Origin of the sequence: Vibrio cyclitrophicus, assembly GCF_024347435.1 — a bacterium.
GTDB lineage: Bacteria > Pseudomonadota > Gammaproteobacteria > Enterobacterales > Vibrionaceae > Vibrio > Vibrio cyclitrophicus.
Genome location: NZ_AP025480.1, coordinates 1 through 57,671, shown reverse-complemented (window position 1 = coordinate 57,671; position 57,671 = coordinate 1). Strand labels below are relative to the sequence as shown.

Below are 57,671 nucleotides of genomic sequence, written 5' to 3'. Positions count from 1 at the left end.
TGGAACAGAGTATGCGCCTTATTAAATCAGGGATCTGTGGCACCATGGTTGCACACCAAGTTGGCTTTTATGATCAAGCCCATTTCTCCAAGGCCTTCAAAACCACATTCGGTGTCCCACCATCACAAATCAACTAAGTGTTGATAATTTACAATTGCTCCATTTCAAATCACGGTAAGCTACGCTCAATACGATTACTTATTTTAAAATAGCTGCAAGGTTATTGAGAACGAACAATGAATGAAGTCACCATATTGATCACCCTAGCCTCTATCCACTTCATCGCTTTGATGAGTCCCGGCCCTGACTTTGCGTTAGTCGTGCAAAACGCGACACGTCATGGTAGACAAACAGGCTTGTACATTGCTTTAGGATTGTCTTGCGGGATATTACTGCACTCACTGCTGAGCCTAACGGGGATAAGTTACTTGGTCCACCAGCAACCGACTCTATTTGCGATAATCCAACTAGCAGGTGGTAGTTACTTGTTGTACCTAGGTTATGGCGCTTTGAAAGCCACTTGGTATACGATCCAGCATCACGATGACGACACTGATTCTGTTCATTCCACAGATCTCATTCTTACCAACAAGCGTGAGGCGTTTTCTAAGGGTTTTGCCACTAACATTCTCAACCCAAAGGCTTTGGTGTTTTTCATTAGTTTAATGTCGAGCCTAGTGCCTGCTGACATGTCTCTTTCAGGTAAAGGTTTTGCTCTGCTTATCTTATTTGGCCTGTCGCTGTTTTGGTTTTCACTTTTAGCTTGGATGCTATCTACTAAAGCCTTACAGAAAAAATTACATGAAGCGACTGTCTATATCGATGGCTTGTGCGGCGCTGTATTCACCATTATTGGCGTCAGTATTTTGTGGCAATCAGCCTCATCACTACTGCTCTAAATTAGAACAAAGATTACAATTAATTAACAATACACTGGCTAAATGTTATTTCCACTGTCAATCTAGCTCTGCATATTAAAAGGAGAAGATCATGCAGTGGAAAACAAAACTAACAACCCTCGCTACTTCTACCCTACTTTTTGCCTCCCATGTCAGTTGGGCAAATCAAGCTGCCGATGCCGTCGCGCCTGAACAAAGCAGTGGTTTAGAAACTAAACAACTCGTCAAAGCCAATGATTGGATGGTCACCGCAGCTAACCCATTGGCGACACAAGCAGGCGCAGACATCCTCGCCCGAGGTGGTAACGCGATTGACGCCATGGTAGCGGTACAGCTTATGCTTGGCTTGGTAGAACCTCAGTCATCAGGTATTGGTGGTGGCGCGTTCCTTGTTTATTTTGATGGCAAGGACAAGCAACTCAAAACCTACGATGGTCGTGAAACTGCACCACTTGATGCTACACCACGTCTATTCCAAGACGAAAACGGCCAACCGCTTAAATTCTATGATGCGGTAGTTGGGGGTCGCTCAGTTGGTACACCCGGTACGGTTCAATTATTGTGGGATACCCACCAGAAATACGGCAAGCTAGAATGGGCCTCACTCATCAAGCCTATCGCTCAACTGGCTGAAAAAGGTTTTACCATCAGCCCACGCTTAGCCACCTTGATCGAGAACGACCAAGAACGTCTAAGCCGCTTTGCCACCACTAAAGCCTACTTCTTTAATGCCGATGGCAGCCCGAAAGCAGCTGGCATGCAACTTAAGAACCCAGAATACGCGGCAACGTTAAACGCTATCTCAAAGGATGGCGCTAAAGCCTTCTATCAGGGTGAGATCTCTGCCGACATCATCAATGCTGTGCAAACTGCCAAAGGCAATCCGGGCGTATTGGCACAGAAAGACTTCGACGCCTATTCAATCAAGCAACGTGAACCCGTTTGTTCCGCTTATGAGAGCTACGATATTTGTGGAATGGGACCACCAAGTTCAGGTGCATTAACGGTTGGGCAAATCTTAGCGATGACCGAGCAATTTGACCTCAAATCATGGGGACCAAACGACGCAAAGTCTTGGCAAGTATTAGCGGATGCTTCTCGCCTAGCCTTTGCAGACCGTGGTATGTATATGGCAGATCAAGATTATGTACCTATGCCAACCCAAGGGTTAGTCAATACTGACTATTTGCAGGAACGAGCTCAGTTAATTACCGCAGGTAAGGCACTAGCAAACGCACCTTCAGGCACACCACCGTGGGATCATGTAATGCAAAGAAGCCAAGATGTCTCTATTGAACTGCCGTCCACTAGCCACTTCAACATTGTTGATAGCGATGGCAATGTCGTATCAATGACCACCACCATTGAGAACGCATTTGGCTCACGCCTAATGGTGAGAGGCTTCCTGCTCAATAACGAACTAACGGACTTCTCATTCAAAACGCACAATAATGGCAAACCTATCGCGAACCGACTTGAACCGGGTAAGCGTCCACGCTCTTCGATGGCTCCAACCATCATTATGCAAGATGATAAACCTTACATGGCGATTGGTTCTCCAGGCGGCAGCCGTATCATAGGTTATGTAGCACAAGCGATCATTGCGCATACCCAATGGGACATGGATATTCAGCAAGCGATCAACCAACCGCACTTCCTAAACCGCTTCGGTAGCTTAGATTTGGAAAAAGGAACATCAGCGGAAAACTTCAAACCTGAGCTAGAAAAGATGGGATTTGAAGTCAACGTTCGCGATCTTAACTCGGGTTTACACGCCATTCGCATCACAAAATATGGCCTAGAAGGTGCTGCAGACCCTCGTCGTGAAGGTGCTGCGATTGGCCAATAGGGAATAATCCTCCCTTTTTACTCGCTGCCTTGTGCGAGATCTCTCACAAGGCAGTGAGTAAATATCTCTATTTAACTGAGAAAATAAGCACTTAATAATCTTAACTATTTGAAATAAAACAAAACGTACATTTATCATTCAAATAATTATATAGAAATTCTCTTATGCACCATTGCTGATAAATGGGAGATCGGTAATATGAATGGTGTCGGAAGGATGCTGACACGGAACAGGAAACGCCAAGGACTTGGTTATCTTCAGGATGAAGATTCGATTACTCAGGATGAATAATCGGCATGGATAGCGAAATGGACATTGAATGGACGCAATAGTAACTAGGATGGTTGCTACTAAGGAAAGACAATGGACACCTCTGGACGAGGAAAGGACTGAACATCAGGATGATGTAAAGGACACCGCTCAAGGAACAAGTGACGCGCGCTAACGAGGATTGTTGGCAGATCAGGATAAGATCAAGGACACCGCTAGGAAGGCGATGAAAGGAATACGCTGAAGGATAACAGCACACTATCATGGATTTGATGCATGGAGCACACTTAGTAGCCGGATTGCTGCGAGTAAGACTACAGACCCCGATGAGCGCAAGCTCTCGGGGTTTTTCTTTATCCATACTTCTATTTATTACTTTCCAATTAACCTTTCCGCTCTAAACCTCACCAAACATCACATACGTTTAATTACAATTCTGACATTTAAATCATTCACTTCTTAACCACTTCCGAGTAACGTAAGCTTTACTAGGCTCAACTAGTTTCATAACCATAATTAAACTAAGGACAATTCATGTCACACGTTACCTTCAAAGGCGCTGCTGTAGCTCTAACAGGCACATTCCCAAAAACGGGTGAAAAGTCTCCAAGCTTTGCACTGACTGCAGGCGATCTTTCTGAACTGACTCTTGCTTCTCTTGAAGGCAAGAAAGTGGTTCTAAACATTTTCCCAAGCATCGACACCGCAACTTGTGCGACGAGCGTACGCACGTTCAACGCAAAAGCGGCAGAGCTTGAGAACACGGTTGTTGTTTGTATTTCTGCTGATCTTCCGTTTGCTGCGGGTCGCTTCTGCGAACTAGAAGGCATTGAAGGCGTTCAACACGCTTCGACTTTCCGCTCTCCTACTTTCGCATCAGACTACGGCGTAGCGATCGCTGAAGGCCCACTATCTGGCCTAACAACACGTGCAGTTGTATGTGTTGATGAAAACGGTGTGGTAACACACAGCGAGTTAGTTGCAGAGATCACTGAAGAACCAAACTACGAAGCGGCACTTGCAGCACTGTAAGTCTTACTTTAAGGCAGCAATGCCTTAGGCTCGTATTAACCTAATTTAGGTCAGTATAAAGCAATAAAAAGAGCAGCCATTGGCTGCTCTTTCTGTTTTTAATAATGGACGGTTTTTAGATGTCGAAGTAACAGGTTAAAGCTGCTCTAAACGAGCATAAGCCGTTACTAACCACTTGATGCCTTCACCATTAAACGCGACTTGAACTCGGCTCTGCGGGCCACTTCCCTCGAAGTTGATGATAGTGCCTTCACCAAACTTAGGGTGCTTAACGCGAGAACCCAAACTAAAGCCTGTTTCGTTAAAGTTCTCTTTCACGGCGGTTTGGCTAAAGCGACCGCTGCTTGCAGGACGGCTCACTTGCGCTTTCATACGCACTTCATCCAGACATGTCTCAGGCAGCTCACGAATAAAGCGTGACGGTTTGTGGTACTTGTCTTGCCCGTACAAGCGACGCATCTCTGCGTAAGTTATGTAAAGCTTCTCCATCGCACGCGTCATGCCTACGTAACACAGGCGACGCTCTTCTTCTAAGCGCCCTGCCTCTTCTGCAGACATCTGGCTTGGGAACATACCCTCTTCAACGCCAACCATGAATACCATTGGGAACTCTAGGCCTTTGGCACTGTGCAGAGTCATGAGCTGAACCGCATCATCAAACTCGTCAGCCTGACCTTCACCTGCTTCCAAAGCCGCATGAGTTAAGAACGCCGTTAGCATGCTCATTTCATCCGCTTCTTCTGGCTTTTCAAACTGACGCGTTGCCGTTACCAATTCTTCCAAGTTCTCAATACGTGCCTTCGACTTTTCACCTTTCTCTTGCTCGTACATCGCAAACAAGCCCGACGATTTGATTACGTGGTCGGTTTGCTCATGAAGTCTCAGTTCTATGGTGTCATCTTCAAGTGCATTGATAAGCTCAATAAAGCGGCTCAAAGCACCTGCAGCACGGCCTGGTAACACTTGTTCTTCTATCAGAGCAACACTGGCTTCCCACATGGTTGCACCACGATCACGCGCTGCAAGACGAATCGTTTCTAAGGTTTTATCACCCAAGCCACGCGTTGGCGTATTTACGACACGTTCGAATGCCGCATCATTGCTTCGGTTACTCATTAAACGCAGGTAGCTCAAAGCATCTCTGATTTCCTGACGCTCGAAGAATCGCATGCCGCCGTAGATTCGGTAAGGTAGACCACCTTGGATAAGCGCCTCTTCAAGCACACGAGATTGGGCGTTGTTACGATAAAGCATCGCGGTATCTTCTAACGCACCGCCTTTCTCTTGCCACTCTTTGATTTTGCTGACCGTGAAGCGCGCTTCATCTAACTCGTTATAAGCCGAGTAAACTGAGATTAGTTCGCCATCGTTGCCATCGGTCCACAGCTCTTTACCCATACGCTCAGTGTTGTTCGAGATAAGCTCATTCGACGCCTGAAGAATGGTTTTGGTTGAACGGTAGTTTTGTTCGAGTCGAACCGTTGAAGCGCCTGGGAATTCATCCAAGAACTTCTGAATATTTTCAATTTTAGCGCCACGCCAGCCATAGATAGATTGGTCATCATCACCCACGATCATCACGCGACAATCCGGGCCTGCCATCATGCGAAGCCAAGCGTATTGGATGTTGTTGGTATCTTGGAATTCGTCGACAAGAATGTGCTTAAAGCGAGCTTGGTAGTGCTCGCGGATGTGTTTCTTATCGCGCAATAGTTCATGCGATCGCAACAAGATTTCAGCAAAGTCGACCAAGCCAGCACGATCACATGCCTCTTGGTAAGCCGAGTAAATCTTTAACCACGTTTGAGTGATTGGATCATGGTAGGCGTCAATATGACTTGGGCGTAGCCCTTCGTCTTTTTTACCATTAATCCACCAAGAAGCTTGCTTGGCTGGCCACTGCTTTTCATCAAGGTTTTGCGCCTTGATTAAGCGACGTAGTAAACGAATTTGATCATCTGAATCAATGATCTGAAAATCTTCTGGCAGTTTTGCATCTAGGTAGTGAGCTCGAAGAATACGGTGACAAATACCATGGAAGGTACCGTTCCACATACCTGACGAGCTACCCATCATCAACTCTTCAATACGACCACGCATCTCTGCTGCCGCTTTATTGGTGAAGGTGACTGACATGATAGAAAACGGCGATGCTTGCTCTACGCTTTGCAGCCAAGCAATACGATGCACCAACACTCGCGTTTTACCACTGCCAGCACCTGCCAGAATAAGTAGGTTTTCTAAAGGTGCTGCGACCGCCTCACGTTGTTTGTCGTTTAGGCCATCGAGTAAAAGCGAAGGATCTATCATTGGATATGCTCACTACTGGGTATTTATACATAAAAGTCGATTATAACCTAAACACTAGGCTGCGTTTAGGATAATAAGAAGAAAAAACAATCAAAAAATAACATCATGTAATCAGTAACTTAATAGATAACACATCATTAATATTGATATTTTTTATAATGCAGTGAAATTATTTCCGAGTTCTTCCTATCCTTTTTAGTAAGCAAGTTAACAACTTATTAACCTGCGATATAAAAATACTATTAAGTCCTAGAGGGAATGACTATGAAAAATTCTAATCTTGCTGTTACAGCTGCAATCACAAGTGTACTAGCGTTCGGCGGTGCAGTTCTTACATCAGCGCCTGCAGAGGCAGCAGCAAAAGAAAAATGCTACGGCGTGGCAAAAGCTGGCCAAAATGATTGTGCAACCAAAACAAGTTCATGTGCAGGTACAGCAAAAGAAGACAACCAATCCGATGCATTCGTAGTCGTACCTAAAGGACTTTGTGGCAAATTATCTGGTGGTAACACTCAATCATCATAATTGAGCTGATAAGTATGGTGAGCTGATATCCAGCTCACCTCCACTTTCTATTAGGAGAATCGTTGTGACTCAAACTCTTCACCCCAATACAGGGGTTGGCCTTAGAACACCTCACTTAGACTTCTTTAGCCAAAATCCAGCTTTAATAAGTTGGTTAGAGGTTCACAGCGAAAACTACTTTCAGCCTCAATCAAAATCGCGTCAGCAGCTCAGAGTAATACGTAATGACCACAGTATAAGTTGCCACGGCGCTGGGTTGTCTTTAGGTTCTTTTGAGCGTATTAACCCAAATCACTTACTGCAGCTAAAAGAACTCATCAATGACATAGAGCCGTTTTTGGTTTCTGACCATCTAAGTTGGAGTCAGATTGGTGGTCACTACTTCAATGATTTATTACCACTGCCGTATACCGAAGAGGCATTAGAGGTCTTCTGCCGCAATGTCATCGAGGTCCAAGACAGCTTGCAACGCCCTATGCTAATTGAAAACCCATCGAGCTACCTTGCCTTCAAGCATTCAACTATCCCAGAGTGGGAATTTTTGGCTGAAGTACAGAAGCGTACCGAGTGTCGCTTATTACTCGATTTCAATAATATTTTTGTCTCATCTTTTAACCATGGTTTCAGTTGTGAAGAGTACTTAAGCGGAATTCCTGCAGACAAAGTGGAAGAGATTCACTTGGCAGGTTTTACCAAAAAGAAACTCGAACAAGGTGAGATCTGGATAGATACCCACAGTAAACCAGTCTGTGACGAAGTGTGGCAACTCTACACACAATGGATAGCACAACATGGTTTGCGCCATACCTTGATTGAGTGGGATCTAGACATCCCAGAACCACAAGTCTTATTGGCTGAAGCAACCAAAGCCAGTGATATTTTGTATCAACACGACAAGTTCAACCCAAGGAGTCGCGCATCATGAGCCACTCCCTAGCTGACGTTCAGTCGGAGTTTGCTAACGCCCTGCGCTACCAAAACAATGGTGATCACTGCGACATAGTGAGCGACCATTTTACGGATGAACAGCGAATCCAAATTTACCGAAATAACTTTGTGATCAGCTTGAGCGAAGTACTGGCAGCGACGTACCCACTGACTGAAATGCTGGTTGGTGAAGAGTGCTTCCAACAAATGGCTCGCCAACATGTCTTAAGTTATCCATCAACCTCTGGTGATGTCAGCGGTTATGGGGAACACTTTGAACAGACTATCCAAACCTTTCCTACCGTTATTGAGGCTGCTCCTTATCTCGCTGAAGTGGCTTTGTATGAATGGAAAAAAGATAGCTTGGTGAGATGTATTTCAGAATCACATGTCGACCAACGCCCCCTTTCTTGTTTAGCTGATGTGCCACAAGAACAGCAAGGCGCTTTGGTCTTCCATCTCAAAGATTCAATAACGCTAGTTAATTCTAGCTATACGATTATCGCGCTTGAGCAAGCTATCTACCAGCAACAACTTGACGGGTTAGACATCAACCAACCTGAATTAGGAGTGTTAATCAGAACCGAGAATTCACAGGTTGAGAGCTATCGTTTGACGGAAGAATGCCACCAACTATTAACTGAATTGCAATCGGGTCAAGCACTCGCTCAGATTAACCCTTCACTACTACAACACCTTAATACTGTAATGGCTCTCGACGTCATCTCAGGCTTCTCACTCAATGATGAATTGGAGACATAAAATGGATAACAACACGGTCACAAACATGATGGCTCAATACGATGCATTGATTGAGAAGTCACAATCACTTTTTGTTCCTCTGCTACTTTTGTTTTGTCGCTTATGGGTGGCTTGGGTATTCTTCAATTCAGGACTCACCAAAATAGCCACATGGGATAGCACCCTTTATTTGTTTGAGTTGGAATACCAGGTGCCATTGCTGCCTTGGGAATTAGCAGCTTACATGGGTACTGCCGCAGAATTGATTCTGCCTGTTTTCTTAGCACTAGGCCTATTAACACGACCGATGGCAGCAGCGTTATTCGTATTCAACATCATGGCTGTCGTGTCATACCCTGTGTTGTGGGAGCAAGGTTTCTATGATCATCAGTTGTGGGGATTAATGATACTGGTCGTCGTCGTATGGGGAGCCGGACCTATGTCGCTTGATCGAATATTAAGAAAACAATTCGCAAGCTAGATCTATTTTGCATCGTCCTTAAATTAACCTAGCCCTAAACGCAAAAAACCACTCAATCGAGTGGTTTCTTTTTATCTGGGATAAACTACTTGTTTAGAAAAGCTTGTAGTTCTTCAGCAGAGATACCTTGTTCTGCTAACTCTTTTGCTAATAGCTGAACTTGTTCACCTTTACGAGACTCTACCACACGCTGGAATTGGTAAATAATATCTCGCAAAGTATCGATTGGAACTTGTTTTGCCGCACTGCGAATACGCTCTTCACTTTGGTTTCCTAGCTCTTTAAGCAGTTTACCAAACATGACCTTTTCAGGTGCATCTTCCATTTGTTCTAAGATGCGCGCCATTTCGTAGGTTGTTAATGACATTACAGTATTTTCCGTTGTGGTACTAACGTTTCAATGAGTGTCAAATATACCATGTTTTAACGTTTCGAAAACCGCCATTTGTATATTTTATCACCCTTGTAACTTATGCCTTTGCAAACGTCGTATGCCACGACTTACCCGCCTTGCTCGCAAGTACCAACAATGCTGGCACAATAAGGAACATTTGTAGCGCAATCATCACTTGAGACGTTAAATCAAGACGTTGCATGGTACCAACAAGTAGCCCTGAACCGCTCATTTGGAACAAACCAAGCAGCGCAGCAGCTGTACCCGCACGGTCACCAAAAGGTTCTAATGCCTTACCCGCAGCAGCGCCAAGAATCCATGCAAAACCAACCGAAGATAAGAAAATAGGCAACATAAATGCGAACGCTGTCGCTTGATCAGCAAGCACCAACATAATCACCCCAGCTAAGCCAAGTGTGGATATACCAACAACCAGGGCTTTATAGGTACCAAAGCGATCCATAAACTTCGGCGCTGTGAATGCTGCGATGATATTAATTGCCGCGTTTACACCAAACCAAAAGGTAAATTCGTTCATCGTCAAACCTAGGTTTTCCATCAACACAACAGGTGCAGAGGTAACGTAAGCAAGGATTACCGCCATCGCCATCAAGCATAAAGTGGCATGGAAGATAAATGACGGTGTTTTCAATACCGACCAGTATCGCTCTAGCTTAAAAACTGCAACCTTTTCTGTCGCAGGGTTAGACTCTTTCATTTGGAAAAACAAAATGGTGCCGACCACAATCGCAAAGCCAGCCATGAAACTGAAGTTCGAGCGCCAACCAAACTGTTGAGTCAACCAAGCACCAAGGATCGGCGCTAATGCAGGAATAAAGCAAATTGCACCGTTAAGGTAACTGATCATTCGCCCGCTCTTCTGCGGGCCAAATAGATCGCGAACCGTTGCAAAGGCTGCTACAGAAGTCGCACAAGCTCCTAAGCCTTGTAACAGCCGAGCTATTAGCATCATATCAATCGACTGAGCTGCCCACGCCAAGCAAGCACTCAGTGCATAGATACTAACACCTCCCAATGCAACGGTTCGACGTCCTAACTTATCAGCCAAAGGGCCTGCAAATAATTGCCCGACACCCATGGCGAATAAAAACCAAGTAATCGTATCTTGTGCTAGTGCATGTTCCACGTGAAACGCTGTCGAAATTTGTGGCAGTGCTGGTAGATAAATATCAATAGCCAAAGGGCTAAATAGAACCAGCATTGCAAGTAGTGCAACCTGCAATTTGCTAGGATTTGGAAGCGCGTTAGAAGGCACAAGATTCTCCGAATGAATTAATTTGGGTGCATAATAACGGACTAAAGATATGAATAGAAATGGCATATACTCATTAGTATTATTCCAAATTGGAAATTCATATGAATATCGAGAAACTGTCACGCATCGACCTAAACCTATTAGTTTGTTTACAAGTGTTGATGGAAGAGCTGAGTGTCACTCGCACCGCACATAGGCTGTGCTTGAGCCAATCAGCAGTGAGCAAGTCGCTAGCCAAGCTTCGTGAACAATTTAATGATCCCCTTTTTACGCGAAGTGCTCATGGCCTAAGACCGACACCGAAAGCTGTGTTCCTCAAGCCTCGATTAGAAACGCTGATCAATCAACTTGATATGCTTACCCAACCGGAAACTTTCATTCCCAACAACAGCGACCATAGCTTTCACATTGCTGCCGTTGAGAGTGTTTACCCGCTGATTCTTCCGCACTTCTTACCGGCAATATTTCGACAAGCACCTAAGGTCAATATCAACACCCACGCGTGGACAGAACAAACCTTTAAGAAGCTGCAGCTTGGCGAACTAGATATCGGACTCACTGGCAAAGACATCGACATCAACGATGCGCGTTTAACTATGCTGCCGCCAGACGACATTTGCGAACAAGAGATCTACCGCGACGCACAGATGTGTGTGCTAAGACGCAACCACCCTGCTCTGAGTGGTAAATGGGATCTGGAAACCTACCTTGCGCAACGTCATGTACAGGTAAGGTGCGATGGTAACGACCGCTGGCTGCTCGACTACAAACTTGCCGATCTTGGCCATCAACGCGATATCGCGATTTCTGTTCCAGACTTCAATAGCGCTGCAAGCCTATGTACCTACACCGACTTTGTGTTTACCGCACCAAGCCACTTTACTTATCTCGTCGCTAAGCAACTCGACTTAGTGGTTGTTCCTTTACCAATGGAGTTCCCACCGATGGCATACACTTTGTTTTGGCACCGTGACAGAGAAAATGACCCAGCCTTAACTTGGTTGCGAGATATCATCAAAGAAAAAACTCTGCACCTTAGATAAAAATGGCGTACAGCGTTTGCAGCAAACGAACAAAAGCGCTAGCTTATTGACCTAATAAGTCCCCTCACCTGTATATCGACTGTGAGTGTTAACAAGGACCCTAACAATAAGGATAAAACACAGATGCACAATATCACTGCTGAACGCGTTGCTGCGGTTCGAACTTGGCTTGAAACAAACAACCTAGATGCCGTTATCATTCCACACGAAGACGAATATCTAGGTGAATACGTTCCTGCTCATAACGAGCGACTTCACTGGTTAACAGGTTTCACTGGCTCTGCAGGTGCCGCTGTTATCACTCGTGAAACTGCTGCTATTTTTGTTGATGGTCGCTACACCGTTCAGGTTCGTAAGCAGGTACCAGCAGAGTTATTTGAGTATCGCCACCTTATTGAAGAACCGGCTTTAGATTGGATCATCAACTCATTGCCTCAAGGTAGTAAGGTTGCATTCGACCCACGCATGCACACCGCTGCTTGGTTGAAAGGCGCACAAGCAAAACTAGCGGAGAAAGTTGAGCTAACAACGTTATCAGCAAACCCGATTGATGCGCTTTGGTCTGACCGTCCTGAGCCTGTTGTATCTGATGTTCGCCTAATGGCAACAGATGCCGTTGGTCAATCAAGTGAAAGCAAACGTGCGGAGATTGCTGGCTTACTAAAAGCAAAAGGTGCGGACGCCGCTATCCTTACCGAGCTCGATTCGATCTGTTGGTTGCTTAACATTCGTGGTTTGGACGTATCTCGCCTACCTGTTGTACTGTCTAATGCAATCATTCACGCTGATGAAAGCGTCGATTTCTTCCTAGACCCAGCACGCATCCCAGCAGGCTTTGAAGCACACGTTGGTAATGGTATTCGAGTTTCTCACCCATCAGAGCTTGAAGTGCGCCTTCAGTCTTTAGAAAATAGAAATGTATCTGTAGATTCAAGCACGAGCAATGCTTGGTACACGCTTGTTCTGCAAAACGCTGGCGCTCACATCATTGAAGCAGCAGACCCATGCCTAATGCCAAAAGCTGCTAAAAACGCAACTGAGATTGCAGGTATGAAAGCGTGTCACATTCGAGATGGCGTGGCGATGGCGAAATTCCTGTCTTGGATTGATGCAGAAGTCGCGCAAGGTAACCTGCACAACGAAGCTGTACTAGCAGACAAAGTACAATCATTCCGCGAGCAAGACCCGACGCTGATGGACCTAAGTTTTGACACGATTTCAGCTGCAGGCGGAAACGCAGCTATGTGTCACTACAACCATGAGAACCAACCTGAACCAGGTAAGCTAGAACTGAATACTCTGTACCTAGTCGATTCAGGCGGTCAGTACTTAGATGGTACAACGGACATCACTCGTACTATCGCGATTGGCCAACCAAGCGACGAAATGATTCAACAGTTCACTCTCGCACTTAAAGGTCATATCGGCATCGCACGAGCTAGTTTCCCACAAGGCACTCGTGGTTTCCAACTGGATATCCTAGCGCGCCAGCACTTATGGGCTGAAGGCTTCGACTACGACCACGGTACTGGTCATGGTGTAGGTCACTTCCTAAGTGTTCATGAAGGCCCACAAAGTATCTCTAAGAAGTTAATCGACGTGCCTCTAGTTAAAGGTATGGTGTTATCAAACGAACCAGGTTACTACCGTGCTGATGAATTTGGTATCCGCATCGAGAACCTAGAACTGGTTGTTGAGCTGCCAACTCAGGGTGACTTCTCTGTATTGACGTTTGAATCACTAACTCGTTGCCCAATCGATAAGCGCAACATCAATGTTGATTTGCTAACACGACCTGAACTGGCATGGCTGAACGACTACCATCAAAAAGTATGGAGCGACGTTAGCCCATTAGTTGAAGGTGATACGTTGGAATGGCTACGTCAATCAACGACACCATTAGCTCACGCTTAATAGCTTTCTAGGCTGTTTACTTAACCAAAACAAGCTCGCTAAATTAGATATAAAAACGGCTACCTAAAGGTAGCCGTTTTTGTTTGTCGATAGCATCCCATCGATGTTTCACGTGGAACATCAACCAAACGTTGATTAACCAGAATAGGCACTGTGCCAGTCTCGCCACACTGGGTCGAAACCACGCTGACGAATCATCGACTCAACATCGGCAGCACTTCTCTCATCACTTATCTCAAACTGTTCGAGTTCTTCCTCACCCGAAGCATAACCACCAGGTTGGGTTTTTGACGCAGCCGACATACTGGTGATTCCTAATGGCAACACATTGTCGCGGAAGGTTGCTGACTCACGAGTAGATAGAGATAACTCGACCTCAGGGTTTAAGAGTCTATATGCGCAGATAAGCTGAACCAACTGTTTATCGTTCATGACCGACTTAGGCTGCAAGCCTCCATTACCGTCTCCACCCTCGCACGGGCGAAGACGCGGGAATGAAATTGAATAGCGAGTCTGCCAATAAGTGCGCTCCAGGTAATCCAAGTGAGCAGCAACAAAGAAGCAGTCGGTTCTCCAATCTTCCAAACCAATCAAGGCACCAATACCTATCTTATCGATCCCCGCTTTTGCCAAGCGATCAGGAGTTTCAAGACGATATTCAAAATCCATTTTATTGCCACGTAGATGATGCTCAGCGTAAGTTCTTGGCTGGTAAGTCTCTTGGTAAACCATAACAGCATCTAAACCGAGAGATTTAAGCTCTGCGTAATCATGTTGATCAAGCGGCTGCACTTCCATTGCAAGGTAGTTAAATTGCTTTTTGATAGTCGGCAACACCTGTCGAAAGTAATTCATCCCGACCTTAGTTTCATGTTCACCGGTGACCAACAAAACGCTATCAAACTTCATCTTTTTGATAGCCGCACTTTCGGCATCAATTTCATCCAAAGTAAGCGTGCGGCGCTTGATACGATTCTCCATTGAGAAACCACAATACGTGCATGCATTCGCGCATAGATTCGAGAGATACAAAGGAATATAAAGCGACATTGTATTACCAAATCGCTTACGAGTTAGCGCCAACGATTGTTGTGCCATCTGCTCTAAGTAAGGTTCTGCCGCCGGAGAGATCAGAGCCTTAAAGTCTTCTAGGTCGCGTTTGGGTTTACTCAGAGCACGTTCAACATCCGCTGCCGTTTTACTGAAGATAGACATACCAATGTCATCCCAGTTGAGCTGTTTAAATCGATCAACAAACGTCATGGCAATATTACTCGTCTAGAAATGAAGTTAACGGACTGGAAGCAACCGCGTGAGATACCTGACCAGCGAGACCAGCAAGGTAAGCCATACGACCTGCTTCAACTGCCAACTTAAAAGCAATCGCCATATCAACAGGTTGTTGGGAAGCCGCAATCGCCGTATTCACTAACACTGCATCTGCGCCCATTTCCATTGCGCGAGCAGCATGAGATGGTGCACCTATGCCTGCATCCACAATCACAGGGACATTCGCTTGGTCGATAATGATCTCTAAGAAGTCTGCCGAAGCGATACCTTTGTTTGAACCAATTGGGGCACCTAGCGGCATAACCGCAGTACAACCCACCTCTTCCAAGCGTTTACACAATACTGGATCGGCATGACAGTAAGGCAACACAATAAAGCCATCTTTAACCAGTTGCTCAGCAGCTTTAAGCGTTTCAATTGGGTCTGGCATCAAGTACTTTGGATCTGGGTGAATTTCCAGTTTGAGCCAATTTGTGCCTAGAGCTTCACGAGCCAAATGCGCAGCAAAGATGGCGTCTTTTGCATTCTTAGCACCTGACGTATTCGGTAGTAAGTTCACGCCAGCATCAATGATGGGTTGTAAAATGTCGTCTTGCTCAGAGCGAATATCAACTCTCTTAAGCGCCATAGTTGCCAATTCCGAACCTGAGGCCTCGATAGCACTCGCCATCAATTGCTTATTGGCGAACTTACCCGTTCCAGTGAAGAGTCGTGATTGAAACGTTTTATCTGCGATAGTTAACATGGTTAGCCTCCTGCAATGGCTTGGAAAAGAGATATAGCGTCGCCTTCATTAACGACTGTTTGTTGCCACTGGCTACGCGGGACAACCGCATTATTGATTGCAAACACACAACCTAGATCAGGTAATGCTAGAACTTGGATAATGTCCGCTAGAGACGACGAGTGTGCTACTTGTTCTGATTGTTCGTTTATCGAGATAGTTATATGGCTCATTGGATTTCTTCTTCTAAATGCTTAACTACAGACGCACTGCACACAAGACATTCACTATCTTGAGTGACCATAAGGTTTTGCCAATTCATCGTCTGGCCATCGAACAGTTTGAGTTGATGTGTTGCGACCTGAAACTCACCACGAGTTAGACGTTGAATAGCAGCCAAAGCTTGAAGGTTACCTATGGTGCCAACAACTGGGCCTATGATGCCGCTATCGCTACAACGCGTCGTTTGTGGATGCTGTCTGAACGGGAACAAGCAGTGATAGCACCCTTTCTGATTCTGATAATCAAATACAATAAACTGGCCTTTCCAGCCAATTGCAGAACCAGAAATCAAAGGGGTCTTCGTGCTGAAACATGCTTGGTTAACCTGCTGGCGTGACGCGAAGTTGTCAGTACAATCCAACACTAAGTCAGCTAGCATCACTTCAAGCTCAAGCTGACTTTCACTCATTCGTTGATTGATGGTTCTTACTTGGCTGCGACCATTGAGCTCACTCAGTTGTTGCTTTAACGCTTCAACCTTAAGCGAACCTAACTGACTTTCCCTGAACGCGACCTGCCGTTGCAGGTTCGATGAATCGACACAATCATCATCAACCAGCACGATCTTTCCAACACCAGAAGCAGCTAGATAAAGAGACGCGGCATTACCTAAGCCACCACAACCAATCAACAACACATGACTATTTAGTAAGTTGCGTTGCCCTTGCTCACCCACTTCAGATAACGCAATTTGTCGTTGATAACGAATGAATTCAAAGTCACTCAGCATAGCTAGGCTCCGACATAACCTCTTCTTTGAGAGTTGAAGGTTTAGACGTCATCTGTTTTTCGAAAAATTCGATCACTTTCTGTGGGTCTTCCGCCAATGTAATCGCACGTACCACCGCCAAGCTCGATACCCCACACTCCCACACCTGCTCGGCTGTCGATTGGTCAATACCGCCAATAGCAACCGTCGGATAGCCAGTAAGTTCTTCTGTGTATGGGATAGTATCAATCAGCTGTTGATACAGAGATAAACGAACTAAACCCTGAGGTTTCGATGGCATCTGTTTAGTTGTTGTTGGGAAGATATGCCCTAGCGCAATATAGCTTGGGTTGATTTGAACAATGCGTAGCAACTCGTAATAGCCATGAGTCGAGAGTCCGATCTTAATACCCGCTTGGCTCAACTGTGAGAGGTTTGATTCTTCAATATCCTCTTGCCCCAAGTGAACACCAAAAGCGTCATGCTTGAGTGCAAGCTGCCAGTAATCATTGATAAAAACTTGAGCGTTATGCTCTCGACCAAGCTCGATAGATCGTGTGACTTGTTGTTCTAAGTCCGCTTGATGCGGGTTCTTAATACGTAGTTGGACAGTGTTGATTCCAAGCTTGAGTAATCTTTCGATCCACTCAACATCATCAACTACGGGGTATAAACCGAGGCTACTCTTATTCAATTCAGGAAAATAAAGTGATGTTCCTTGGTTAGCCCAACCTACGCTTATGTCCAACCGTTGATCTTCAAGAACAGGGATAGGAAAGTCTTGATAATGTGCTGGCCATGTTCCACGTGAAACATTCGATGCAGCGCGAGCTAAAACTAGTGCGTCTTCTAATGGGAATTCCAGCGCCAACAAAGTAAGTAACCAAGCAAAATGACCACTACTATCTAATTCTTGATGAGCTGTAGTTTCACTCTTAATGACACGATTAGCATCTAGGTGAGACCAAATATCCATTACAGATGAATCATCTGAGACACCAATATAGATAGTGTTTGGAGATTGTGTAAAGGCACCACAAACGTCAGTTAGCGCGACAGAATGACTGTAATCAACAACATGATTCAGTTCCGCTAACTTACACTCCGCCAATGAATCAACATCATGAACGAAGCCAATAGATAACGCCTGCTGAGCATCAACGATAGAGAAGTATTGAGTTGGGCTTACGCCCAACTCAACTGTATCGGTTGCCAAACCTTGTCGCTTAGCAACCAATAGACAGTTCTGCACCTCTCCCGTTAACTCAATATTTTGAGATGGGATGAGTATCTTCACTGTCATTATTCCTCTAATTGAGCTTCTTTTGCACCTACTGCAGGGTGGTAAAGTTCAGAGCCGGTATCACGGAACTCTTGTGATTTCTGACGCATCCCTTCCAACGGGTTATCCAACATCTTAATTTCGATAGCCTGATCAGCCGCCACTTGTTCGGTGTCTTTCGCATACTCTCGTACTTCCTGAGAGATCTTCATCGAGCAGAATTTAGGTCCACACATAGAGCAGAAGTGAGCAACCTTACCCGACTCTTGTGGCAGGGTTTCATCGTGGAAAGAACGCGCGGTTTCCGGATCTAAAGCTAGATTAAATTGGTCTTCCCAACGGAATTCAAAACGCGCCTTTGATAATGCATTGTCGCGGATCTGTGCGCCCGGATGTCCTTTTGCCAAGTCTGCTGCATGCGCTGCCAGCTTATAAGTAATCAAGCCAGTCTTCACGTCTTCTTTGTTTGGTAAGCCTAGGTGCTCTTTAGGGGTTACATAACACAGCATCGCACAGCCGTACCAACCAATCATGGCGGCACCAATACCAGAGGTAATATGGTCGTAACCAGGGGCAATATCTGTCGTCAGTGGACCTAAAGTATAGAAAGGTGCTTCGTGGCAGTGCTCTAACTGCTCGTCCATATTCTCTTTAATCAGGTGCATTGGTACATGTCCAGGGCCTTCAATAATCACCTGAACGTCGTATTCCCAAGCCACTTTAGTCAACTCACCTAGGGTCCGTAACTCCGAGAATTGAGCCTCATCATTAGCATCTGCAATAGAACCCGGACGTAAACCGTCACCTAATGATAGAGCAACATCGTACTTCGAACAGATCTCACAGATCTCACGGAAGTGGGTATAAAGGAAACTTTCTTGGTGATGAGCAAGACACCATTTCGCGATGATGGAGCCGCCACGAGAGACAATACCAGTCACACGTTTAGCGGTCATAGGAACGTAGCGAAGCAATAAGCCTGCGTGGATAGTAAAGTAATCAACACCCTGCTCTGCTTGTTCAATCAAGGTATCGCGCATCACTTCCCAGTTAAGGTCTTCCGCAACGCCATTCACTTTTTCAAGTGCCTGATACATAGGAACCGTACCAATTGGTACTGGGCTATTACGCAAGATCCATTCGCGAGTCTCGTGGATATTACGGCCGGTGGAAAGGTCCATCACGGTATCGCCACCCCAGCGAGTCGACCAGACTAGCTTCTCAACTTCTTCTTCAATCGAAGAGCTTACTGAAGAGTTACCGATATTGGCGTTCACTTTCACTAAGAAGTTTCGGCCAATAATCATAGGTTCTGATTCTGGGTGGTTGATGTTCGACGGGATGATAGCTCGGCCTTCAGCGACTTCTTTACGTACGAACTCAGGGGTGATCTCTTTCGGCAGGTTTGCGCCAAAGTTATGGCCAGGGTGTTGGTGGTTCAGCTGCTCATCAGCGAATTTCTGACGTCCCATGTTCTCACGTATCGCAATGTACTCCATCTCAGGAGTAATAATTCCCTGACGAGCATAGTGCAGCTGAGTAACACATTGATCGCCAGTCGCGCGACGAATTCTAGGTAGGTTGCCGTAGCGAAGGTCGTCTAGGGTTTCATCTTGTAAACGTTCTTTGGTGTAAACAGAGCTTACATCATCTAACAGTTCCGTATCACCACGCTCTTCAATCCATTGCTCTCGCAACTTAGGAAGACCGCTATACAGGTCTATTTCGTGTGTAGGATCTGTGTAAACACCGGAGGTATCGTAAACTTGAATGGGTGCATTAGGTTCGAATACAGGCTCTTTTTTACTGCCACCCACAAGGCTATCAGCGAGTGATATTTCTCGGACAGGGACTTGAATATCCGCTCGAGATCCTTGAATGTAAGCTTTTTTTGAATTTGGATAAGGTTGTACGGATAAAGAATCAATGAAATTCTTCGCTTCCAGTCTTGCTTGTTTACGACTCGACATAGCATTTTTCCTTGGCTTTTAGCCATTATTTATAGGGATAAAAATGCTTGACGGATTTGATGCTACAAGAGGGATCACAACAAGAAAATACAGTTGTGATCTGGAGATAGATCTCTAGAAGGACTCTAGTTAGATATCTACTCTTGTTCCCTTCGCAGGTATTAGCCTGATCAGGTTCAACGGATCCCGAGTTAACGGTCTCAGCCATATGGCACTCCGACAAGTTCGATCGAGTATATAAAAATGGCTCGGATAAACCAAGCCGAGTTGTTAACAAATCGTAAGAAAGTTTTAAGACTTTATCAAAAGTTGGAAGCCGATCCATGCTGCTGAGATGCTGAGAACCACGTTGAGTAGCACATTGAGTCCCATCTTAAAGAAAGCACCCTGCTGCATAAGAAGCACGTTATCCATCGAAAATGTAGAAAATGTAGTCAGTGCTCCAAGGAAGCCAAGACCGATAATTTGTCTCCATGGTTCTGTTGCAACCATCTCATTCTCAAACGCTGCGATGAGTAAGCCCATAATTAAAGAGCCAATCACGTTAACAGTTAGCGTACCGTAAGGGAAACCACGCCCTAGCATCACCACACATAACTCTGAAATCAAATAACGCGAACAAGCACCAAATGCGCCACCAATGGCAATAAAACCTAAAATAGATAACTGACCCATGAATCCTCCCAAACAATAGTCCCTATATTCTAGCTTTACCGTCGATAAAAGCGAGGGTAGAAACTAAGAATGCATGCGCAAATATTAAACGTTACAGGTGTCACTTAACTTCAATATATCCCATCAATCCTGTTTTCATGTGCTCAATTACATGACAGTGGTACATCCAGCGTCCGGGGTTGTCTGCAACAAATGCAGCTTTAGCTCGGCCATTTTTTCCAAGTAACACTGTATCGGTATGGAAAGGCTCTTCAATTTTTTTACCATCAAGTTCCAATACAGTAAATGTATGACCATGAATATGAATCGGGTGATGATATTGAGTGACGTTCTTAAGATCGAATATGTAAGTCTTACCCAACTCTAAAGTCGCCAATGGTTCAGGAATATTGTCTTTGCTCATTCCTTCCCATGCTCTTTTATTTGTTAGCCAAAACTTAGGCATCGATTTTCCATCTTTGGATACTGGAGAAACAGCCCCTTCCCATTCAAATAAAAAGTCGATCTCTTCAGCATTAGCAAGATCTAGGTTGGGCACTGGATTCAATGGTAGTAATGGCAACGAACGTCCTTGAGCAAATGCTGAATCTACGACTTCAAATTCACACAAAGAAAATGGGAAACGCCCCTTCATATGGAGAACGTTAACTCGCTCACCAGCTTTAGGAGCGATCAGTCCGATATCAACACGCATACCCGGACCAATTTTATGTTGAGTCAGTTTATAAGGCGTTTTTACAGGATTACCATCGATGGCTATAACCCATGCTTCAGCCCCTTCGACAGCAATAGGGTAAGTGATCGTATTATCGACATTAGCAATACGCAGTCTAGTCGCTGCATACTGCTTCAACTGATATACGGGTTCATGGACTCCATTAACACTACTCCACTCCCCAGGAGTGCCCATACGAGCACTGAGTCGTGGGATCATTAAATCTTTCCATTGACCCTGCTTGTCGATGTGCCAATGCTTAAGCATCAATGCGTGTTCTTCATCGAACCGTACTGGATTGCTCTCTTCTACGATAATAAGACCAACTAAGCCCATACCAAGCTGCTTCACGCTATTCATGTGTGGGTGATACCAAAACGTACCGGCATCTGGCGGCGTAAACTCATAAATGAATGTTTCACCTGGCATGATTGGTGGCTGACTTAAGAAGGGAACCCCATCCATTTCGATAGGAATTCTTAAACCATGCCAATGAATAGTCGTCGGCTCTGATAGCTTATTCGTAAAGCGGATCGTGACCTTTTCACCCTGTCGACATCGAATCGTTGGCGCTGGAATCTGGCCATTGAAACCCAAAATATTGGTATTAAATCCCTTCACTAACTCTGCTGTTGAGGGCTCAGCAGTTAAGTCATAAACATACTTTCCTTGCTCATCAGCAGACCGCTTCATTGAACAAGCGGGTAGTACTGTTAATGCAGATATAGCGAGAGATGATTGAATAAACTTACGACGGGAAATATCCATATTTGTTGCCTTTTAGTAATAACGACCAAAATGTAACAAAATATTGAGAATAATTCTCATAAAGAAGTGTGGATTGTGTTGTTAATTGCTTATAAAAGAGACTGAGATAAGTAAGCACTTACATTTCTAAGACAATATTCTATTCAAGGTAGGTAATTATCAATTAAAAATCGAACAAATATAAATCAAAAAGACTCTAGGATTTCTGCTTCGATGGGGATCAATATAGTCGACTTGGCTGACACTCCGGTCCTCAACGTCACTTTGAAAAAGTGACAGATACAAAAAAGCTCCAGCATTTCTGCTGGAGCTTTAAATATGGCAGGGGTGGAGAGATTCGAACTCCCAACACGCGGATTTGGAATCCGCTGCTCTGCCAATTGGAGCTACACCCCTAAAACTTTATCTTGCTTCAGATTCGAAAAAACCTCGCACTAGGCGAGGTTATCGAATAAGTGGCGGAGTGGACGGGACTCGAACCCGCGACCCCCGGCGTGACAGGCCGGTATTCTAACCAACTGAACTACCACTCCGCAGTGGTCAACTCACTAAGTGAGCGTCCATATCTCCAGGTTGGTCAACCTAAAGATTTAATTTAAAGCCTGGCGATGTCCTACTCTCACATGGGGAAGCCCCACACTACCATCGGCGCTATTGTGTTTCACTTCTGAGTTCGGCATGGAATCAGGTGGGTCCACAATGCTATGGTCGCCAAGCAAATTTTAAAATTCGGAAAACTGTATTTAAAAGTTATGTCTCTTCAAACGCATTCAAGGTCTGTCTTTCTTTGAGTCCACAAAACCCCTTGGGTGTTGTATGGTTAAGCCTCACGGGCAATTAGTACAGGTTAGCTCAATGCCTCGCAGCACTTACACACCCTGCCTATCAACGTCGTAGTCTACGACAACCCTTTAGGACACTTATAGTGCCAGGGAAAACTCATCTCAAGGCTCGCTTCCCGCTTAGATGCTTTCAGCGGTTATCGATTCCGAACTTAGCTACCGGGCAATGCCATTGGCATGACAACCCGAACACCAGAGGTTCGTCCACTCCGGTCCTCTCGTACTAGGAGCAGCCCCTTTCAATTTTCCAACGCCCACGGCAGATAGGGACCGAACTGTCTCACGACGTTCTAAACCCAGCTCGCGTACCACTTTAAATGGCGAACAGCCATACCCTTGGGACCGACTTCAGCCCCAGGATGTGATGAGCCGACATCGAGGTGCCAAACACCGCCGTCGATATGAACTCTTGGGCGGTATCAGCCTGTTATCCCCGGAGTACCTTTTATCCGTTGAGCGATGGCCCTTCCATTCAGAACCACCGGATCACTATGACCTGCTTTCGCACCTGCTCGAATTGTCATTCTCGCAGTCAAGCGGGCTTATGCCATTGCACTAACCACACGATGTCCAACCGTGTTTAGCCCACCTTCGTGCTCCTCCGTTACTCTTTGGGAGGAGACCGCCCCAGTCAAACTACCCACCAGGCACTGTCCGTAATCCCGATTCAGGGACCAACGTTAGAACATCAAAACTACAAGGGTGGTATTTCAAGGACGACTCCATCACATCTAGCGACGCAATTTCATAGTCTCCCACCTATCCTACACATGTAGGTTCAATGTTCAGTGCCAAGCTGTAGTAAAGGTTCACGGGGTCTTTCCGTCTAGCCGCGGGTACACTGCATCTTCACAGCGATTTCAATTTCACTGAGTCTCGGGTGGAGACAGCGTGGCCATCATTACGCCATTCGTGCAGGTCGGAACTTACCCGACAAGGAATTTCGCTACCTTAGGACCGTTATAGTTACGGCCGCCGTTTACCGGGGCTTCGATCAAGAGCTTCGACCGAAGTCTAACCCCATCAATTAACCTTCCGGCACCGGGCAGGCGTCACACCGTATACGTCATCTTACGATTTTGCACAGTGCTGTGTTTTTAATAAACAGTTGCAGCCACCTGGTATCTGCGACTCTCGTCTGCTCCATCCGCAAGGGACTTCACTGATAAGAGCGTACCTTCTCCCGAAGTTACGGTACCATTTTGCCTAGTTCCTTCACCCGAGTTCTCTCAAGCGCCTTGGTATTCTCTACCCGACCACCTGTGTCGGTTTGGGGTACGATTCCTTACAATCTGAAGCTTAGAGGCTTTTCCTGGAAGCATGGCATCAATGACTTCACTACCGTAGTAGCTCGACATCGTATCTCAGCGTTAGTAGCGGTCCGGATTTACCTAAACCACCCGCCTACATACTTGAACCTGGACAACCGTCGCCAGGCCCACCTAGCCTTCTCCGTCCCCCCATCGCAATTGTAAGAAGTACGGGAATATTAACCCGTTTCCCATCGACTACGCCTTTCGGCCTCGCCTTAGGAGTCGACTTACCCTGCCCCGATTAACGTTGGACAGGAACCCTTGGTCTTCCGGCGAGGGAGTTTTTCACTCCCTTTATCGTTACTCATGTCAGCATTCGCACTTCTGATACCTCCAGCAGCCCTTACAGACCACCTTCAACGGCTTACAGAACGCTCCCCTACCCCACATACCCTAAGGTACGTAGCCGCAGCTTCGGTGTATAGCTTAGCCCCGTTACATCTTCCGCGCAGGCCGACTCGACCAGTGAGCTATTACGCTTTCTTTAAATGATGGCTGCTTCTAAGCCAACATCCTGGCTGTCTGAGCCTTCCCACATCGTTTCCCACTTAGCTATACTTTGGGACCTTAGCTGGCGGTCTGGGTTGTTTCCCTCTCCACGACGGACGTTAGCACCCGCCGTGTGTCTCCCGGATAGTACTTACTGGTATTCGGAGTTTGCAAAGGGTTGGTAAGTCGGGATGACCCCCTAGCCTTAACAGTGCTCTACCCCCAGTAGTATTCGTCCGAGGCGCTACCTAAATAGCTTTCGGGGAGAACCAGCTATCTCCAGGTTTGATTGGCCTTTCACCCCTAGCCACAAGTCATCCGCTAATTTTTCAACATTAGTCGGTTCGGTCCTCCAGTTGATGTTACTCAACCTTCAACCTGCCCATGGCTAGATCACCTGGTTTCGGGTCTAATCCTAGCAACTGTACGCCCAGTTAAGACTCGGTTTCCCTACGGCTCCCCTAAACGGTTAACCTTGCTACTAAAATTAAGTCGCTGACCCATTATACAAAAGGTACGCAGTCACACCACGAAGGTGCTCCTACTGCTTGTACGTACACGGTTTCAGGTTCTATTTCACTCCCCTCACAGGGGTTCTTTTCGCCTTTCCCTCACGGTACTGGTTCACTATCGGTCAGTCAGTAGTATTTAGCCTTGGAGGATGGTCCCCCCATATTCAGACAGGATATCACGTGTCCCGCCCTACTCGTTTTCACTGATTATGATGTGTCGGTTACGGGGCTATCACCCTTTGTTGCGAGACTTTCCAGACTCTTCACCTGCATCATTAAAAGCTTAAGGGCTAATCCAATTTCGCTCGCCGCTACTTTCGGAATCTCGGTTGATTTCTCTTCCTCGGGGTACTTAGATGTTTCAGTTCCCCCGGTTTGCCTCCTGTTGCTATGTATTCACAACAGGATACTTGCTTATGCAAGTGGGTTTCCCCATTCAGGAATCCCAGACTCAAAAGGTTATTACTACCTAATCTGGGCTTATCGCAAGTTATTACGCCTTTCATCGCCTCTGACTGCCAAGGCATCCACCGTGTACGCTTAGTCACTTAACCATACAACCCGAAAGGGTCTTAGCGTATGGCAACTAACCAAGGTTTTTGGTTGTCATCAAGAAGGGTTAATTCTTGATAACTGTTTGCCGGACTCAATTGTGATTCAAACAAGTTTGAATCGAATACAAGACACTTGAATGTGTTTGTTGTGTTTATCTAATGAAAGATAAACATTGAGAACTTTTAAATTTGATTGAATTACTCGTAAGTAATCAATCAGTCAGCTTTCCAAATTGTTAAAGAGCATGAGACTTTAAGAACAGTGTTCTAAAATTCACATTTTCTAAAGACTCTCAGGGTCAAAGATACCAACCAACGACAAAAGAAGTGGTTTGGATATGTAAATAACCAAGAATATTTAGAGAATGGTGGGCGATACCGGGCTCGAACCAGTGACCCCCTGCTTGTAAGGCAGGTGCTCTCCCAACTGAGCTAATCGCCCACGATAGTTTCTTTTGTCTTCACTTTTAATAAAAGTGAAAATAAAAGCCATCCTTTACGCGGAGAAAGAATGGTGGGTCGTGCAGGATTCGAACCTGCGACCAATTGATTAAAAGTCAACTGCTCTACCAACTGAGCTAACGACCCAATGGTATCCCGTAGGGGAGTCGAACCCCTGTTACCGCCGTGAAAGGGCGGTGTCCTAGGCCTCTAGACGAACGGGACACTGCTAATTTATCTCTACTTTTAAAAGTAGAAACAAACCTTGAAGAACTTGGGAGTTCTTCATCTCTTTGCTTTTCTAAACCTAATCAATCTGTGTGGACACTCATCGTGGTATCTTCGTATAAGGAGGTGATCCAGCCCCAGGTTCCCCTAGGGCTACCTTGTTACGACTTCACCCCAGTCATGAACCACAAAGTGGTGAGCGTCCTCCCCGAAAGGTTAAACTACCCACTTCTTTTGCAGCCCACTCCCATGGTGTGACGGGCGGTGTGTACAAGGCCCGGGAACGTATTCACCGTGACATTCTGATTCACGATTACTAGCGATTCCGACTTCATGGAGTCGAGTTGCAGACTCCAATCCGGACTACGACGCACTTTTTGGGATTCGCTCACTATCGCTAGCTTGCTGCCCTCTGTATGCGCCATTGTAGCACGTGTGTAGCCCTACTCGTAAGGGCCATGATGACTTGACGTCGTCCCCACCTTCCTCCGGTTTATCACCGGCAGTCTCCCTGGAGTTCCCGACATGACTCGCTGGCAAACAAGGATAAGGGTTGCGCTCGTTGCGGGACTTAACCCAACATTTCACAACACGAGCTGACGACAGCCATGCAGCACCTGTCTCAGAGCTCCCGAAGGCACACCTGCGTCTCCGCTGGCTTCTCTGGATGTCAAGAGTAGGTAAGGTTCTTCGCGTTGCATCGAATTAAACCACATGCTCCACCGCTTGTGCGGGCCCCCGTCAATTCATTTGAGTTTTAATCTTGCGACCGTACTCCCCAGGCGGTCTACTTAACGCGTTAGCTCCGAAAGCCACGGCTCAAGGCCACAACCTCCAAGTAGACATCGTTTACGGCGTGGACTACCAGGGTATCTAATCCTGTTTGCTCCCCACGCTTTCGCATCTGAGTGTCAGTATCTGTCCAGGGGGCCGCCTTCGCCACTGGTATTCCTTCAGATCTCTACGCATTTCACCGCTACACCTGAAATTCTACCCCCCTCTACAGTACTCTAGTTCACCAGTTTCAAATGCAGTTCCGAGGTTGAGCCCCGGGCTTTCACATCTGACTTAATGAACCACCTGCATGCGCTTTACGCCCAGTAATTCCGATTAACGCTCGCACCCTCCGTATTACCGCGGCTGCTGGCACGGAGTTAGCCGGTGCTTCTTCTGTTGCTAACGTCAAGATGCGCAGCTATTAACTACACACCCTTCCTCACAACTGAAAGTACTTTACAACCCGAAGGCCTTCTTCATACACGCGGCATGGCTGCATCAGGCTTTCGCCCATTGTGCAATATTCCCCACTGCTGCCTCCCGTAGGAGTCTGGACCGTGTCTCAGTTCCAGTGTGGCTGATCATCCTCTCAGACCAGCTAGGGATCGTCGCCTTGGTGAGCCATTACCTCACCAACTAGCTAATCCCACCTAGGCATATCTTGACGCGAGAGGCCCGAAGGTCCCCCTCTTTGGCCCGTAGGCATTATGCGGTATTAGCCATCGTTTCCAATGGTTATCCCCCACATCAAGGCAATTTCCTAGGCATTACTCACCCGTCCGCCGCTCGACGCCCATTAACGCACCCGAAGGATTGTTAATGTCGTTTCCGCTCGACTTGCATGTGTTAGGCCTGCCGCCAGCGTTCAATCTGAGCCATGATCAAACTCTTCAATTTAAGATTTTGTGACTCAACGAATACTGACTTCAAAACTAATATTCATTGCTCTTTCGAAAAAGATTGATGAACATGTAATTCTAAAGCTATTACCATTCCAACAGAATGGTAATGAATTGACTGTGCCGAATAACTACAAGTAGTTAAACGTATTGGTCACTCAGTTCATTGAAATCAAGTTTGTTACCGAAGTAACTGTTACTACCTAAGTAATAACGTTTTGATATTCATCAACGAGTGCCCACACAGATTGATAGGTTTAAATTGTTAAAGAGCTTTTCCTTTTTGAGCCTCGCTCAAATCGGACGGCCATTTTAGCGATTTAAGTTTTAGTGTCAACCACTATTTTCAAAACTTTTTTCAAGCGCTTAGCTTGGCTAATTTGGCTTGTTGATTCGCTTTGGTTTCCTAAGAAGCCTTCCCGTTTCAACGAGGTCGCATTATAGAGATTTCGATCACACTGGCAAGCCCTTTTTGAAGTTTTTCTCGTTTTTTTATTCGTTCGATTAAAAAGAACTCAAAACGCCTCAAAAGTAAGCTTTTCTCTTACATCTCTTGCAGTTTCTTAGAGAATAAAGAGACTTTTTCCCAATTTGTGTACTCGACTTCTTTGGTTGTATCCGTTTCTCCACCTGTCATATTCATAATGAAGCGAATCATGGTTTTATCGAACCAGTTATAACGAGGGTAATAGAGGGCACCCGCAAACACACCGATCAAAGTTGGTTGCCACGGGGACTTAAGAAGAAACTTCTTAATATAGGCGCTACCTTCGGGAGTATCTTTGCCTTGCTCTTCTTTACGAGCTGTTAAGTTAACGCAAAAGAAAGCAACCTTGTTTGATTGCAGCTGAGCAAGATTGGCATCAATAAACTGATATAGCTTCTTATTGAGGTGCCCATAGCGAATAGATGCACCAATCAAAACTCGGTCGTATTGAGCAAAGTCGACATTATCAATGGTGTGCAGATCTTGCAGCTCACATTCGAATTCATTCATTTCTTCTTTTATATAGTTCAATATTTTCTTGGTCTGCCCTTCACGGCTTGAATACAAAAATAGAGCTTTTGCCACAATGTTGTCCTTAGCTACGCCAAAACGTAGGGGTCAATAAAATTAATAAGGTGAATATCTCTAAACGGCCAAACAGCATGGATACGATCAACACCCATTTAGCCTTGTCATTCACATCGCCGAAGTGCATTGCCACTTCACCTAAGCCTGGGCCAAGGTTATTCAATGTTGCCGCTACAGCAGAGAAAGCGCTTAGCTCATCCATCCCTGTAGCAATAAGAGCCAACATACAAACCACAAAAACCAATGCGTATGCAGAGAAGAAGCCCCAAACCGCATCAACGACACGTTGTGGTAACGCAGAACCTCCGACCTTGATGGTATAGACAGCTCGCGGGTGCACAAGACGCTTCATTTCACGAGCACCTTGCAGAGTAAGTAATAAGATTCTAATGACTTTCATACCACCGCCTGTTGAGCCTGCACATCCACCTATAAAAGAAGAGAATAGAAGCAAAACGGGCAAGAACAATGGCCACTCGGAGAAACCAGTAGTGGTGAAGCCTGCTGTCGTAGATATAGATACCGTTTGGAACAAGGCTTGATCAAAGGCATCGTAATAAGAGTCATAAGAATGGTGATTAAGCAGTAACAAAAAACAAACTAAGAACAAGACCGCCTGAATAAAGATAAACGCGCGGAATTCAGGATCTTTCCAGTAATATTTAGGATGGACCCCCCCAGAAGCAAATGCAGCAAAGTGAAGCGAATAGTTACACGCAGATATAAGAAGGAACACGACCGTAATCATGTTAACCGCCGGACTGTTGAAATAGCCCATACTCGCATCGTGAGTCGAGAAGCCACCAATCGCAATAGTAGAGAAACTGTGGCTGATTGCATCAAAGAAACTCATACCTGCAAGCCAAAACGCTACCGCACAAGCAATAGTTAGACTCAAATAGATGTACCAAAGCGCTTTTGCCGTTTCAGCAATACGCGGAGTCATCTTACTGTCTTTAACTGGACCTGGGATTTCAGCACGATATAGCTGCATACCACCGATACCGAGAACGGGAAGGATGGCGACCGCCAATACGATGATACCCATGCCACCAAACCACTGTAGAAACTGGCGATAAAATAGAATTGCCTTAGGTAGGTCATCGAGGCCAACAATTACCGTTGCACCGGTCGTCGTTAATGCAGAAAACGATTCGAAGAAAGCATCGGTTACCGAAACGTTCGGGTTATCGGCGATCAAAAACGGCAATGCGCCCGCACTGCCGATTACCGTCCAGAACAACACCACAATAAGAAAGCCATCTCGCGCTTTCAACTCATGTTTATAACGTCGGTTGGGGAACCAACAAGTTGCCCCACAGAATAATAGAACGAAAAAAGTCGTCACAAATGGTACACCCGCACCATCTCTATAGATAAGTGCGACGAGCGCAGGTGCGAGCATTGATACACTAAAAAGTGCTAATAATAATCCGACGATTCGAATAATTGAGCGAAATTGCATGAGCTATTGAACGAAGCTAAATGCTTCAAACTTCCTAGTTGTCTTTAACTTTCGTTACCAGTGCCTTGGCACCGCTTTTATTGATCATGGTCTGAGTAAACGAATCTACCTGCAGGAGCTCTATCTCAATGATAAACTCAACTTGAACACCATAATCCGCTTGGACCTCAACAGCCTGATGCTGAGCCATAATAGATTGTGCAATTGGCACGAAACCATAGTCTAACTCTAGCCGTAATTTTGTGGTTATTTTTTTCTCGATAGTTTGAAGCAGCTTGAGAGCTTGTTGTACCCCTCCACCGTATGCCTTAACCAAACCACCCGTTCCGAGTTTTATTCCGCCAGAATAACGAGTCACAACAGCTGTTAACTCGCCAACACCCGAACCAGACAGTTGCGCCAAGATAGGCTTTCCAGCAGTACCAGAAGGTTCACCATCATCACTAAAGCCCCACTTCATCGAGTCTTCAGGTCGCCCTGCAACAAATCCCCAACAATTATGTCGAGCTGAAGAATGCTCTTTTTTTACCTGTTCTACGAACTGTTTAGCAGCTTCTACACTTGGTGTATGAGCAAGCTGAGTAATGAAAACGCTCTTCTTTATCTCTTCTTCAAACAGAGCCGATGCTGACGGTATTAAATAAGGCTGTTCATTCATATCGCTAACTTAATTAATAAGAGCAGCGAAGTGTATCACGCGTGAATAATAACGGTTAGAGGATCTGTGCCATCGCACAATGTTAAACAATTGTTTAAAAAATGTATTGAAATTAATCAAGCAGAGGTACAGACTAACATAACTGGTCTTACCAGGTATTCTACAATAATAGAAAGATAACAAGATTCTCTCAAACAATCGTGGATTGTATGTCATGGAGATAGACAATGATTTACCAAGCTAACACCTTACAGGTAAAGGAATTACAAGACGGTATTGCAGAACTTAGCTTCTGTGCGCCAGCCTCTGTAAACAAACTCGACCTTGCTACTTTAGAATCACTAGATAAAGCGTTAGATGCTCTTAATGCTCACGCTGGATTACGTGGTTTAATCTTAACTTCAAACAAAGACGCGTTCATCGTAGGCGCAGACATCACTGAATTTCTTGGCCTATTTGCTAAGCCAGAAGCAGAACTTGATGAATGGTTAAGATTCGCGAATTCAATCTTCAGCAAGCTCGAAGACCTTCCTGTCCCAACTCTTTCAATGATGCGTGGCCATGCCCTAGGTGGCGGCTGTGAATGTGTCTTAGCGACCGATTTCCGTATCGGTGACAAGACCACCAGCATAGGTCTCCCAGAAACCAAACTGGGCATCATGCCTGGCTTTGGTGGTTGTGTACGCCTGCCACGTGTTATAGGTGCTGACAGCGCAATGGAAATTATCACGCAAGGCAAAGCATGTCGTGCAGATGAAGCACTTAAAGTTGGCTTGTTAGATGCGATTGTTGAAACCGACCAACTACTAGAATCAGCGATTAACACGGTTTCTTTGGCAGCCAATGAGAAACTTGATTGGCAGCTACGCCGTAAACAAAAAACATCAGCGCTTTCGCTAAGCAAACTAGAAGCGATGATGAGCTTTACTATGGCTAAGGGCTTAGTAGCTCAAAAAGCAGGACCTCATTACCCAGCCCCAATCACTTCTGTTATCGCTATCGAAGAAGCAGCACGTAGTGATCGTGATGCTGCATTGGATATCGAGCGTAAACACTTCGTTAAGCTAGCAAAATCTGAGGAAGCGAAAGCATTGGTCGGCTTATTCCTTAATGACCAATACATCAAAGGCCTAGCGAAACAAGCGGGTAAGTCTGCCAACAAAGCTACTGAACGTGCAGCAGTACTTGGTGCTGGCATCATGGGTGGCGGTATTGCTTACCAGTCAGCATTGAAAGGCGTGCCAGTGATGATGAAAGACATCGCACAGGCGTCTCTAGATCTTGGTATGAGCGAAGCTTCTAAGTTGTTGAATAAGCGCTTATCACGCGGTCGCCTAGATGGATTCAAAATGGCAGGCATTCTGTCTTCTATTACCCCAAGCCTACATTACGCTGGGGTTGAGCAGTCAGATGTGATTGTGGAAGCGGTTGTAGAAAACCCTAAAGTAAAAGCAGCAGTTTTGAGCGAAGTGGAAGGTTTGGTTGGTGAAGACACAGTTCTTACATCAAACACCTCAACGATTCCAATCAACCTGTTAGCGAAATCTTTGAAACGCCCAGAAAATTTCTGTGGCATGCATTTCTTTAATCCAGTACATCGCATGCCTTTGGTTGAGATCATCCGAGGTGAGCACACTTCAGAAGAAACCATTAATCGCGTAGTCGCTTACGCAGCGAAGATGGGTAAATCCCCTATCGTTGTTAACGACTGTCCAGGCTTCTTCGTTAACCGTGTACTTTTCCCTTACTTCGGCGGTTTCAGCATGTTGCTACGCGACGGTGCTGATTTCACAAAGATCGATAAAGTCATGGAGCGCAAATTCGGTTGGCCAATGGGCCCAGCTTACTTGCTAGACGTTGTAGGTTTAGACACAGCACACCATGCACAAGCAGTAATGGCACAAGGCTTCCCTGAACGTATGGGCAAAGAAGGTCGTGATGCGATTGACGCACTTTACGTCGCTGAAAAATATGGTCAGAAGAACGGCAGCGGTTTCTATACATACAGCGTGGACAAACGCGGTCGCCCTAAAAAGACCTTCTCTGAAGACATTCTTCCTATCTTGGCTGACGTATGCCAACAGCCACAAGACTTTGATGACCAGACAATTATCCAGCGCGTGATGATTCCAATGATCAACGAAGTGGTGCTTTGTTTAGAAGAAGGCATCATCGCGACACCGCAAGAAGCGGATATGGCACTGGTTTACGGTTTAGGTTTCCCTCCATTCAGAGGCGGCGTATTCCGCTACTTAGACAGTGTGGGTATTGGTAACTTCGTTGAAATGGCGAAGAGCTACCAAGACTTAGGTGCAATGTACCAAGTTCCTCAACTATTGCTTGATATGGCAGCGAAGGGCGAAAGCTTTTACGACGGCCAACAAGCCAGTTCTCTGTAACCCACATTTGGAAAAGGAATAGCAAAATGAATAATGTAGTTGTTGTTGATTGCCTTCGCACCCCAATGGGACGTTCCAAAGGTGGAGCTTTCCGTCACACTCGTGCTGAAGATCTGTCGGCACATTTAATGAAAGGCATTTTAGAGCGTAACCCAGAAGTAAACCCTGTCGAAATTGAAGACATTTACTGGGGTTGTGTACAACAAACGCTAGAGCAAGGCTTCAATGTCGCACGTAACGCTGCTTTGCTTGCTGGTCTACCGATTGAGATTGGTGCGGTAACGGTCAACCGTTTATGTGGCTCATCTATGCAAGCTCTGCATGATGCAACCCGCTCTATCATGGTTGGTGATGCTGAAATCTGCCTGATAGGTGGTGTCGAACACATGGGTCATGTACCAATGAACCATGGTGTTGATTTTCACCCAGGCATGTCTAAACACGTAGCGAAAGCTGCCGGTATGATGGGCCTAACGGCTGAGATGCTAGGTAAAATGCACGGTATTAGCCGTGAAGACCAAGACGCATTCGCAGCACGCTCACATGCTCGAGCTCAAGCAGCTACGGTTGAAGGTCGTTTCAAGAACGAAATCCTACCAACAGAAGCTCACGCAGCAGACGGTTCATTGTTCACTCTGGATTACGATGAAGTCATTCGTCCAGAAACTACGGTTGAGGGCTTGTCTCAGCTTCGCCCAGTATTTGACCCAGCAAACGGTACGGTAACAGCAGGTACTTCATCAGCACTATCTGATGGTGCCTCTGCAATGCTTATCATGAGCGAAGAGAAAGCCAACGCACTTGGCCTTAAGATTCGCGCTCGCGTGAAGTCTATGGCTATCGCAGGTTGCGATCCTTCAATCATGGGTTACGGCCCAGTACCTGCTACGCAAAAAGCGCTGAAACGTGCAGGCCTAACCATTGAAGATATGGGTGTGATTGAGCTAAACGAAGCGTTTGCCGCTCAATCTCTACCTTGTGCGAAAGATCTAGGTCTATTGGATGTGGTTGATGAGAAAGTAAACCTTAACGGCGGTGCGATTGCTCTTGGTCACCCGCTAGGCTGTTCTGGTTCTCGTATCTCGACGACGCTAATCAACCTGATGGAAGCACAAGATGTGAAATACGGCTTAGCGACCATGTGTATTGGTTTAGGCCAAGGTATTGCAACGGTATTTGAACGTCCATAGCGTTTACTGACTGTAATACTTGAAGGGTAATTTTTTGTGCAGCTATATTTATATAGCTGCACTTTTTATTACTTGGCATCCAACAATGCATCGATTTCGTTCAGCAAACTCTAAGAGAGAAAAACCAACACTGACGTCTATGCACAAAACGCATATATTCAATGTTGATGTTTCATTATTTTTTCTTGAATGATTCAACTAAAGTTACTTCAGTTTCCTAATATTCCTCCACGGAGCAGATCATGTTTAAAGCACTTGTACTAAACCAAGAAGACAAAAAAACTATCGCGTCAGTTTCTCAAATTGAAGAGTCTCAATTACCAGAAGGTAACGTGAAGATTGATGTTAGCTACTCTTCTTTGAACTACAAAGATGGTTTGGCGATTACAGGTAAAGGACGCATCGTTCGTAACTTTCCTATGGTTCCTGGTATCGACCTTTCTGGTGTGGTTTCACAATCTGATGACCCACGCTACAAAGCGGGCGACGAAGTTGTTCTAACGGGTTGGGGGGTTGGTGAAGGCCACTGGGGCGGCATGGCGGAGAAAGCAAGCCTAAACGGTGATTGGTTAGTGCCAATGCCATCAGGTCTAGACGCTAAAAAAGTAATGGCTATTGGTACAGCAGGCTTTACAGCAATGCTTTGTGTGCAAGCTATCGTAGATGCAGGCATCAAACCAGAAGACGGTGAAATCCTAGTAACAGGTGCAAGTGGCGGCGTAGGCAGTGTGTCTATCACTCTACTAAACCAACTGGGCTACAAAGTCGCAGCTGTAACTGGTCGTGCTTCTGCAAATGGCGAACTATTAAAATCACTAGGCGCAACACGCATTGTAGAGCGAGCTGAACTAGAAGAACCGGCGAAGCCACTTGAGAAACAACTGTGGGCTGGTGCTATCGATACGGTAGGTAGCAAAGTACTTGCAAAAGTATTGGCGCAAATTGATTACAACGGTGCGGTTGCAATGTGTGGTCTAGCAGGCGGTTTTGACTTACCAACCACGGTAATGCCATTCATTCTGCGTAACGTTCGCCTACAGGGTGTGGACTCGGTAATGTGCCCTCGTGAAAAACGTATTAAAGCGTGGGAACAACTAGCGGAATTGCTACCTGAGTCTTTCTACGCGCAAGCAACTAAAGAAGTGTCTTTAGATGGCGCAATTCAAGCTGCAGAAGACATCACTAACGGTCAAATCACTGGTCGCGTAGTCATTAAGCTATAGATTCTCAAACCTTAAGTTATCAAACCTTAAGTTATCAAACCTTAAGCAACAGCTTTAGGCTTGGATAACCCAAAATAACAAAGGACTGATAGTAATCAGCCCTTTTGTGTTTTTGTCATTAGGATCGAGTAAACCAAAGCTAAGTCCCAGTTAACCTAAGCCAACATCCGCAATACGCTTTTGAATCAATTCGCCACACTCCTCTTTAACCACTCTTCTTAACCATTGTTGCGAGGCGGAAGAATCGCAGCGCGAGTGCCAGATCAATGAGTAATCAAACGGCATAAACTCGAATGGCAGCGGTTTAACGACTAAGTCATAACGCTCAGCCACCAAGTAAGCTAAATCAGCAGGCACAGTGATCACCAACGGCATTCTATCGACAATCGCCAATGCAGCCTCAAGGTGATAAGCACGCAACACCATTTTACGTGGGTTTTGATTAGCTAAAGCGTTATCGAGTAAAGCTTTAACGCCATCACTGATCGCGATCATCGCGTGCGGAAGTGAGACATAATCTTCAAGGCTTAATGGTTGATCGGCCAATGGGTGATTTTGGGATAACAAGCAAGACACACCAACCGGCCCTAATACGTCTTTATGAAGTGGTGCGATGCTGCCACTCGGACGACAAATCGCCATATCAACGCGCTCAGTACTGAGTTGCTTAAACAAATGCTCATGCTGCAACGGCGCAAATTCCAACGAGATATTCGGCGCTTGTTCATAAATCTTAGGCAATGCATAAGGCAAGATGGTTTGCATCGCGTAGTCAGTGGTCGCAATTAAAAAACGCTCACTACAATAGTAAGGGTCAAAATCACTCGGGCTAAGCAGTTGACGGAAAGATTCTAACGGTTGATCAATACGCTGGCTGATCTCAAGTGCTTTCTTGGTAGGAATAAGATGCTGACCTTGGCGCGTAAATAGAGGATCATTAAGTAGCTCTCTAAGACGCCCTAATACACGACTGGTTGCAGATTGACTTAAATTGAGACGAAGCGCAGCCTGGCTAACACTGCCTTCTTCAATCAATACCTTTAAGGCGACCAATAAGTTCAGGTCTCTACGATAGATGTCTTCTAATTCCACGCCACTTACCTAGCTGTATACTATCACCATTGATCACTACGTTGTTTATAGCATGCTTTAGATAAAAAAAATCCCGCAATTACGCGGGGAAGCCCAAGAAAATTGGGGATAGTGTCGGAATGTTGTCGTATCGGAATTTACTTGTTGTATTAAGGTTAGTGCTCTTGCTCTTCGGCTATGCTTTGCCAACGGCGCATCTCGACCCAAATACCAATAATCGTTGCTACTATGCCAAAGATAGGCATCAGTGAAGTCTCTGTCGGTGAGCGTAGTACTAACGCACAAAAAGAAATAAAACAGAGAACCGAATAAATTGTTAATCTATCTAATCCTGTCAACATCGCCACTCCTTAGCTAGTTGCCTTTGTTTCAAGTTGTTATCAAATTGTTAATTAAGTTATAGGAAATAATTCCGTTTGCCAAGCACTTATTGCATATTTTTTCTGCAGACGTATTATTCACTCGTTAGATAGATATAGAGATACAAACCATGACATTCAAACCTGAACTGGCAACCCATACTTTAGAAGCTGAAGGCCTGCGTTGCCCGGAGCCAGTAATGATGGTCAGGAAGACAATTAGAAACATGCAGGATGGCGATGTATTACTGGTAAAAGCTGACGATCCTTCGACAACTCGAGATATTCCGAGCTTTTGTCGATTCATGGATCATCAGTTGGTAGGCCAAGCGACAGAAACTTTGCCTTACCAGTATTTGATCAGAAAGGGATTGGAGGCGTAACGCCCCACCGAGTATCAAGTATCAAAAAAGCCGCTCGTACCTTATGTTCTTAAACAGAACTCAGAGTACGAGCGGCTTTTTGTTTATTCGTTTCTAGACTTGTTTTGCAGATGCTCGAGCTGATGCTGAATTTCTCGGATATCTTTGCGCATCGGAATAATATGCGCAACCCGAATCCAAGCCTCTACCGCAAGCGCAGTCATGATGATGGCACCCGCGACCATTGGTAGCCACATGTCCGTCAACACCATGCCTAATAATGTAAGAGCAAGACCAAAAGTAAATAGATAACTTTGGCTTTGTGGAGTAATACCCATATAACGCGTCAACATAATCATGCCCTCGTGTTCTTAACTCACAATATTAAAATATCATGACAAGTATGACAGTTATATGTCCATTCGCTCGATAAACCCCACAATACTGTAAGAGTATGACCTACAACACATTACTCTACTGATTGAGTATAATAAGACTCAATACTACCTGTTAATAGAAAGCCGCAGCGATAGCTAAACCCACGAATAATAAGGCCGTGATCTTACGAATCAGGTCAAGCGGCATCTTATCTGCCGACAACTTACCGATGATAACCACTGGCACATTCGCCAATAACATACCGATCGTAGTACCTAGAATCACCCACATTAATACATCAGAGTATTGAGCCCCTAGAATGGAGGTCGCTATCTGGGTTTTATCACCAATCTCAGCAATGAAGAACGCGATGAAACTGGCGACAAACGGGCCTCGGTTTGAGATCTGCTCATCGTCATCCAACTTATCGGGAATCAGAATCCAGCCCGCCATAGCGATGAAACTGACCACCAGCACCCACTTTAAAACTTCAGGTGAAAGATAATCGGCGACTACAACCCCGAGCCATGCAGCAAGGGCATGATTGGCAATGGTGGCAAAGAAGATAGCCGCAATGATAGGTATCGGTTTTCGATATCGACTGGCTAATAAAAGGGATAGCAACTGGGTCTTATCACCGATCTCGGCTAAGGCGACAGTTGTAATTGAAATAGCTAAAACGCTCACGACATGCTCATTTGGGATGGAGATTATTATATTTAACCAAAGACAAACCTCGCGCCCCATCCCGGTTCACGATGCTTGTCTAAGGTCTTGCTAAGCGCCACCAAGGTGGTGGTTGCCTCGAACGCCATGATGATTTTGCATCAATTATGTTGACGGACGAACTCATTCAATAGGATATGAATAAGTAAGCTACTCCCCAAAGACCGCGAGATTTTAATCACCCACGCTTTCAAACACAAGTGTCAAACTTATCAAAATATCCACTTGTGCCGAAAAACAAACATTAAAGGCAAAAAAATCCACTAAACGACATTTTAGACCACTAATTAAACAAGATTACCCCTACTCGCTTTACCAATATCTCGGTATACTCAGAGGTTATTTTTATCATTCATTTAAAAGAATCGCGCGAACCTGACTATGCAAAAATACGATATCAAAACCTTCCAGGGAATGATCCTCGCGCTGCAGGATTACTGGGCACAAAACGGTTGTACCATTGTTCAACCACTAGATATGGAAGTAGGTGCTGGCACCTCTCACCCAATGACATGTCTACGTGCACTTGGCCCAGAGCCAATGTCTACGGCGTACGTTCAACCTTCTCGTCGTCCGACCGATGGTCGTTACGGTGAAAACCCGAACCGCCTGCAGCACTACTATCAATTCCAAGTAGCTCTAAAACCTTCTCCAGATAACATCCAGGAGTTGTACTTAGGCTCGCTTGAAGTTCTTGGTGTCGACCCACTTGTTCACGACATTCGCTTCGTTGAAGATAACTGGGAAAACCCAACACTAGGCGCATGGGGCCTTGGTTGGGAAGTATGGCTAAACGGCATGGAAGTAACTCAGTTTACTTACTTCCAACAGGTTGGCGGCCTTGAGTGTAAGCCTGTAACTGGCGAGATCACTTACGGTATCGAGCGTCTAGCAATGTACATCCAGGAAGTAGATTCTGTTTACGACCTTGTATGGAACGTAGCACCAGACGGTTCTAATGTGACTTACGGTGACATCTTCCACCAAAACGAAGTTGAGCAATCAACATACAACTTCGAGCACGCAGACGTAGATTTCCTATTCACTTTCTTCGACCAGTGCGAAAAAGAGTGTAAAGAGCTACTTGAGCTTGAGAAGCCACTGCCGCTTCCAGCTTACGAGCGCATTCTAAAAGCAGGTCACGCATTCAACATCCTTGATGCGCGCAAAGCTATCTCTGTAACAGAGCGTCAACGTTACATCCTTCGTATCCGCAACCTGACTAAAGCTGTTGCAGAAGCGTACTACGCGTCACGTGAAGCACTTGGCTTCCCAATGTGCCGATCTGTAGAAGAAAAGGAAGGTAAATAATCATGGCGAAGAATTTTCTAATTGAACTGGGTACGGAAGAGCTTCCACCAACGGCACTTCGTTCTCTAGCAGAAGCCTTTGCTTCTAACTTTGAAGCGGGTCTTAAAACGGCTGAGCTTTCTCACGAAGGCATCAAGTGGTACGCAGCACCTCGTCGTCTAGCTCTTAAAGTAACCGCACTGGCTGAAGGCCAAGCTGACAAAGTCGTTGAAAAGCGTGGTCCTGCTGTTTCTGTAGCATTCGATGCTGAAGGCAACGCGACTAAAGCAGCACAAGGTTGGGCTCGTGGTAACGGTATCACTGTTGAGCAAGCTGACCGTCTGAAAACAGACAAAGGCGAGTGGCTTCTTTTCAAACAAGAAGTAGCTGGCAAACCTGTTCAAGAATTGGTGATGGATATCGCTGCGAAAGCACTGGCTGGCCTACCAATCCCTAAAGCGATGCGCTGGGGTAACTCAGACATTCAATTTATCCGTCCAGTAAAAACACTGACAGTACTACTAGGTGATGAGCTTGTTGAAGGCGAAATCCTAGGTGTAGCATCTGCTCGTACTATCCGTGGCCACCGTTTCATGGGCGAACAAGAGTTTACAATCGATTCTGCTGACCAATACCCTGCGATCCTAGAAGAGCGCGGTAAAGTAATGGCAGATTACGAAGCACGTAAAGCGATCATCCTTGCTGATTCGCAAAAAGCGGCAGCAGCGGTTGGCGGTAAAGCTGACCTAGAAGATGACCTTGTTGAAGAAGTAACGTCTCTGGTTGAATGGCCAGTAGTACTTACAGCGAAGTTTGAAGAAGAATTCCTAAAAGTCCCTTCTGAAGCTTTGGTTTACACCATGAAAGGCGACCAGAAGTACTTCCCAGTGTATGACGCTGATAAGAACCTTCTGCCAAACTTCATCTTCGTTTCGAACATCGAGTCTAAAGAGCCTCGTCACGTAATCGAAGGTAACGAGAAGGTTGTACGTCCACGTCTAGCTGATGCTGAGTTCTTCTTCAACACAGACCGTAAGCGTCCGCTTATCGACCGTCTTGCTGAACTAGAGCAAGCTATCTTCCAGAAGCAACTGGGCACTATCAAAGACAAAACCGACCGCATCACAGAACTTGCTGGCTACATTGCTGAGAAAATCGATGCTGACGTTGAAAAGTCTAAGCGTGCTGGCCTACTGGCTAAGTGTGACCTAATGACATCAATGGTATTCGAATTTACGGATACTCAAGGTGTGATGGGGATGCACTACGCGACTCACGATGGTGAAGACGAGCAAGTAGCACTGGCACTTTACGAGCAGTACATGCCTCGTTTCGCGGGTGACACACTACCAAGCACTGGTATTTCTTCTGCAGTCGCAATGGCAGACAAGCTAGACACTATCGTAGGTATCTTCGGTATTGGCCAAGCACCAAAAGGTTCTGACCCATTCGCTCTACGTCGTGCATCACTAGGTGTGCTACGTATCATCGTTGAAAACGGCTACAACCTAGACCTAACCGATCTAATCGGTAAAGCGAAAGAGCTACTAGGCGACAAGCTAACTAACGACAACGTTGAAGCTGACGTTATCGACTTCATGCTAGGTCGTTTCCGCGCATGGTACCAAGATGCTGGTTTCAGCGTTGATATCATCCAAGCGGTACTAGCACGTCGTCCAACTAAACCTGCTGATTTTGACCAACGTGTTAAAGCGGTTTCTCACTTCCGTGAACTGGAAGCAGCAGAAGCACTAGCAGCAGCGAACAAGCGTGTAGGTAATATCCTTGCGAAATTCGATGGCGAGCTACCAGCAGAAATCGATCTAGCACTTCTTCAAGAAGACGCAGAGAAAGCACTGGCTGAAAACGTTGAAGTAATGACAGAAGCACTAGAACCAGCATTCGCGACAGGCAACTACCAAGAAGCCCTAAGCAAACTTGCTGACTTACGTGAACCCGTTGATGCATTCTTCGATAACGTAATGGTTATGGCTGATGATGAAGCGCTTAAGAAGAACCGTCTAACGCTACTGAACAACCTACGTAACCTGTTCCTACAGATTGCTGACATCTCTTTACTGCAAAAATAAGCACGAGTGAGACAGTTGCTCTTAGTCATACTCTGAGTAACTAACAGTAAATACCCAAAGGGAAGCGAAAGCTTCCCTTTTTGTTTTTGTGAACCAAGCATTTGTTTGTAGAGGTGTTATTGATTAACTGAATGAAACAGCACTCAGACTGTAGAGGGTATTGTTTGCTATAAATAACCTGTTTATTCAGGGGAAGGGAACAATGAAAAAGACAGTACTCGCGCTTTCAATACTCGCACTCAGCGCATGCAGCCAAACCAATGACAACAATCTACTGCTGACAATTGATAACGACACTGTCGTATTCGAATCATCCGGTAAAGGCACCGTGATTGCAGAACAGGAACTCGCTAAAGGTAGTTATACCTTCTCTATCAGCGACGCTCAAAGTACCTGTGGTACTAGCTTTGCTCTGGCTGAAGAGAGTCGCATCAAATTCAATAAACCCCTTCGCCTAGACGACTGCGCCGAAAAGTCCGAAATCGCTATTAAAGTCTTTCGCGCTAACACCTATCAATTTACGCTCAACCCACAGACCAATGAACTCACGGTTCAGATAAAGCCAAAGCAGCAACAAGTTCAAAGCTTTGCCTGCCCAATACCTAGTGACCAGCCAACCACCATCAACGTTGCTCAAACCTTTGATGATGGTACCTTGGTAAGAGACGCCCTTTCAGGCAAACAAATCACAGTAACTAATGGCAGCGTCACCATGCAGCCTGCAGAAAACAGCCAAGGTATTCTGCTACTAGAGAAAGTAGAACCAGAAACCAAAGCCGATTTTAGTTGGGATAACGCCACCGTTTACTTCGTAATGACTGACCGTTTCCACAATGGCAACCCTGACAACGACAACAGCTATGGTCGCAGCCAAGATGGACAAGACGAAATCGGCACCTTCCACGGTGGTGACCTAGCAGGCTTAACCGAAAAGCTCGACTACATTGAATCGCTCGGGGCCAATGCTATCTGGATTACCTCTCCACTAGAGCAAATCCACGGCTGGGTTGGCGGTGGTGATCGCGGTGACTTCAAACACTATGGCTATCACGGCTATTACCATCAAGACTGGACCAAGCTTGATGACAACATGGGTACCGAAGACGAGCTGAAAACCTTCATCGATACCGCGCACAGCAAAGGCATTCGTGTTGTTTGGGACGTGGTGATGAACCACACTGGCTACGCCACGCTTGCCGACATGCAAGAGTTTGATTTTGGTAAACTCAACCTGACCGATGAACAAGCTAAACAAACGCTTGGTGAAAACTGGACAGATTGGCAACCCGCTAAAGGTCAGAACTGGCACTACTTCAACAACTACATCTCATACAGCGATAAAGAAGCATGGGAAAAGTGGTGGGGCAAAGCTTGGCTGCGCAGTGATATCGGAGCCTATGACTCTCCAGGTTACAATAACCTCACCATGTCTTTGGCGCATTTACCCGATTTCAAAACAGAATCGACAGAGACCACTGGGCTACCTAACTTCTATCGCAACAAGTCCACCAGCGCCACGGATGAACTCCAAACCCCTCGTGAACATCTAATCACTTGGTTGTCTGACTGGGTACGTGAATATGGCGTTGATGGTTTTAGAGTCGATACCGCCAAGCACGTTGAGTTAGACGCGTGGGCAGAGCTTAAAGAGAGCACTAACCAAGCGCTTGCAGAATGGAAGCAAAGCAACCCAGACAAAGCCCTGGATGACCTACCTTTTTGGATGACAGGCGAAGTATGGGCACACAGCGTAGTCAAATCAGACTATTTTGCTAACGGCTTTGATTCGATCATCAACTTTGAATTCCAGAGTGATATCGCACCAAAGGCGCTCAAGTGCCTATCCGATCTTGATGCTGATTACCTTCGTTACGCAGAGAAGATCAACAACGACAGCGAATTCAACGTACTGAGTTACCTTTCGTCTCACGACACCTCGCTATTCTGGACACAACATGGCAGCGACTTTGCGAAACAGACCAAAGCTGCAAACGCGTTGATGCTGGCTCCCGGTGCGGTGCAGATCTATTACGGAGATGAAATCGCTCGTGATTTCGGCCCAACAGGCTCAGACCCAATGCAAGGTACTCGCTCTGACATGCCTTGGGATCAAATCACCGGCGAACGTGCAGAGTTGCTAGAACACTGGCAAGCGCTTGGCCAATTCCGCCAACGCCACCCAGCGGTAGCCCAAGGTAAGCACATCATCCGTAACAGCAAGGGCTACTATGCGTTCGAACGCCAATACCAAGATGACAAGGTATTAGTCGTTTATACTGGCTCAAAGTAAGCGCTGATTGAAATAACCCACAGGAATTAAAAGGAGAAGCTTAGGCTTCTCCTTTTTTTGATCACGAAACACTCGTTCAATAAGAAAGCAGACACTCATTAGTTAAACTTTATAGAAGTTTTTTTCGTGTTAGAGCATTTGGCGCTATGCGTCGCAAAAACATTGCGGTATGTTCAAGGAATACACTGTTGGTAGACATAAGGTCTGCCTTAATGACACATAACAAGCAATCACAATGAATTAGGTAAAATAAGTAATGCAGTTCTCTAAGTTTGGTGAAAAATTTAATCGATACTCTGGAATCACTCGTTTAATGGATGATTTGAATGATGGCCTGCGCACTCCTGGAGCAATCATGCTCGGTGGTGGCAACCCAGCCGCTATCCCAGCCATGCTCGATTACTTTAACCAAGCCAGTGCCGACATGCTCGCCAGTGGAGAACTCATCGCCGCCCTCGCCAACTACGATGGTCCGCAAGGCAAAGACAGCTTCATCAAATCGTTAGCTACAATGCTAAAAGATACTTACGGCTGGGACATCAGTGAGAAGAACATTAGCCTAACTAATGGTAGCCAAAGTGGCTTCTTCTACTTATTCAACTTGTTAGCAGGTCAGCAGCCAGATGGCTCACACAAGAAAATCTTGCTGCCAATCGCGCCTGAGTACATCGGTTACGGCGATGCTGGCATTGATGACGATATATTTATCTCATATCACCCAGAAATAGAGTTGCTTGAAAACAGACAGTTCAAATACCACGTTGATTTTGAGAAGCTCAAGGTTGATGACTCGGTTGCCGCTATCTGTGCTTCTCGCCCAACCAACCCAACCGGTAACGTGCTGACCGACGAAGAAGTCCGTAAACTGGATAAGCTAGCGCGTGAAAACAACATCCCGCTGCTGATCGATAATGCCTATGGCTTGCCGTTTCCAAACATCATCTTTGAAGATGTCGAACCGTTCTGGAATGAAAACACCATTCTGTGCATGAGCTTATCTAAGCTTGGTTTGCCTGGTGTGCGTTGCGGTATCGTGATTGCGAGCGAAGAAGTAACACAAGCTCTGACCAACATGAATGGCATTATCAGCCTAGCACCTAATAGTGTTGGCCCTGCGATTGCTAACCACATGATTGAAAAAGGCGATTTACTGCGCTTAAGTAGCGAGGTAATCAAACCTTTCTATAAAGATAAGTCTCTACGTGCAGTTGAGCTCTTACAAGAAGCGATCGATGACCCTCGCTTCCGTATCCACAAGCCTGAAGGCGCGATTTTCTTATGGCTATGGTTTGATGAGTTGCCAATTACCACCATGGAGCTGTACGACCGCCTCAAAGCTCGTGGCGTATTGATTGTTCCTGGTGAATACTTCTTTATCGGCCAAGAAGATGAGTGGGATCATGCCCACCAGTGCTTACGTATGAACTACGTGCAAGATGATGAAGCAATGCAGAAAGGCATTTCAATCATTGCAGAGGAAGTGAAAAAGGCTTACTCAGAACAGTAATCAAAGCTTTTAGGTTACTGTAGGCCACATACAAAAAAGAGCACCTCATAAGGTGCTCTTTCACTTTTACTTTCCGATATTTATTAGCTCAAATGAGCTAATAACGCTTAACCTTCTAGAAGACTATTACCATTAATAGCAATCTTACGCGGTTGCATCGCTTCTGGGATCTCGCGTTCTAGGTCGATGTGAAGGAGACCATTTTCCATGCTTGCGCCTACCACTTTTACATAGTCAGCCAGTTGGAATTTACGTTCGAAATCGCGCTCTGCAATACCTTGATATACGAAGGTTTTCTCTACTTCTTCTTTACGCTCACCTTTCACAATTAGCGTATTCTCTTTTTGAGTCAGATCTAATTGGTCATCTGCAAAGCCAGCGACTGCCATAGTAATACGGTAGTTATTCTCGTCTTTTTGCTCGATGTTATAAGGAGGGTAACCGCCAGAAGTATTTTTCGATGTGTTCGCTTCCATCATGTTGAATAGACGATCGAAGCCGATTGCGTTGCGGTAAAGTGGAGTAAAATCTACAGTTCTCATAATGCTATCCTTTTAGTAAGCAATAGTCTTAGCTGTGATTTTTACTAAGATCGAACTTGTGAGTGACCCAGTAAACAGCTAAGGGATTCAGTTTGCATTCCTCGGGTTTCGCCTCTTTTGGCGACAACGCTGGGACATGACAATGAATCAATTTTTAAATTGTGTGCTGCCAAAGTTATCCTCTATTGAGCGATACTCTAGCAACGGTTATGAAGGTTCTGTTTCTTCTCTTGTAGAGCAAGACAGTCATCCTCTTCACAACTAGATATGTGGATTGAGCAAAATAGTTTCAAGGGATTATTTTCAATTATTTTTTCAACTCAATATTTTTCAAGACCTTACCGACACATCGAGTAGGGTGAGGCGTTACCGCCTCATCCCTCTCACAGAACCGTACGTACGGACCTCGTATACGGCTCATGCACACTTCCATTCAGCATATTGGCTGAACACATACCCTGTCCTTATTGTCCCAAGATTTACCAATCCTTGGTCATTAAACCATTGATTTGGCATCGCATAGCTTGATAGTGGACTCGCTGCACTGACCCAACTTGTCATTGAGATATGCTGGAACGGCGGCTTATACCCTAACTGTTTTAACTTTCGATGTAAGCGTTGAGGCTTCTTCCAAAGTTTCAACTGGATACTACGCAGTCTTCTTCGTAGCCATCCTGCTAGTCTTGAGAACTCCCTGCTGCTATTGGTGATCCTGAAGTATTGGCTGAACCCTCTTAACACTGGGTTTAGATCTTTTATGACTTGCTCAAGTGGCTTACCGCACCCTCGCTTCGTCATTCGCTTTAACTTGCTTTTGAACACTTTCAGTTTTTTAGTTTGAATGCGGGTAAATTGACTCCCGATTTCTACACCTAAAAACTTCACGCCATCACTGCTGTGCGCTATATGTGATTTCGTCTGGTTCACTGTGAGTTTAAGCTCTCCTTCTAAGATCTTCGTCGCTTGTGCAAGGGCATTCTCTGCCCCTGCCTTGCTACGACAGAAGATGAGTATGTCATCCGCATAACGAACGATCCTATGGCCGCGCTTTCGCATTTCCTGATCGAACGCATCAAGGTAGATATTGGCTATCAAAGGACTGATAACACCACCTTGTGGACTTCCTAGCTCTGTCTCCTGCCAACTACCGTCTATCATCACCCCACTTTTTAGAAACTGTTTTATCAGCTCTAATACACTGCTATCTGTGACTCGTTTTCTGATGCTTTTGATAATCAACTCGTGGTCGAGTTTGTCAAAGCACTTCGACAAGTCCATATCTACAACGTGTTGTAACCCGTAACGCCGGATGAACATCGTGGATTTGTTGATTGCATCGTGACAGCTTCGATTCGGCCTATACCCAAAACTTGATGGGTGAAATTGCTCTTCGAAGATGGGGGTGAGGATATCGTTGAGCGCTTGTTGGACAACTCTATCCCTAACTGTTGGGATCCCGAGCAATCGCACCCCTCCGTCTTCTTTGGGTATCTCTACCCGTTTGACTGGCTGAGGTTTGTATTGCTTGGTTTTAAGTTCAGAGAGGAGTTGATCGAGGTTATCACTCAGATTTTCGGCGTAGTTGCTCAGGCTCTGCTCATCTATTCCAGCCGCGCCTTTCGCTTTCTTTACCTTTTTAAACCCTTTATACAGCCTCTCTTTGTTGAGTAGATGACCATATAAGCTGTAATAAACTCGCACTTTCTCTCCTTGGATTGTGTGCTGTGTGGGGACAGGTGTTTCATCTTCAGCGTGGGTGTTATTTCTCTCTGCTGTTCAGCCTTCTAGCTCAGTGGCAATTTACTGAAGTGAGTCAGAGTTACTCCCCTATACGGTTTCTTAGCGCAGTATCTTGCTTCCACAATCAACCAAACTAGGAATACCCCGATAGCGATTCGGTTTGGGTATCACTGAAAAAAAAAACATCTGTTCATCACAGACTTAAAGTGTACTTCCTCCCTTCGCAACACTGAGTGCTTTTGGCATTTCAGTGCTCCATCAGACTTGATGCTGCTGGTCAGCTAAGTTTTCTCCTCCACACCATTACTGGGCTTCTCTGGCTTAGCCTTACTCACTACTACGGATTCATCTGCCACCTCGCACCAACACACCTCTTAGCTTTCGCTTCGAGTTTGTGCTTCCAGACTGTCTGGATGTGGTGTCAGGCTTCCCCAGTTACTGCACTGGCTCCCTGTTAACAATGCCACCCTCAAGCACAGCATAGGTCTGACTGAGTATAGGGCTTCGCGCTATTTCGGACGCTTACCCACCTATACTGCCGAAGCAGGTTTACTTGCGTTGTGTACTGCTAACTTCCTATCGCTTCCTTCAGACCCTGCCGTTAGCCAACAACGCCCTTGCGATTCGGATTATCTTCCCCTCAGTCGGGGTGATTCAGGTTTCTTTCAACCTGACGGGTTTGCCAGCTTCGCTGGGCAAACATCGAGTAGGGTGAGGCGTTACCGCCTCATCCCTCTCACAGAACCGTACGTACGGACCTCGTATACGGCTCATGCACACTTCCATTCAGCATATTGGCTGAACACATACCCTGTCCTTATTGTCCCAAGATTTACCAATCCTTGGTCATTAAACCATTGATTTGGCATCGCATAGCTTGATAGTGGACTCGCTGCACTGACCCAACTTGTCATTGAGATATGCTGGAACGGCGGCTTATACCCTAACTGTTTTAACTTTCGATGTAAGCGTTGAGGCTTCTTCCAAAGTTTCAACTGGATACTACGCAGTCTTCTTCGTAGCCATCCTGCTAGTCTTGAGAACTCCCTGCTGCTATTGGTGATCCTGAAGTATTGGCTGAACCCTCTTAACACTGGGTTTAGATCTTTTATGACTTGCTCAAGTGGCTTACCGCACCCTCGCTTCGTCATTCGCTTTAACTTGCTTTTGAACACTTTCAGTTTTTTAGTTTGAATGCGGGTAAATTGACTCCCGATTTCTACACCTAAAAACTTCACGCCATCACTGCTGTGCGCTATATGTGATTTCGTCTGGTTCACTGTGAGTTTAAGCTCTCCTTCTAAGATCTTCGTCGCTTGTGCAAGGGCATTCTCTGCCCCTGCCTTGCTACGACAGAAGATGAGTATGTCATCCGCATAACGAACGATCCTATGGCCGCGCTTTCGCATTTCCTGATCGAACGCATCAAGGTAGATATTGGCTATCAAAGGACTGATAACACCACCTTGTGGACTTCCTAGCTCTGTCTCCTGCCAACTACCGTCTATCATCACCCCACTTTTTAGAAACTGTTTTATCAGCTCTAATACACTGCTATCTGTGACTCGTTTTCTGATGCTTTTGATAATCAACTCGTGGTCGAGTTTGTCAAAGCACTTCGACAAGTCCATATCTACAACGTGTTGTAACCCGTAACGCCGGATGAACATCGTGGATTTGTTGATTGCATCGTGACAGCTTCGATTCGGCCTATACCCAAAACTTGATGGGTGAAATTGCTCTTCGAAGATGGGGGTGAGGATATCGTTGAGCGCTTGTTGGACAACTCTATCCCTAACTGTTGGGATCCCGAGCAATCGCACCCCTCCGTCTTCTTTGGGTATCTCTACCCGTTTGACTGGCTGAGGTTTGTATTGCTTGGTTTTAAGTTCAGAGAGGAGTTGATCGAGGTTATCACTCAGATTTTCGGCGTAGTTGCTCAGGCTCTGCTCATCTATTCCAGCCGCGCCTTTCGCTTTCTTTACCTTTTTAAACCCTTTATACAGCCTCTCTTTGTTGAGTAGATGACCATATAAGCTGTAATAAACTCGCACTTTCTCTCCTTGGATTGTGTGCTGTGTGGGGACAGGTGTTTCATCTTCAGCGTGGGTGTTATTTCTCTCTGCTGTTCAGCCTTCTAGCTCAGTGGCAATTTACTGAAGTGAGTCAGAGTTACTCCCCTATACGGTTTCTTAGCGCAGTATCTTGCTTCCACAATCAACCAAACTAGGAATACCCCGATAGCGATTCGGTTTGGGTATCACTGAAAAAAAAAACATCTGTTCATCACAGACTTAAAGTGTACTTCCTCCCTTCGCAACACTGAGTGCTTTTGGCATTTCAGTGCTCCATCAGACTTGATGCTGCTGGTCAGCTAAGTTTTCTCCTCCACACCATTACTGGGCTTCTCTGGCTTAGCCTTACTCACTACTACGGATTCATCTGCCACCTCGCACCAACACACCTCTTAGCTTTCGCTTCGAGTTTGTGCTTCCAGACTGTCTGGATGTGGTGTCAGGCTTCCCCAGTTACTGCACTGGCTCCCTGTTAACAATGCCACCCTCAAGCACAGCATAGGTCTGACTGAGTATAGGGCTTCGCGCTATTTCGGACGCTTACCCACCTATACTGCCGAAGCAGGTTTACTTGCGTTGTGTACTGCTAACTTCCTATCGCTTCCTTCAGACCCTGCCGTTAGCCAACAACGCCCTTGCGATTCGGATTATCTTCCCCTCAGTCGGGGTGATTCAGGTTTCTTTCAACCTGACGGGTTTGCCAGCTTCGCTGGGCAAACAAAAAAGCACCGCCAATAGGCAGTGCTTTCATAATTTTATGAACTTAATCAATACAACGAAGACATCAATTTAATTGCTTCGAGGATAAGTTAGTTCGCATTAGTTCAAGCAAGGCGCACGCAGCATACAAGTGTATGTGAGTACGCCGAACGCAGAAATCATGCGAAATAACGACGCATCGCAGTAATTAAACGTCTAAGTTTGCTACTTTCAATGCATTCTCTTCGATGAAGTTACGACGAGGCTCTACTTGGTCGCCCATCAACGTTGTAAACAACAGATCTGCACCAACGGCATCGTCAATGGTTACTTGCATCATACGGCGAGTTTCAGGATCCATTGTCGTTTCCCAAAGCTGGTCAGGGTTCATCTCACCTAGACCTTTGTATCGTTGCAAGCTTAAGCCACGACGAGACTCTTTCACCAACCAGTTCAGAGCTTCAACAAAGCTAGAAACCGCTTGAGTACGCTCACCACGCTTGATGTAAGCGCCTTCTTCAATCAAGCCATCAAGGGCTTCAGATAGATCAGCCAGCTTCGCGAACTCTTTCGAGTTAATCAGATCAATGCTTAGTAGGTGTTCATGAGTTACACCATGAGTACGAACCACGATCTTAGGTACGCTCAAACCTAGCTCTTCATGTTTTTCAACTTCAAGGCTGTATTGGCTAGCACCGACTTCTTTCGCGTTTAGCTGTTCTACAAGCTGCTTACCCCAAGCTTCAACTGCCACGTCATCATGACACTGCTCAGCCGTTAGACGAGGAACGTAAATCAGTTCGTGAACCAATGCGCGTGGGTAACGGCGGCTCATGCGGTCAACAAGCTTAATACCTGCATTGTATTGCTGAACAAGCTTCTCTAGGCCTTCACCTGCGAACGCTGGCGCTTCAGGGTTTACGTGCAGTTCTGCATTGTCTAAAGCCAAAGATACTTGATACTGGTTCATCGCATCTTCATCTTTAATGTATTGCTCTTGCTTACCTTTCTTCACTTTGTAAAGTGGCGGTTGAGCAATGTAAATGTAACCACGTTCAATCAGCTCAGGCATTTGACGGTAGAAGAACGTCAGTAGCAGTGTACGGATGTGAGAACCATCGACATCGGCATCGGTCATGATAATGATGTTATGGTAACGCAGTTTGTCTGGGTTGTATTCGTCACGGCCAATACCACAACCAAGTGCAGTGATTAACGTTGCGACTTCTTGAGAAGACAGCATTTTATCGAAACGTGCTTTCTCTACGTTAAGGATTTTACCTTTAAGCGGTAGGATTGCTTGGTTCTTACGGTTACGCCCCTGCTTAGCTGATCCGCCAGCAGAGTCTCCTTCCACAATATACAGTTCAGACAGTGCAGGATCTTTTTCCTGACAGTCAGCGAGTTTACCTGGAAGGCCTGCTAAATCTAATGCGCCTTTACGACGTGTCATCTCACGCGCTTTACGCGCTGCATCACGAGCTCGTGCTGCATCGATAATTTTCGAACAAACGATTTTCGCTTCACCTGGATTCTCAATGAGGAACTCAGACAATTTCTCACCCATAGTAGACTCTACGGCAGACTTCACTTCTGAAGAAACCAGCTTGTCTTTAGTTTGGCTTGAGAACTTAGGATCTGGCACTTTCACCGAAACAATCGCCGTCAAACCTTCACGAGCATCATCACCTGATGTTGAAGTCTTCGCTTTCTTCGAGAAGCCTTCTTTGTCCATGAAGCTATTCAATGTACGAGTTAGTGCAGCACGGAAACCTGCTAAGTGAGCACCACCATCGCGTTGAGGGATGTTGTTGGTGAAACAGTAGATGTTTTCTTGGTAGCCATCATTCCACTGCATCGCAACTTCAACGGTAATACCGTCTTCACGCTCAGAGTTAAAGTGGAAGATTTTTTGGATGATTGGCGTTTTGTTAGTATTAAGGTGCTCAACAAACGCTTGGATACCGCCTTCGTATTCGAAGTGATCCATTTTGTCTTCTTCGCGCTCGTCAATCAGCTTAATTGACACACCTGAGTTCAAGAATGATAGCTCACGTAGACGCTTAGCTAAAATATCATAATGGAACTCGATGTTAGTGAAGGTTTCTTCACTCGGCCAGAAACGAATCTCTGTACCGGTTTTATCCGTGTCACCGATAACAGCTAGTGGCGCTTGAGGCTCACCGTGGCTGTAGGTTTGAGTGTGGATTTTGCCACCACGGTGGATAGTAAGAGTAACTTGCTTAGAAAGTGCGTTAACTACTGAAACACCAACACCATGCAGACCACCAGATACCTTGTACGAGTTATCATCGAACTTACCACCAGCGTGAAGAACCGTCATGATTACTTCTGCTGCTGATACGTTTTCTTCTGGGTGCAATTCTGTTGGGATACCACGGCCGTCATCGCTTACAGACACAGAACTATCTTCATGGATAGTTACAATAATGTCATTACAGTGACCAGCTAGCGCTTCATCAATAGAGTTATCTACCACCTCAAAAACCATGTGGTGCAGACCGGTACCATCATCCGTGTCGCCAATGTACATTCCAGGACGCTTACGTACCGCATCCAGACCCTTCAGTACTTTAATACTCGATGAATCGTAATTATCTGACATAGTTACTCTCTGACTAATTATCCTTGCTCTATTTTGCCATGTTCCACATGAAACATCCTGCCATTTTCGTCATGCATATCAGCAATCTGATCAGCGGTAATAGAGCTTACAAAAACTTGAGCCTTAGTCGCCTTTAAACACTCAGCAAGACGTGCTCGGCGTTGGCTATCTAATTCGGAAGCGAAGTCATCTATTAAATAGATGCACTGCTTACCTGTCATTTGGGTGAGGTGCTGCCCTTGTGCTACGCGCAACGCGCACACCATCAACTTCAATTGACCTCGTGACAAGACATCTTCCACTGGAGTGCCGTTCACTTTTATCTTTAGATCCGCTTTGTTTGGCCCACTAAATGTGTAACCAAGCTGCTGATCCCTTTCAAAATTCTTTTCTAATATCTCAGCGTATGGGGTGTCTTTATCCCAACCACGATAGTAGTTAATCTTTATCTCAAACTCAGGAAGGAAGGTCGCACAGATTTCCTCTGCCACTTCTTTTAACTGCTCAACGTAGGTAGCGCGCCATTGGCTGATGCTTTCTGCTAAACGGGCTAATTCTTGATCCCAATAGCTTAGCTCTCGATAATTCGTTGCCGTTTTCAATAATGCATTACGCTGTTTATTGAGTCGCTTGACCCTGCCCCATGCATCATAAAAACCAGACTCACTATGGAAGACTCCCCAATCAATGAATGCCCGGCGATGTTTAGGTCCATCCGTCAGTAAATCAAACCCTTCAGGATGAATCAACTGCAATGGTAATACTTGAGCTAGCTGAGCTAATTTTTGCCCAGTTTGACCGCTTATTTTAACCTCTGTCGTGCCATCGCGCTGCTTATTAATGCCAATTGGCAGCTCAAATTGATCCGAGGTCATAAAACGGCCATGAACAAACAGTTCGCTACACTCATTTTGAATGATACGACCGGTTAATGAGCTTTTGAATGAGCGACCATGTCCGAGCAGATACACCGCTTCCAGGACACTGGTTTTGCCGCTACCGTTAGCCCCTATAAGAAAGTTAAAGCCTGATGACGGTTGAATGTCACAGGCTTCTATATTTCTAAATTGCTTAACGATTAAGCGCGATAAAGGCATAACGTCTTCATATTAATCTTCAATCACGACTCGGTAGGTCAACATATTGCAGCTTATAAACGAATTGGCATAACAACGTACATCGCGCTGTCATCTTGTGCATTTTCAATCAAGGCACTCGCATTAGCGTCTGACATTGAGATACGAACTTGTTCACAACGCAGTGTGTTCAGAACATCCAATACGTAGCTTACGTTAAAGCCAATCTCTAGCGCGTCACCGTCGAAGTTAACATCTAGCACTTCTTCTGCTTCTTCTTGTTCTGGGTTGTTCGCTGTAATACGCATCTCGCTATCCACAAGATTAACTCGAACACCACGGAATTTTTCATTCGACAGAATCGCTGCACGAGAAAATGCGGAGCGTAATTCATCACAACCGGCTTCAAGTGTCTTGGTAGTATTTTGCGGCATTACGCGGCGATAATCAGGGAAACGACCATCAACGAGCTTAGAAGTAAAGACATAGTTGTTCACTTCAGCACGCACATTAGAGTTGCCAATTTGCAGCGTTACAGGCTGTTCAGGCGCATCCAATAACTTCACTAGCTCTTGAACACCTTTACGGGGAACAATGATTTGCTTCTGGGCAAAGTCAGCACCCAATTGCGCTTGAGATACTGCCATACGGTGACCATCAGTCGCTACGCTGCGTAAGATAGAACCTTCAATCTCAAACAACATGCCGTTGAGGTAGTAACGAACATCCTGGTTCGCCATTGAGAATTGGGTTTTCTCGATAAGACCGCGTAGCTCAGCCTGTGTCACAGACACTTCAACTTCACTGCTCCAGTCTTCAATGTTTGGAAAATCTGCCGCTGGTAATGTTGCCAATGAGAAACGGCTACGACCAGAGCGAACCTGAATACGGTCACCATCCAATACCACAGTGATCACTGAGCTGTCTGGTAAACCACGGCAAATATCTAGGAACTTACGTGAAGGCACAGTAATGCTGCCCGCTTCGAAATCACCTTCAAGCGTTACACGGCTGATCAATTCAACTTCTAGATCCGTCGCTGTCATCGACAACACGTTATCTTCTACTTTAATTAGTAGGTTTCCTAGAATTGGAAGCGTTGGCCTGCCACCGAGTGCGCCAGATACTTGTTGTAATGGCTTAATCAGGTGACTACGTTCAATGGTAAATTTCATATCTTGCTCTTACGGTCTAAATGGCACTGCGTAATAGTACGTGGCCAAGATTCTGCTTATTAAGGTTAAGAATACTGTGTATTAAGAAGAAAGGGTACGAATCAAGTTCGAATAATCTTCTTTAATGTCGTGGCTCTCTTCACGCAGCTGAGCAATTTTACGACAAGCATGCAGTACAGTCGTGTGGTCACGGCCACCGAATGCATCGCCAATCTCAGGCAAGCTGTGGTTTGTTAGCTCTTTAGCCAGAGCCATCGCCAATTGACGTGGACGAGCAACAGAACGAGAGCGACGTTTCGACAAGAGATCGGCTACTTTGATTTTGTAGTACTCGGCTACTGTCTTCTGAATATTATCAATGGTGACCAATTTCTCTTGCAGTGCAAGTAGGTCACGCAGTGCTTCACGTACGAAATCGATCGTAATCGGGCGACCAGTGAAGTTCGCATTCGCGATAACACGGTTCAATGCGCCTTCCAGTTCACGAACGTTAGAACGTAGACGCTTAGCAATAAAGAAAGCCACTTCATCCGCAAGGTGGATTTGGTGGTCTTCTGCTTTCTTCATCAAGATAGCAACCCGCGTTTCAAGCTCTGGTGGCTCAATCGCAACCGTCAAACCCCAACCGAAGCGAGATTTAAGGCGATCCTCTACCCCGTTGATCTCTTTAGGATAACGGTCAGAAGTTAGGATGATCTGTTGGTTGCCTTCAAGCAGTGCGTTAAAGGTATGGAAGAACTCTTCTTGAGAGCGCTCTTTATTAGCGAAGAATTGGATATCATCGATAAGCAAAGCATCAACACTACGGTAGTAACGTTTAAATTCTTCGATCGCATTGTTTTGGAGCGCTTTCACCATGTCTTGAACAAAGCGCTCGGAGTGCATGTAAACCACTTTAGCATTCGGTTTATTATCGACAATGGCATTACCCACCGCATGCAACAAGTGCGTTTTACCTAAACCAGTACCACCATACAAAAACAACGGGTTATAAGCTGTTCCTGGGTTATCAGAAACCTGACGTGCCGCAGCCAAACCCAGTTGGTTCGACTTACCTTCAACAAAGTTATTAAACTTATGCTTTGGGTTCACGTTTGAACGGTGGTTAAGGTCAACCGCCACAGGCTCTTCATCGCGCCAGATATTGTGAACAGGCTTACGAGCTTGTAACTGCGCAGGTGCGGATGACTCAGCGGCCACATCGGCTGCCGTACGTGTACGCGCCGGTGCTGGTGTCGCAGGTTTAGGAGCAATCACGCGCTTGCTTCCCACTTCAAAATGCAGATGTGGGATATCGTTACCACAATATTCTTGCAGTAAACGGTTAATGCTATTTAGATACTTATCGCGAACCCAATCGAGTACGAAACGGTTCGGTGCAAATAGAGTTAGAGTATTGTCATTGAGTTCCGCTTGTAACGGACGAACCCACATACTGAATTCTGTAGCTGGTAACTCTTCTTGAAGCTGTTGCAAACACTGCAACCAAAGCGAAGATGACAC

The 57,671-nt window shown here is 45.7% G+C and carries 43 protein-coding genes, 5 tRNA genes, 3 rRNA genes and 2 riboswitches (1 of these 53 running past the window's edge); of the genes, 18 read left to right on the top strand and 33 right to left on the bottom strand.

What is annotated here, in order from left to right:
• The 4 genes from OCW38_RS00255 to tpx form a co-directional block, all read left to right on the top strand.
• Nucleotides 1-137, top strand: the end of a protein-coding gene (locus OCW38_RS00255) for a helix-turn-helix transcriptional regulator (RefSeq protein ID WP_010440685.1). It extends 658 nt beyond the left edge of the window; the window shows 137 of its 795 coding nt (coding positions 659-795); its start codon lies beyond the left edge, outside the window; it ends in the stop codon at nucleotides 135-137.
• Between the two features lie 99 nt (nucleotides 138-236).
• On the top strand, nucleotides 237-899 hold the full coding sequence (locus tag OCW38_RS00250; RefSeq protein WP_010440683.1) for a LysE family translocator: 663 nt from the start codon (nucleotides 237-239) through the stop codon (nucleotides 897-899).
• A 91-nt stretch (nucleotides 900-990) separates the two neighbouring features.
• Nucleotides 991-2,748, top strand: a complete 1,758-nt coding sequence (gene ggt, locus OCW38_RS00245; protein ID WP_010440681.1) for a gamma-glutamyltransferase — start codon at nucleotides 991-993, stop codon at nucleotides 2,746-2,748.
• Nucleotides 2,749-3,552: 804 nt separating this feature from the next.
• Nucleotides 3,553-4,050, top strand: a complete 498-nt coding sequence (gene tpx, locus OCW38_RS00240) for a thiol peroxidase (RefSeq protein ID WP_010440678.1) — start codon at nucleotides 3,553-3,555, stop codon at nucleotides 4,048-4,050.
• Nucleotides 4,051-4,185: 135 nt separating this feature from the next.
• Here tpx and uvrD read toward each other — a convergent pair whose 3' ends face one another.
• The gene (gene uvrD, locus OCW38_RS00235; RefSeq protein WP_010440672.1) at nucleotides 4,186-6,360 is read right to left on the bottom strand and encodes a DNA helicase II; all 2,175 of its coding nucleotides are present in this window, start codon (nucleotides 6,358-6,360) and stop codon (nucleotides 4,186-4,188) included.
• A 264-nt stretch (nucleotides 6,361-6,624) separates the two neighbouring features.
• On the opposite strand from uvrD, the gene OCW38_RS00230 reads away from it, so the two are divergent.
• The 4 genes from OCW38_RS00230 to OCW38_RS00215 all read left to right on the top strand — a co-directional run bounded on the left by OCW38_RS00230 (nucleotide 6,625) and on the right by OCW38_RS00215 (nucleotide 9,034).
• Nucleotides 6,625-6,885, top strand: a complete 261-nt coding sequence (locus OCW38_RS00230; protein WP_004736650.1) for a BufA1 family periplasmic bufferin-type metallophore — start codon at nucleotides 6,625-6,627, stop codon at nucleotides 6,883-6,885.
• Nucleotides 6,886-6,949: 64 nt separating this feature from the next.
• The gene (gene bufB, locus OCW38_RS00225; protein ID WP_261894735.1) at nucleotides 6,950-7,810 is read left to right on the top strand and encodes an MNIO family bufferin maturase; all 861 of its coding nucleotides are present in this window, start codon (nucleotides 6,950-6,952) and stop codon (nucleotides 7,808-7,810) included.
• Nucleotides 7,807-8,574: an HvfC/BufC N-terminal domain-containing protein gene (locus OCW38_RS00220; RefSeq protein WP_010440665.1), complete on the top strand. Its 768-nt coding sequence runs from the start codon at nucleotides 7,807-7,809 to the stop codon at nucleotides 8,572-8,574. The genes bufB and OCW38_RS00220 overlap by 4 nt, the downstream gene beginning before the upstream one ends.
• 1 nt (nucleotide 8,575) lies before the next feature.
• A complete protein-coding gene (locus OCW38_RS00215) occupies nucleotides 8,576-9,034 on the top strand; it encodes a DoxX family protein (RefSeq protein WP_010440663.1) in 459 nt (152 codons plus the stop codon).
• 85 nt (nucleotides 9,035-9,119) lie between these two features.
• On the opposite strand, the gene tsrA is transcribed toward OCW38_RS00215, so the two are convergent.
• Both tsrA and OCW38_RS00205 read right to left on the bottom strand, forming a co-directional pair.
• Nucleotides 9,120-9,401, bottom strand: a complete 282-nt coding sequence (tsrA, locus tag OCW38_RS00210; protein WP_004736654.1) for an H-NS-like global regulator TsrA — start codon at nucleotides 9,399-9,401, stop codon at nucleotides 9,120-9,122.
• Between the two features lie 103 nt (nucleotides 9,402-9,504).
• Nucleotides 9,505-10,704: a multidrug effflux MFS transporter gene (locus OCW38_RS00205; protein WP_010440662.1), complete on the bottom strand. Its 1,200-nt coding sequence runs from the start codon at nucleotides 10,702-10,704 to the stop codon at nucleotides 9,505-9,507.
• 101 nt (nucleotides 10,705-10,805) lie between these two features.
• Here OCW38_RS00205 and OCW38_RS00200 point away from each other — a divergent pair, with 101 nt between their 5' ends.
• Together OCW38_RS00200 and OCW38_RS00195 are read left to right on the top strand one after the other, a co-directional pair.
• Nucleotides 10,806-11,747 (top strand): LysR family transcriptional regulator, encoded by a 942-nt coding sequence (locus tag OCW38_RS00200; protein ID WP_010440660.1) that lies wholly within the window; start codon nucleotides 10,806-10,808, stop codon nucleotides 11,745-11,747.
• A gap of 123 nt (nucleotides 11,748-11,870) precedes the next feature.
• Nucleotides 11,871-13,661, top strand: a complete 1,791-nt coding sequence (locus OCW38_RS00195; RefSeq protein ID WP_102297780.1) for an aminopeptidase P family protein — start codon at nucleotides 11,871-11,873, stop codon at nucleotides 13,659-13,661.
• Between the two features lie 135 nt (nucleotides 13,662-13,796).
• Here the strand turns inward: OCW38_RS00195 and thiH are convergent, their stop codons facing one another.
• The 19 genes from thiH to OCW38_RS00100 form a co-directional block, all read right to left on the bottom strand.
• Entirely contained in the window at nucleotides 13,797-14,924 is a 1,128-nt protein-coding gene (thiH, locus tag OCW38_RS00190; protein ID WP_010440657.1) for a 2-iminoacetate synthase ThiH, read from the bottom strand.
• Between the two features lie 7 nt (nucleotides 14,925-14,931).
• Complete coding sequence (locus tag OCW38_RS00185) at nucleotides 14,932-15,696, bottom strand: thiazole synthase (protein WP_010440655.1); 765 nt, start codon at nucleotides 15,694-15,696, stop codon at nucleotides 14,932-14,934.
• 2 nt (nucleotides 15,697-15,698) lie between these two features.
• Nucleotides 15,699-15,908 (bottom strand): sulfur carrier protein ThiS, encoded by a 210-nt coding sequence (gene thiS / locus OCW38_RS00180; protein ID WP_010440653.1) that lies wholly within the window; start codon nucleotides 15,906-15,908, stop codon nucleotides 15,699-15,701.
• Nucleotides 15,905-16,687 carry a HesA/MoeB/ThiF family protein gene (locus tag OCW38_RS00175; protein WP_102270625.1) on the bottom strand — a complete coding sequence of 261 codons (783 nt, stop codon included), beginning with the start codon at nucleotides 16,685-16,687 and terminating at the stop codon, nucleotides 15,905-15,907. The genes thiS and OCW38_RS00175 overlap by 4 nt, the downstream gene beginning before the upstream one ends.
• Entirely contained in the window at nucleotides 16,677-17,969 is a 1,293-nt protein-coding gene (locus OCW38_RS00170) for a thiamine phosphate synthase (protein ID WP_010440648.1), read from the bottom strand. The genes OCW38_RS00175 and OCW38_RS00170 overlap by 11 nt, the downstream gene beginning before the upstream one ends.
• On the bottom strand, nucleotides 17,969-19,918 hold the full coding sequence (gene thiC, locus OCW38_RS00165) for a phosphomethylpyrimidine synthase ThiC (RefSeq protein WP_102297778.1): 1,950 nt from the start codon (nucleotides 19,916-19,918) through the stop codon (nucleotides 17,969-17,971). Before thiC ends, OCW38_RS00170 begins: the two co-directional genes overlap by 1 nt.
• 130 nt (nucleotides 19,919-20,048) lie before the next feature.
• Nucleotides 20,049-20,147, bottom strand: a riboswitch (TPP riboswitch).
• A 62-nt stretch (nucleotides 20,148-20,209) separates the two neighbouring features.
• Complete coding sequence (gene crcB / locus OCW38_RS00160; protein ID WP_004736665.1) at nucleotides 20,210-20,593, bottom strand: fluoride efflux transporter CrcB; 384 nt, start codon at nucleotides 20,591-20,593, stop codon at nucleotides 20,210-20,212.
• Nucleotides 20,594-20,693: 100 nt separating this feature from the next.
• Nucleotides 20,694-22,076 carry a multicopper oxidase family protein gene (locus OCW38_RS00155; RefSeq protein ID WP_010440644.1) on the bottom strand — a complete coding sequence of 461 codons (1,383 nt, stop codon included), beginning with the start codon at nucleotides 22,074-22,076 and terminating at the stop codon, nucleotides 20,694-20,696.
• A gap of 319 nt (nucleotides 22,077-22,395) precedes the next feature.
• Nucleotides 22,396-22,472: transfer RNA gene (locus OCW38_RS00150), tRNA-Trp, on the bottom strand.
• Between the two features lie 60 nt (nucleotides 22,473-22,532).
• Nucleotides 22,533-22,609: transfer RNA gene (locus OCW38_RS00145), tRNA-Asp, on the bottom strand.
• A gap of 67 nt (nucleotides 22,610-22,676) precedes the next feature.
• Nucleotides 22,677-22,792 (bottom strand): 5S ribosomal RNA (rrf, locus tag OCW38_RS00140).
• Nucleotides 22,793-22,892: 100 nt separating this feature from the next.
• Nucleotides 22,893-25,786: ribosomal RNA gene (locus tag OCW38_RS00135) — 23S ribosomal RNA — on the bottom strand.
• Between the two features lie 366 nt (nucleotides 25,787-26,152).
• Nucleotides 26,153-26,228, bottom strand: a tRNA-Val gene (locus OCW38_RS00130).
• A 70-nt stretch (nucleotides 26,229-26,298) separates the two neighbouring features.
• Nucleotides 26,299-26,374 (bottom strand) — tRNA-Lys (locus OCW38_RS00125).
• Between the two features lie 2 nt (nucleotides 26,375-26,376).
• Nucleotides 26,377-26,452: transfer RNA gene (locus OCW38_RS00120), tRNA-Glu, on the bottom strand.
• Nucleotides 26,453-26,574: 122 nt separating this feature from the next.
• A 16S ribosomal RNA gene (locus tag OCW38_RS00115) occupies nucleotides 26,575-28,129 on the bottom strand.
• Together the 16S, 23S and 5S rRNA genes with 5 tRNA genes alongside form the textbook arrangement of a ribosomal RNA operon.
• A 546-nt stretch (nucleotides 28,130-28,675) precedes the next feature.
• Nucleotides 28,676-29,203, bottom strand: a complete 528-nt coding sequence (gene hemG / locus OCW38_RS00110) for a menaquinone-dependent protoporphyrinogen IX dehydrogenase (RefSeq protein ID WP_016767554.1) — start codon at nucleotides 29,201-29,203, stop codon at nucleotides 28,676-28,678.
• A 10-nt stretch (nucleotides 29,204-29,213) separates the two neighbouring features.
• Nucleotides 29,214-30,671: a TrkH family potassium uptake protein gene (locus OCW38_RS00105; protein WP_016767553.1), complete on the bottom strand. Its 1,458-nt coding sequence runs from the start codon at nucleotides 30,669-30,671 to the stop codon at nucleotides 29,214-29,216.
• A gap of 34 nt (nucleotides 30,672-30,705) precedes the next feature.
• Nucleotides 30,706-31,329 carry a YigZ family protein gene (locus OCW38_RS00100; protein WP_016767552.1) on the bottom strand — a complete coding sequence of 208 codons (624 nt, stop codon included), beginning with the start codon at nucleotides 31,327-31,329 and terminating at the stop codon, nucleotides 30,706-30,708.
• Between the two features lie 227 nt (nucleotides 31,330-31,556).
• Here OCW38_RS00100 and fadB point away from each other — a divergent pair, with 227 nt between their 5' ends.
• From fadB to acuI, 3 genes are all read left to right on the top strand, one after another.
• A complete protein-coding gene (fadB, locus tag OCW38_RS00095; RefSeq protein ID WP_016767551.1) occupies nucleotides 31,557-33,728 on the top strand; it encodes a fatty acid oxidation complex subunit alpha FadB in 2,172 nt (723 codons plus the stop codon).
• A gap of 26 nt (nucleotides 33,729-33,754) precedes the next feature.
• The gene (fadA, locus tag OCW38_RS00090; protein WP_009848166.1) at nucleotides 33,755-34,918 is read left to right on the top strand and encodes an acetyl-CoA C-acyltransferase FadA; all 1,164 of its coding nucleotides are present in this window, start codon (nucleotides 33,755-33,757) and stop codon (nucleotides 34,916-34,918) included.
• Nucleotides 34,919-35,160: 242 nt separating this feature from the next.
• Nucleotides 35,161-36,141 (top strand): acrylyl-CoA reductase (NADPH), encoded by a 981-nt coding sequence (gene acuI / locus OCW38_RS00085; RefSeq protein ID WP_010433138.1) that lies wholly within the window; start codon nucleotides 35,161-35,163, stop codon nucleotides 36,139-36,141.
• Between the two features lie 150 nt (nucleotides 36,142-36,291).
• Here the strand turns inward: acuI and OCW38_RS00080 are convergent, their stop codons facing one another.
• Nucleotides 36,292-37,233: a LysR family transcriptional regulator gene (locus OCW38_RS00080; RefSeq protein ID WP_010433141.1), complete on the bottom strand. Its 942-nt coding sequence runs from the start codon at nucleotides 37,231-37,233 to the stop codon at nucleotides 36,292-36,294.
• A 155-nt stretch (nucleotides 37,234-37,388) separates the two neighbouring features.
• On the bottom strand, nucleotides 37,389-37,574 hold the full coding sequence (locus tag OCW38_RS00075) for a hypothetical protein (RefSeq protein WP_010433144.1): 186 nt from the start codon (nucleotides 37,572-37,574) through the stop codon (nucleotides 37,389-37,391).
• Nucleotides 37,575-37,723: 149 nt separating this feature from the next.
• Between OCW38_RS00075 and tusA the strand changes: the two genes are divergently transcribed.
• On the top strand, nucleotides 37,724-37,975 hold the full coding sequence (gene tusA / locus OCW38_RS00070; RefSeq protein WP_004736675.1) for a sulfurtransferase TusA: 252 nt from the start codon (nucleotides 37,724-37,726) through the stop codon (nucleotides 37,973-37,975).
• Between the two features lie 83 nt (nucleotides 37,976-38,058).
• Here tusA and OCW38_RS00065 read toward each other — a convergent pair whose 3' ends face one another.
• Nucleotides 38,059-38,313 (bottom strand): hypothetical protein, encoded by a 255-nt coding sequence (locus tag OCW38_RS00065; protein ID WP_016767550.1) that lies wholly within the window; start codon nucleotides 38,311-38,313, stop codon nucleotides 38,059-38,061.
• 151 nt (nucleotides 38,314-38,464) lie between these two features.
• Nucleotides 38,465-39,019 (bottom strand): TMEM165/GDT1 family protein, encoded by a 555-nt coding sequence (locus tag OCW38_RS00060; protein WP_016789743.1) that lies wholly within the window; start codon nucleotides 39,017-39,019, stop codon nucleotides 38,465-38,467.
• Nucleotides 39,020-39,053: 34 nt separating this feature from the next.
• Nucleotides 39,054-39,229: riboswitch (yybP-ykoY riboswitch) on the bottom strand.
• Nucleotides 39,230-39,439: 210 nt separating this feature from the next.
• Between OCW38_RS00060 and glyQ the strand changes: the two genes are divergently transcribed.
• The 4 genes from glyQ (at nucleotide 39,440) to OCW38_RS00040 (ending at nucleotide 46,235) form a co-directional block, all read left to right on the top strand.
• Nucleotides 39,440-40,369 carry a glycine--tRNA ligase subunit alpha gene (gene glyQ / locus OCW38_RS00055; RefSeq protein WP_004736678.1) on the top strand — a complete coding sequence of 310 codons (930 nt, stop codon included), beginning with the start codon at nucleotides 39,440-39,442 and terminating at the stop codon, nucleotides 40,367-40,369.
• Nucleotides 40,370-40,371: 2 nt separating this feature from the next.
• A complete protein-coding gene (gene glyS / locus OCW38_RS00050; protein ID WP_016784135.1) occupies nucleotides 40,372-42,438 on the top strand; it encodes a glycine--tRNA ligase subunit beta in 2,067 nt (688 codons plus the stop codon).
• Between the two features lie 202 nt (nucleotides 42,439-42,640).
• Complete coding sequence (locus OCW38_RS00045) at nucleotides 42,641-44,728, top strand: alpha-amylase (RefSeq protein ID WP_016789742.1); 2,088 nt, start codon at nucleotides 42,641-42,643, stop codon at nucleotides 44,726-44,728.
• Nucleotides 44,729-44,984: 256 nt separating this feature from the next.
• Nucleotides 44,985-46,235, top strand: a complete 1,251-nt coding sequence (locus OCW38_RS00040) for a valine--pyruvate transaminase (protein ID WP_010433155.1) — start codon at nucleotides 44,985-44,987, stop codon at nucleotides 46,233-46,235.
• A 107-nt stretch (nucleotides 46,236-46,342) separates the two neighbouring features.
• Here the strand turns inward: OCW38_RS00040 and OCW38_RS00035 are convergent, their stop codons facing one another.
• The 7 genes from OCW38_RS00035 to dnaA all read right to left on the bottom strand — a co-directional run bounded on the left by OCW38_RS00035 (nucleotide 46,343) and on the right by dnaA (nucleotide 57,671).
• Complete coding sequence (locus tag OCW38_RS00035) at nucleotides 46,343-46,777, bottom strand: Hsp20 family protein (protein WP_010433156.1); 435 nt, start codon at nucleotides 46,775-46,777, stop codon at nucleotides 46,343-46,345.
• A gap of 417 nt (nucleotides 46,778-47,194) precedes the next feature.
• Nucleotides 47,195-48,478 (bottom strand): group II intron reverse transcriptase/maturase, encoded by a 1,284-nt coding sequence (ltrA, locus tag OCW38_RS00030; protein ID WP_140150525.1) that lies wholly within the window; start codon nucleotides 48,476-48,478, stop codon nucleotides 47,195-47,197.
• 809 nt (nucleotides 48,479-49,287) lie between these two features.
• Nucleotides 49,288-50,571 (bottom strand): group II intron reverse transcriptase/maturase, encoded by a 1,284-nt coding sequence (gene ltrA / locus OCW38_RS00025; protein WP_140150525.1) that lies wholly within the window; start codon nucleotides 50,569-50,571, stop codon nucleotides 49,288-49,290.
• A gap of 928 nt (nucleotides 50,572-51,499) precedes the next feature.
• Nucleotides 51,500-53,917 (bottom strand): DNA topoisomerase (ATP-hydrolyzing) subunit B, encoded by a 2,418-nt coding sequence (gyrB, locus tag OCW38_RS00020; RefSeq protein ID WP_016767545.1) that lies wholly within the window; start codon nucleotides 53,915-53,917, stop codon nucleotides 51,500-51,502.
• Nucleotides 53,918-53,934: 17 nt separating this feature from the next.
• Entirely contained in the window at nucleotides 53,935-55,014 is a 1,080-nt protein-coding gene (gene recF / locus OCW38_RS00015; RefSeq protein WP_261894723.1) for a DNA replication/repair protein RecF, read from the bottom strand.
• A 53-nt stretch (nucleotides 55,015-55,067) separates the two neighbouring features.
• Nucleotides 55,068-56,168: a DNA polymerase III subunit beta gene (gene dnaN / locus OCW38_RS00010; RefSeq protein WP_010433159.1), complete on the bottom strand. Its 1,101-nt coding sequence runs from the start codon at nucleotides 56,166-56,168 to the stop codon at nucleotides 55,068-55,070.
• Between the two features lie 81 nt (nucleotides 56,169-56,249).
• Nucleotides 56,250-57,671: a chromosomal replication initiator protein DnaA gene (gene dnaA, locus OCW38_RS00005; RefSeq protein ID WP_016784132.1), complete on the bottom strand. Its 1,422-nt coding sequence runs from the start codon at nucleotides 57,669-57,671 to the stop codon at nucleotides 56,250-56,252.

What these genes read in the sequence shown, in the direction of transcription:
- OCW38_RS00250 (WP_010440683.1), top strand. Translation starts at nt 237, where the DNA reads ATGAATGAAGTCACCATATTGATCACCCTAGCCTCTATCCACTTCATC.
- ggt (WP_010440681.1), top strand. Translation starts at nt 991, where the DNA reads ATGCAGTGGAAAACAAAACTAACAACCCTCGCTACTTCTACCCTACTT.
- tpx (WP_010440678.1), top strand. Translation starts at nt 3,553, where the DNA reads ATGTCACACGTTACCTTCAAAGGCGCTGCTGTAGCTCTAACAGGCACA.
- uvrD (WP_010440672.1), bottom strand. Translation starts at nt 6,360, where the DNA reads ATGATAGATCCTTCGCTTTTACTCGATGGCCTAAACGACAAACAACGT.
- OCW38_RS00230 (WP_004736650.1), top strand. Translation starts at nt 6,625, where the DNA reads ATGAAAAATTCTAATCTTGCTGTTACAGCTGCAATCACAAGTGTACTA.
- OCW38_RS00220 (WP_010440665.1), top strand. Translation starts at nt 7,807, where the DNA reads ATGAGCCACTCCCTAGCTGACGTTCAGTCGGAGTTTGCTAACGCCCTG.
- OCW38_RS00215 (WP_010440663.1), top strand. Translation starts at nt 8,576, where the DNA reads ATGGATAACAACACGGTCACAAACATGATGGCTCAATACGATGCATTG.
- tsrA (WP_004736654.1), bottom strand. Translation starts at nt 9,401, where the DNA reads ATGTCATTAACAACCTACGAAATGGCGCGCATCTTAGAACAAATGGAA.
- OCW38_RS00200 (WP_010440660.1), top strand. Translation starts at nt 10,806, where the DNA reads ATGAATATCGAGAAACTGTCACGCATCGACCTAAACCTATTAGTTTGT.
- OCW38_RS00195 (WP_102297780.1), top strand. Translation starts at nt 11,871, where the DNA reads ATGCACAATATCACTGCTGAACGCGTTGCTGCGGTTCGAACTTGGCTT.
- thiH (WP_010440657.1), bottom strand. Translation starts at nt 14,924, where the DNA reads ATGACGTTTGTTGATCGATTTAAACAGCTCAACTGGGATGACATTGGT.
- OCW38_RS00185 (WP_010440655.1), bottom strand. Translation starts at nt 15,696, where the DNA reads ATGTTAACTATCGCAGATAAAACGTTTCAATCACGACTCTTCACTGGA.
- thiS (WP_010440653.1), bottom strand. Translation starts at nt 15,908, where the DNA reads ATGAGCCATATAACTATCTCGATAAACGAACAATCAGAACAAGTAGCA.
- OCW38_RS00175 (WP_102270625.1), bottom strand. Translation starts at nt 16,687, where the DNA reads ATGCTGAGTGACTTTGAATTCATTCGTTATCAACGACAAATTGCGTTA.
- OCW38_RS00170 (WP_010440648.1), bottom strand. Translation starts at nt 17,969, where the DNA reads ATGACAGTGAAGATACTCATCCCATCTCAAAATATTGAGTTAACGGGA.
- thiC (WP_102297778.1), bottom strand. Translation starts at nt 19,918, where the DNA reads ATGTCGAGTCGTAAACAAGCAAGACTGGAAGCGAAGAATTTCATTGAT.
- crcB (WP_004736665.1), bottom strand. Translation starts at nt 20,593, where the DNA reads ATGGGTCAGTTATCTATTTTAGGTTTTATTGCCATTGGTGGCGCATTT.
- OCW38_RS00155 (WP_010440644.1), bottom strand. Translation starts at nt 22,076, where the DNA reads ATGGATATTTCCCGTCGTAAGTTTATTCAATCATCTCTCGCTATATCT.
- OCW38_RS00105 (WP_016767553.1), bottom strand. Translation starts at nt 30,671, where the DNA reads ATGCAATTTCGCTCAATTATTCGAATCGTCGGATTATTATTAGCACTT.
- OCW38_RS00100 (WP_016767552.1), bottom strand. Translation starts at nt 31,329, where the DNA reads ATGAATGAACAGCCTTATTTAATACCGTCAGCATCGGCTCTGTTTGAA.
- fadB (WP_016767551.1), top strand. Translation starts at nt 31,557, where the DNA reads ATGATTTACCAAGCTAACACCTTACAGGTAAAGGAATTACAAGACGGT.
- fadA (WP_009848166.1), top strand. Translation starts at nt 33,755, where the DNA reads ATGAATAATGTAGTTGTTGTTGATTGCCTTCGCACCCCAATGGGACGT.
- acuI (WP_010433138.1), top strand. Translation starts at nt 35,161, where the DNA reads ATGTTTAAAGCACTTGTACTAAACCAAGAAGACAAAAAAACTATCGCG.
- OCW38_RS00075 (WP_010433144.1), bottom strand. Translation starts at nt 37,574, where the DNA reads ATGTTGACAGGATTAGATAGATTAACAATTTATTCGGTTCTCTGTTTT.
- tusA (WP_004736675.1), top strand. Translation starts at nt 37,724, where the DNA reads ATGACATTCAAACCTGAACTGGCAACCCATACTTTAGAAGCTGAAGGC.
- OCW38_RS00065 (WP_016767550.1), bottom strand. Translation starts at nt 38,313, where the DNA reads ATGATTATGTTGACGCGTTATATGGGTATTACTCCACAAAGCCAAAGT.
- glyQ (WP_004736678.1), top strand. Translation starts at nt 39,440, where the DNA reads ATGCAAAAATACGATATCAAAACCTTCCAGGGAATGATCCTCGCGCTG.
- glyS (WP_016784135.1), top strand. Translation starts at nt 40,372, where the DNA reads ATGGCGAAGAATTTTCTAATTGAACTGGGTACGGAAGAGCTTCCACCA.
- OCW38_RS00045 (WP_016789742.1), top strand. Translation starts at nt 42,641, where the DNA reads ATGAAAAAGACAGTACTCGCGCTTTCAATACTCGCACTCAGCGCATGC.
- OCW38_RS00040 (WP_010433155.1), top strand. Translation starts at nt 44,985, where the DNA reads ATGCAGTTCTCTAAGTTTGGTGAAAAATTTAATCGATACTCTGGAATC.
- OCW38_RS00035 (WP_010433156.1), bottom strand. Translation starts at nt 46,777, where the DNA reads ATGAGAACTGTAGATTTTACTCCACTTTACCGCAACGCAATCGGCTTC.
- gyrB (WP_016767545.1), bottom strand. Translation starts at nt 53,917, where the DNA reads ATGTCAGATAATTACGATTCATCGAGTATTAAAGTACTGAAGGGTCTG.
- recF (WP_261894723.1), bottom strand. Translation starts at nt 55,014, where the DNA reads ATGCCTTTATCGCGCTTAATCGTTAAGCAATTTAGAAATATAGAAGCC.
- dnaN (WP_010433159.1), bottom strand. Translation starts at nt 56,168, where the DNA reads ATGAAATTTACCATTGAACGTAGTCACCTGATTAAGCCATTACAACAA.